The organism is Microbulbifer guangxiensis (genome assembly GCF_021729075.1).
GTDB classification, from domain to species: Bacteria; Pseudomonadota; Gammaproteobacteria; order Pseudomonadales; family Cellvibrionaceae; genus Microbulbifer; species Microbulbifer guangxiensis.
In genome coordinates this window covers 881,250-938,920 of record NZ_JAJSAQ010000001.1, presented here as the reverse complement: position 1 = coordinate 938,920, position 57,671 = coordinate 881,250, and the positions used below count along the sequence as shown (strand labels likewise).

Here is a 57,671-nt window from a genome sequence, read left to right as displayed (position 1 = left end):
GAGGGAGGTGGGCTGCAGGTAACCGCAATCAAGCGAGGCCCTGAGCATGGCAACCTGCAGTGGAATAATGATGGTTCCTTCACCTATGAACCTGAGCCTGGCTTTACTGGCAATGACCGGCTGCTCTATACCGTAACCGATGAAGAGTCCCTGACCAGTCAGGGGCTAGTCATCTTTCACGTTGCGCCTGCTGCCCAGGACAATCACCAAATACCGGGCGACTGGCCCATGGTAGGCAAGACCTCAGCGCACACGGCCTACCAGCAGGGCTTCCTCTGGCAGCAAGAGCCGAAGCTGTTGTGGGAGGCCGACCATGGTCCGGGCAGACGCTATTACCAGAGACCACTCGTAGCCTCCGGTCAGCTGTTTCTGCTCACTAAAGACGAGCGGCGTTTTGGTGACAGTATCAGGAACTGGAATTATGGCTTTACCGCGTTGTCTGCACACACTGGCGACAAAGTGTGGTCCAAGGACTTCCCCATCGAGAGCTACATGGGCGGGGCCGCGATTGTCGATGATCAGTTCATATTTGAAGCCTTTCAAATGGAGTTGGGTGGTTCCCTGTATTCGTATGATGTGCTATCCGGCCAGCAGCGCTGGCGCAGCACGCTCGGCGATGATTTTACCTCCGGTTTATCCCCTCCTGTGCCCATCCTTGACAACGTCTGGGTCAGCACAGCTTATCCGCGAGCCCTGCATGCCTTTGAAAGCGCAAGTGGTGATGCCCTGGGTAGTGTTGTCAAAAACTGCTCGCAAAATGACGAGATGTCCTGGCCTGCTTTCTATAATGAAAAACTGTATTCCATGACTCCTGGCTGTTTGGACGAGCACGACCCAAAAACAGGAGCTGTTTTGCGCAGCCTGAGCCTGGAGGGGCAGCCCAGTGACCTTCATCTGGCCCTCGATAACGGCATCGCGCTAATTCGTAGCTTTGGCCAGATCAAGGCAATCGATCTGGAAAGCTTTGCAGTGCTGTGGACTGCCCCTTTTGGGGGAAGCGAAGCCGCGGCTATGGGAAGCGGGCTTGTGTATCTTGTCAGTGGCCGTGAGCTGATAATGATTCAGGCTGACACTGGCGATACCCTGGCTCGTTTTGAGGGGGCTCGATTTGTCACGACCCAACCCGTGCTGACCGATGATAGCGTTATTGTGGCCACTGGCCAGCAAATCTATATCCTCGACCGGTTTACCCTGAGCCCACTGCACATCATTGACTTTGCCGCTGAGGCGCTGTCGATCGCCAATGGCGTGCTCTATGCCGCAGGTGGAGTCGTCCGTGCCTATCAGGTTAGTCACCCTGTTGCCACTCATGATGCCGCCCCACAGGTTGTCGCTCCGCCTGAAGACCGCACGGTTGGGCAGGAGGAGACCTTCACTATTGATCTTTCCTCTGTTTTTACTGATCCCGAAGGTGACATGCTGGCATACGTGGTGGAACTGGAGAGCGGCAGTGGAATGCTTGTGAGTCACATAGATGGTGACTTGCTTACCGTCTCTGCAATGGACTTTCCGGGTCGCGACCGGATGGTAATCCGTGCCAATGCCAACGGGCGATTAGCAGAGACGACCCTTGAAGTGACGGTCGTCAATCGGGATGTTGAGATCGAATTATTCGATGAACACGGTGTGCCCATTCCTCCGGGGGAAGAGATCACTGGCACTGTCACTGGCAAGGTTACTGTCAGGAACTACATGGGCCAGCATGCGCAGTTTTACAAGAATTTCCGTGTATTGCACACCGAAGGCCATGGCCATATGGTCGATGCTGATCCTTGGATACGGCACTTCACGCTGGATAGCCGCGAATTCTTTGATGGTGAAAACCTTCTCAGTGTGCACATCCACCCGATGAATCATCCCGGGGAGCTATATCAAGCAGATTTCGATGTGGGGCATATTACCGTCGTTTCCCGTAACAATAATCCGGCCCCTGACGGTGATTTTCATCTGCCGAAAATGCAACTTGACCGGCGGCTTATCGGGCCGGAACCGATGCACTCATCTCCGGGTGGTGACATCAGTACCTTTCGTGGTGCCGTTGAAGTTTTGGACGATTTTGGGCCTATTGATATTGACCACAAACAGGATGTGTCTGCATCGGCACAGGTGATTCCCCATCTGGGGGGTAGCGTGCTCGGTAGATTTCGTTGGGCAAGGTTGGAGCCGCCCTTCGCCGAGTCACCGGGTGAGATATTTGGTGCTGTCAGCCTTATAAATTTCCAGCGTGAGGAGTCCTATCCCACAAAGGTGGTTTTCTTCTTTAATGACCGGGTCGGGCGGGCCAATTATGGTTTCCACCGGTTTACAATGCCGGCGCTGTCACCCGATCACCGCATTGCAAACCCAATTGGCTCCTCCAATGTCGAGATACTGAATCTGTCCCAGGGTGATAGCGTGGTAATCCCACCTGGTGGGGCATTCAAACTACAACTCCATGTAAGCCTGAATCCGGCTTATCACCGTAATTACAATCACTTCAACATGATGACAACCTGGGTGGGTAACAGGAGCGTTACGGACACCAATCTCTCGAATTTCGAACGCTATGTGCCTGACGAGGTGAAGGACTTTATTCTCGAAGTTAATATTCCCGAGGCTGAGATACAGCGACTGGAGGCTAGCCGGGCCAAGGGCCATGATACCGGGGCGTTCGCCGTCTGGAATGATTTTGTTTCTGCAAGCGATTTTGCCTACGCACTGCCGGTCAGTGAGCATATACACCTGAGCGCGATACGCTCTTCTGATTTAGCCTATCTGGTGCCGGACGCCGATGGTGATGGCGTGGATAATGCGCTCGATAACTGTCCGTACGTCTCCAACGCCAGCCAGGATGATATGGATGGCGATGGGCGCGGGGATGCCTGCTATGGGTCTCCCCTTCAGCTTTGGGAAGACGAAATCCATGGCGCGCGGCTGGTGGGCGGGGTCTCCTCGGGTAGAGAAGGGCACACCTTGTATCATTTTTCTCAAGATGAGCCTTATACCCGTAGCTTGTGCGACAAGACCTGCACTCAATTCTGGCCACCGGCCACGATCAGTGATATCGCAGAGATTAAAGATTTGCCACAGGAGTGGGATGTTGGCGTGATCGAGCGTGATGATGGCACCCTGCAACTCACGCTGAATGGCTGGCCACTCTACTTCTATGCATCTGATCTCCAGCCGGCCGAGACTGGTGGGCATCTGGTGAATCGTGAGTGGTGGTTGGCGGCGACCGATGCGGACTCTATCAACTACCAGTGGGAGCAGAGCGAGTACCGGGTGGAGGAGGGAGTAGAGTTTGTGGACCTGACCATTCTCCGGTCGGGAAAAAATCTGTCTCGTTCGAGCGCAATCATTCTGAAGGCTGACGGCTATGAACGTCAGACTGCAGAAGATGACTGGCGCCAAGCGAGTTGGGATGACTATACCTTCACGCAGTCGACCGCGGAGTTTTCCGCGGGGCAGGAAAGGCTGACGGTGAGCCTTCAGATCAACGATGATGACAGGGAGGAGGACACCGAGGCGGTGCAGATCCAGCTCTGGCCCGTATCGCCCGTGGACGTTGCTGGTGAACCAGATACGGTAGTCATTTTCATCGAAGACGATGATGCAGTGGAACAGCAGAGCACTGGTATCAGTGATACCAGCAATACCAGTGATACCAGTAATTCGACTCCCCCCGTACCGAAGCAAAACAGCAGCGGTAGCTCTGGCAGTACCAATCTACTAACGCTGCTGATGCTAGTGGCACTGGTGGCCTTCCGGCGACGGCATCGTTGCAACAGGCTCGGGCTTGTCGTGAAGTGAACGTCGAGAGCGAGCTTTCATTGCGCATTAATGGAGTGAGCCCAGCTATTTTGGCCTTTGAGGCTTTCTTCTTGTTTTATGGCCATCTGGTAAAGAGGCCTTTCTGCAGCCCTCACTCTTCCGGTTTACAGGAAGCCGACACTATCCACGCCCGCTTTTCTCAAGCTTGCAGCGCGGTGCAGCGCGATCGCGTCAGGTTTTGGGGGATTTGCATTGTAAGCAGGAGGCATTTCCTCAAGAAGGGGGAGGTTTTTTATAGGGGCACATACCAGGGTTTATCACTGAATGCAGTGCTAAAGAAGACCTGAATCAGTTATCTATGTCGTAGTCCTGTTGATTCAAAAAGATCAGGCAAAGCGCCATGGCTCCAAATATCTGGAAAGACCCGTTGAAGGAGCTGCCTCCTACGGGGGTTTGCCACATATTGAAAAAGCCGCCGCCAATCAGGATAAACAAGCCAAACCACACGGTGATGCCTAGGCCCGCCCCGAGTAATGCCCATTTCTTGGCAGCATGGAACGTCCCAGCATCCGCTTTCCGAGACCGCCACATATCGATAGCGCCTTTGAGTAGCACGATCCCGGTCAGTAACTCGAGACCAAAAATGATCACCAGTGTTATCCAAGTCATGAGGAGACTGGATGTGAAAAATCCAATACTTGATGGGTAGGCATTATGCCCCTGGCCACTCAATACAAAATGGATGTGTCCGTAAGCCGCGTCAGTATTGGCGATATTCTGCAGTACATAGATCAATGCAAACAGGCCGATATAGACCGTAAACATGATCTTGAGGAGTCTTACATGCATGACTTGCCCTTTCTTGGATACGCTTCTTCTTCAAATTGTGACGACTGAATCCAGAAAAATCGTCAATTCCACTATCAAATTGCATGGCTCACCCGTCTATAGTCTGACTACAGATGCTACTGCGAAGAAATTCACTGGCGCAGTTCTCAGGAGGGCAGCACAGCCGTTCCCTGCACTTTAGGCCCTTTCGCAGCATTCCAGCCTAGCCAGGAGACAGCAGTGCCGAGCAGGAAAGCTGAAGCGACAGTCAATTCTGCCGGTATTTGCGCGTAGTACTCAAGACCTTGTCGAACCCACTGGATATGCGTTCCCATGTAGATGCAGATTGTCTCTATCACCAGGAATATCGCGGCCAGGAGGAAAGGCACCCCACCCTTGCGGTCACGGAGGTACATCAGTAAACCAAATACTGCAGATATCATCATTGCAGTGGCGATGGCATCCAATATGCGCTGAGGAATTTCAGAGCCCGTGATGATCAGGAAGGGCATCATGCCCATAATCACACGGCTGAACGGGGATTCGAACAGGACCAGTGGTGTCGAGAGCATATAGCCCGCATGAAGCCGGGTGTTGCGGCGGTGTTTCAGGGCGAGGTAGAACAGCGTCAGGTAAGCAGTGATGGCAATCAGCATCGAGAGTGCGAAACTTGGGCCAAGGAAGCGGAATATCTCATTTTCATTAGCCGCATAGTTGGCTGCTGTCATATTGATGATCATGACAAAGCCGACAATGAGGAATGGAAACAAAAAAAGGCTAAGAGTGCCACCTATTCTATGTAGATTTCTTCTCCGGCTGCGGATAGACCAGTCCTGAAGTAGCAGAAGGAATACCCAGGCAAGAGCCGTTATCGCATGGGCATGGAAGGCAAGTGGCACTGTTTTCAGTGTTGTAAAATAGCTGTCCCAAAAGCCGACCAAAATGACGATCAGGACAAAGCTAACCCAGTACCTTGCATGACGATATGGCATAACGCCCCCTTATTGTTCTTGATTCCCGCCATGATAATGGCAATTGAGATAAGTTCGGCTTATGAGTGGGGAGGGGCGCGCCAATCTTTCCTGCTTGTTAAGCCGAGTTCCTATTAACTGGTTGGAATTGCATTAGTGACAGGTTTTACCTGAGGAGTAGGCGTGGCAGGATGGGCAATTGGGGCGGCCGATTTGGCTTGGACTCCATTGAAAGATGAAGACCGTCATTATTCTGAGAGGTTACTTCACCCACCATCTTTTAGAGGGCGTGTTCGGGAATGGATTACCAACGCAGTCACCGTAAACAATATTAAAGCCATACCCACGACCTGCGGTGTAGTCAGGTTTTCATCCAAAACCAGTAACCCAAAAAGCGAGGCGGTAACTGGCTCGACCATCGCTAAAACGGCAGCCACCGTAGGGGTGATGTGCTTCAGAGCGATCACAAAAAAGAAAAATGACAAGCCGGAGCCGAGGACACCGAGTAGCAAAAGTGATGGCAGGGCTTTTCCATCGAGCATGGCAAGGGACAGATCAGTACCTGCAGGCCAAACAAGGCTAAGGGCAACCATGGCAAAGGCAATCGTGAGCACAGCGCGAGGGTTGCCGCGTGGAGCTGCATATTGGAAGCTGAAAATAAACACCGCGTAGGAGAGCCCTGCCAGCAGCCCGGTGGCAATACCTGGAAGGGCGATGCCATCACGACCGGACTCATAGACCTGTGTCAGCAACAGGATACCGAGCATTACCGAGGCGATCGCCATAAGTTTTATTGGCGAGGGCTGTTCAAGCCGGAGCGCAAACGATACGAGATATACAATCACTGGCGCACTGTACATCAATGTTACGGCAACGGCGACGCCGCTATAGGCGATGCTGATGAAATAGAAGGCAAAGTTACCGGAAACCCCGAGTCCGGCAAGCACGGACCAGAACCACAACCGGCTATCGCCCAACCCTGTGTAATCACGCCGAATTAGCAGCCAGGCAAAGAACAGCACGAAGCCGATCGCTCCACGGAAGAATGAGACGACTAACGGGTTCCAGCCATCGGCTATCAGCATGCCGGCAATACCGCCGGAGAGCCCCCAGCACATCGCTGCCAGGGCCACGAGAGCTGCACTGGCACCAGCCACCTGACATCTCCTTGAAGGCAATATTTTCAGTACACTACAGCACACTTCGGGGGTGCTTCCCACAAATGGCCAGAATCACTTTCGGCATGACAGATTGGATGCCGCGGTGCAGATCCTGAGCGTAGGATGTTTCAGGGGTTGTGCACAGCACCCTACTGGTTCAGATGTTGTTGACGTAGAATCACTAGTTCTGGTCCCTCTGATCTCCCCATGAGCCCGCGCTATGAAACCCTGGATCGAACTCGGCACTGCCCAGATTCCCAATAACGGCGGCATCCTTACCCTACGCCAGCGTGATCAGGAGTTTTCTATCTCACTGAGTGGCCCACGTGGCGAACTGATGAATAGCCGCCGCTTCAACAGCGAGCGGGAGCTGTCGCTGCTGGGCTGCGCCCATCTGAAGAAACATACGAATGCTCGTGTGGTGGTGGGTGGCATGGGCATGGGCTATACGCTTGCAGCCGCGCTTGAGGTGCTGCCAGACGATGCAGAAGTCATCGTCGCCGACCTGATCCCCGAGGTGGTGGAGTGGAACCGCGGGCCCTTGGGCAGCTGCGCCGGCCGGCCACTGGACGACAGCCGTGTTCAGGTCTATATCGGCGACGTTGCTGTGCTACTTGAGAAGGGCGACAGCGATTATGACGCCATACTGCTGGATGTGGATAACGGGCCCGAAGGTCTGACCCAAAGCGACAACAACTGGCTGTATTCCCTCGAGGGTACCAGCTGTATCTACGAGAGCCTGACGCTGGGCGGCATGCTGGCGGTGTGGTCGGCGGGGCCGGATACTCATTACGTCAATCGGCTGAAGAAAGCCGGTTTTAAAGTCGAGGTCAAGACCGTGCGCGAGCGTCCCGGGAAGGGGGCGCGGCACACGATATTTCTGGCGAAGAAAGCCGCTATGTAAGATATAAAACCGAAATAAGTCCCGGGTGAAATTTTGGCAGCTATTAGATTTGAGGATTCAATGCCAACCAATCGACGCGATGTAATCAGCTTTTCTTACTTCGCCTCGTATCCCTGACCAAGTATGACTTGCCCTGGCCGCGTTTCAATTCGAACAGGTCGATGGCCCGGAACAGACTGCTCAGGTTCTTGAAACCGTAGTTACGGCAGTCGAATGAAGTCCGGTTGGAGATGTTGGAGCCGACGGCGCCGAGTTCTGCCCAACCATCATCGTCCTCGGTGGCTTCGATGGCATGCCTGAGCAGGGTAATCAGCTTGGCATCCGACTTGATGTTCTTGCGTTTTTCGCCACTCTTTTCTTTGACCACTTCGGATTGGTCGAGAAAGAGGAACTTGGAGCAGGCGTTCACGAAAGGCGATGGTGTCTTGCGTTCGCCAAAACCAAGAACCACCTTGCCCTCTGCCAGCGCCCTGGTCACCATCGGTGTAAAGTCACAATCCGATGAGATGAAGCACATCACGTCGATATCTTTGGTATACATGACATCCATCGCATCGATTACCAGGGCGATATCTGAGGCGTTCTTTCCTTTGGTCAGATCGTATTGTTGTATCGGCTGAATCGCATGTTCATGCAGTAGTTCCTCCCAGGGCCTCAGAGTCGGTGACTTCCAGTTTCCATAGGCCTTGCGGATGGTGACCACGCCGTATTTGGCCACCTCGCTCAGTACATCCTCAAACTTGCCGGCCGGGGCATTGTCGGCGTCGATGAATAGCGCAATCTTCTGTTTGATTTCGTCCATTTTGAATCCATGGGTGTAGCGAGTTTGGGGAAGCTGTGTACGAATTCACCCGGCCGTGTGCCTGAAGTAGGTTCAAATTTCCCCATTGGCCCTGGCAATGATTTTGGGCACCAAGTCGGCCGGAAACAGCGATTTGGACAAGTACTGCCGGCCGCCGGATTTAGCCACCAGAATCAGTCCCAAGTCGGTTTCAATGACGTGCTCTATATCAGACCACGATAGCGCTGTTTTCGTATGGGTGCTCTGGGTCTGGATGCCTTCATCATCCACCGTCAATTTCACTTCGCCGCCGGCACCCTTGCCCCACATCTGCCGTGTCAACCACCAGGCGCGCCGGAATCGAATATGCAGCAGCTCCAGAATCGCTAAAGCGATCAGCATGTAACTGGCGACCCTGGGCTGCTCGGTGAACGACAGTAAGCCTGCACCGGCAGCAAATAGTAACAGCGGGAACAGGTAGTTGGGCTTGGCACCTTTACCGTGTGGTAAAGACTGGTCGAAACACTCGGCCAGGTATTCGCGGGATAGCGTAAATCGGGTATTAAACTGTTGCACGGGAGCCACGGATTGTTATGGGTTGCCTGTCATATCGGAATTTATACCTTCCCCCAGGGATTGTAGAAAGGTGTTTTGGGACTTCTCCAAGCCTGGCGGGCTGCTCATCCGGGTGCGGCAGCTTAAATTCTGAACGACAGGCTATCCGGCGGCTCCCCGCCCTCGGTGAGATCGGGGGGCGAGTGCGGTGGTCTCATCCAGGTACACAGCCACATCGAACCGGGCGCAAATATCCACATAAAGATTGTGGCTCTGGCGCTCCGTCTCCGGTCGGTAGATGACGCCAATGGCCCGTTCCAGCAGCGCCCTTGCTACATTGGTGAGCGCACATGCTTGATTTCGTCCATCTTTAACCCATTGGTGCGCGGGGCAGGGGGGCGCATCCTAACTCCTTATCCGCTTCTCATATTTGCGAACAGCCAGAGCGTAGGATTCTTCCAGCAGCGGCAGGAGATTTTCAAAAGAGCCCCGCTCGGGGTTGAGGATGCACACCCACGACATCCAACCATAGACCGGGTGGGGCATGAGCGTGTTGAGCCGTCGAAAGTCGTGTCCAGTATCCACCACGCCGCCCGCAACAGGCCTGGACGGTTTTGGACCCAGAACAGACTCGTAAGTTGCCCTGCTGATGCCAAAGTTAAAACGGAATACGCCCTCCCGGCCAAGGTCGGAGGCACGATCGTTTTCGCCGTCCTTTTCCTTGAGTGTGGCAAAGTAAATGCCCCGGGGTAGTCTTTTTTCTGGGTTGTAAAAGAATGATCGCTCCCCCCAGGCGTCAACTGGAATCAGCCCCTCATAATGACTGGCGAGGTAGTCTGCAATCTCGTCCGTGTGCATTCGATGGATTTCTCTGTCGGGTATTTCCGGGCTCTGGTGGACCGTTGCTCTGGTGCTATTTGGGAGCTGAGGTCGGTCCAGGGGACTTTTCCCGCAGATAAAAAAAGCGGGCTTTCGCCCGCTTTCAAAACCTCTCTTCCTGTGAGCGACTACTTGTTGTAGTTGTCCTTGCTTTCTTACTTCTTGGTAGTTCCTGTTACCACTGCAGCGCACCACCCGTCTGGTATTCAATAACCCGCGTTTCGAAGAAGTTCTTCTCCTTGCGCAGGTCCATGATCTCGGACATCCACGGGAAGGGGTTCTGGGCGCCGGGGAAGTGTTCCTTCAGGCCCAGCTGGCTCAGACGGCGGTTGGCGATGAAGTGGAGGTATTCCTCCATCATGTTCGCGTTCATGCCCAGTACGCCGCGGGGCATGGTGTCGCGGGCGTAGGCCACTTCCAGCTCCATGCCTTCCAGGATCATCTGGGTCACTTCCTGCTGGAACTCGGCGGTCCACAGGTGCGGGTTTTCCAGCTTGATCTGGTTGATGACGTCGATGCCGAAGTTCAGGTGCATGGACTCGTCACGCAGGATGTACTGGAACTGCTCGGCAACGCCGGTCATCTTGTTGCGGCGACCCATGGACAGGATCTGGGTGAAGCCGCAGTAGAAGAAGATCCCCTCGGTGACGGCGTAGAAGGCGATCAGGTTGCGCAGCAGCTCCTGGTCGGTTTCCACAGAGCCGGTCTTGAAGTTCGGGTCGCCGATGGCCTGGGTGTGCTTGAGGCTCCAGGCAGCTTTCTTGGCCACGCTCGGGACTTCGCGGTACATGTTGAACACTTCGCCTTCGTCCATGCCCAGGGACTCCACGCAGTACTGGTAGGCGTGGGTGTGGATGGCTTCCTCGAAGGACTGGCGCAGCAGGTACTGGCGGCACTCCGGGTTGGTGATGTGGCGGTAGATGGCCAGCACCAGGTTGTTTGCCACCAGGGAGTCGGCAGTGGAGAAGTAGCCCAGGGAGTATTCCACGATGCGACGCTCGTCCTCGGTCAGACCCTCGGGGTCTTTCCACATGGACACGTCTTTGTTCATGTTCACTTCCTGCGGCATCCAGTGGTTGGCGCAGCCATCCAGGTATTTCTGCCAGGCCCAGTCGTACTTGAACGGTACCAGCTGGTTCAGGTCGGCGCGGCAGTTGATGATGCGCTTTTCGTCCACCTGGATACGGGCGGCACCCATTTCCAGCTCTTCCAGACCCGGAGCCGGGTCCAGGTCAGCTACGGCGGCCCGGGCTGCGGCCACGGCGTCGGAGGCCGGCGCGGTGGTCACAGTGGATTGGGCCGCGGGCGACGCCGGTGCGCTGTGGCTCTCATAAGAGACAGCCGGTTCGGATACTTCTTGTTGCAGCGTTTCCGGCGCCGGTCGCGGTTCGGCGCTTTTCTTCTGTTGTTGTGACGGTTGTTCGAAGTCGTCCCAGCTAAGCATATTGTCTGCCTTCCGTCTTTGAAACGTAAGAACGTTTGTGTGTGTTCGAATTTGTTGCCGCTGCCCGTTGTTGAGTCAAGAGCGCGATCCCCGAAATTGGTTGAGAACTTTATCCAGTCCGCTGGCGCAAGGCGCCAGCTTCCCGGTTCCTGTGAGAGGATTCTTTCTCAAAGTGGCGCGGAACCGTCTGCGCCAGATCAATTGTGTGTTGTTCTTTTTTATATCTTTTCAGCTTTCCGGGTTGTCCTGGTTGCACCCGCACCCCGGTCTTTTCCATTCCCGCCTTCTCTCCCCAGAGAAGGGCGGGGACCGGGGCCGGTGCTGGTGGTCCCTGCGGCTACCTTATTAACCGCATGTACCACTTGGTCTTGGCCGCTTAGCGGCTGCGACGCTCTCCCCCGAGAGTTTTACTGACAGGCCTCACAGTCCGGGTCGTCCAGGGAACAGGCCTGGGGAACCGGAGCCGCTTGCGGCTTTGCTGCCGGGGCGGCTGCCGCCGCACCGTTGCCACCGCTTGCACTTACCGCGTTCAGGGTACCGCCATTCACGGTGGATTTTTCCGTGCTGGTGGCAGCGAGGGCGCGCAGGTAGTAAGTGGTTTTCAGACCGCGGTACCAGGCCATGCGGTAGGTCAGGTCCAGTTTGCGGCCGTCGGCGCCGGCGATATACAGGTTCAGGGACTGCGCCTGGTCGATCCACTTCTGGCGACGGCTGGCGGCATCCACGATCCAGCGCGGCTCCACCTCGAACGCGGTGGCGTACTTGGCTTTCAGGTCGGCCGGTACGCGGTCGATCTTCTGCACGGAGCCTTCGTAGTACTTCAGGTCGTTGACCATCACCTTGTCCCACAGGCCGCGATCTTTCAGGTCGTGGACCAGGTAGGGGTTCACCACGGTGAACTCGCCGGACAGGTTCGATTTCACGTACAGGTTCTGGTACGTCGGCTCGATGGACTGGGATACGCCGGTAATGTTGGCGATGGTCGCGGTCGGGGCGATCGCCATCACGTTGGAGTTACGCATGCCCTGCTTGGAAACTTTCTTGCGCAGGCTGTCCCAGTCCAGCGTACTGCCGGTGTCCTGCTCGATGAACTGCTCGCCGCGCTGCTCGCTCAGGATCTTGATGCTGTCCAGCGGCAGGATGCCCTTGCTCCACAGTGAGCCGTCGTAGCTCTGGTACTTGCCGCGCTCTGCTGCCAGGTCGCTGGAAGCGGAGATGGCCTCAAAGCTGATGGCCTCCATGGAGGTATCGGCGAAGGCAACCGCTTCGTCGCTAGCGTAGGAGATGCCGGCCTTGTACAGCGCATCCTGGAAGCCCATCAGGCCCAGGCCCACCGGGCGGTGACGCATGTTGGAGGCGCGCGCGGTTTCCACGGAGTAGTAGTTGATGTCGATGACGTTATCGAGCATGCGCACCGCGGTCTTCACGGTCTTGGCCAGCTTGGCCTGGTCCAGCTTGCCGTCTTCACCGATGTGCTGTGCCAGGTTCACGGAGCCCAGGTTACAAACTGCGATCTCTTCGTTCGCCTTGGTGTTCAGGGTGATCTCGGTGCACAGGTTGGAGCTGTGCACGACACCGGCGTGCTGCTGCGGGCTGCGCAGGTTGCAGCTGTCCTTGAAGGTGATCCAGGGGTGGCCGGTCTCGAACAGCATGCCGAGCATCTTGCGCCACAGGTCGACCGCGCGGACTTTCTTGTGCAGCTTCAGCTTGCCTTCGGCGGCCAGCTTCTCGTAGTGCTCGTAGCGCTCTTCAAACGCGGTGCCGAACAGGTCGTGCAGATCCGGGCAGGTGGCCGGGGAGAACAGGGTCCACTCCTTGTCCTCGAATACACGCTTCATGAACAGGTCCGGTACCCAGTTGGCGGTGTTCATGTCGTGGGTACGGCGGCGGTCGTCACCGGTGTTCTTGCGCAGTTCGAGGAACTCCTCGATATCCAGGTGCCAGGTTTCCAGGTAGGCACAGACAGCGCCCTTGCGCTTGCCGCCCTGGTTCACCGCTACCGCGGTGTCGTTGGCGACTTTCAGGAATGGGACCACGCCCTGGGACTTGCCGTTGGTGCCCTTGATGTAGGAGCCCAGCGAACGCACAGGCGTCCAGTCGTTACCCAGGCCGCCGGCCCACTTGGACAGCATGGCGTTGTCCTGGATAGCGCCGTAAATGCCGTGCAGGTCGTCCGGTACCGTGGTCAGGTAGCAGGAGGACAGCTGCGGGCGCAGGGTGCCGGCGTTGAACAGGGTCGGGGTGGAGCTCATGTAGTCAAAAGAGCTCAGCAGGCTGTAGAACTCGATCGCGCGCTCGTTCTTGTCTTCCTCATTGATGGCGAGGCCCATGGCGACGCGCATGAAGAAGATCTGCGGCAGCTCAAAACGGGTGTCATCGCTGTGCAGGAAGTAGCGGTCATACAGGGTCTGCAGGCCCAGGTAGGTGAACTGGTGATCGCGCTCGCTCTTGATGGCTGCACCCAGCTTCTCCAGGTCGAAGGTAGCGAGTGCAGGATCCAGCAGTTCCAGTTCGATACCCTTTTCCACATAGGCGGGCAGGGCGGCGGCGTAGAGCTCGGCCATCTCATGGGCGGTGGCGCGCTCGGCGACGCCGAGGAAACGCAGGGCCTCGGAGCGCAGCTTGTCCAGCAGTAGGCTGGCGGTGGCGTAGGTGTAGTTCGGCTCCTGCTCCACCAGGGTGCGCGCGGTGATCACCAGCGCAGTGTTGATGTCGTTTTCGGAAACGCCGTCGTAGAGGTTCTTCAGTGCCTCGTTGAGGATGACGTCGCCATCGACATCCTTCAGGCCCTCACAGGCTTCGCTGACGATGGTGCGCAGGCGCTCCATGTCCAGCGGCACCAGGCTGCCGTCTTCCAGCTTCACGCGGATGCTGGGGTGGGTATCGGCCGGCTGGGCTGCCGCTTTCTTCTGCTGCTCTTTCTCGGCGCGCAGGCGGGCGTGCTCCTCACGGTAGAGAACGTAATCGCGGGCGACCTTGTGGGCCCCGGAGCGCATCAGCGCCAGTTCCACCTGGTCCTGGATTTCCTCGATGTGGATCGTGCCACCGGAAGGCATGCGACGCTTGAAGGTGGCGGAGATCTGGCCCACCAGTTCCTGCACCTGGTCGTGGATGCGGCTGGAGGCCGCGGCAGTGCCGCCCTCGACCGCGAGGAATGCCTTGGTGACAGCAACGGAGATTTTGCTGTCGTCGTAAGGGACTACGGTGCCGTTGCGCTTGATGACGCGAATCTGGCCCGGTGCCGTGGCAGTCAGTGAAGAGCTGTCGGCCTGTTCCTTGGTAGTGCCCGGCTTTTCTGAAGGCACGGACTGAGAGCGCCCTGTCTCTGTGTGCATGAAGATCTCCGCAAGAAAGATTTGTACTGTTTTTGTTCCGCTGCTGCCTTTTGGGCAGCGCCCCCGGACGGCGGCCTTGTTTGCGGCACGGGTCCGTCGTTTTGCCAGCGGTGCCGCGGCAGTGCCGGATACCACTGGTACTACAGGCCGCTCGATGGCCGGATTTCCCCCCGAAGGTCTACCGGCCTGTGCCTGCGGCGGAGAATCCTTTCCGCCTGTTTACCTCTGAAATCGCCTGGATAAGCTGCGTCTGGATGTTGGCGTCAACTGCCGGGTAAAAACCCGAGACGTTGCAGTGCGCCGGAGCCGGATTGCGTGCCACCTGCGTTGGGGCGGTATCCGGCTCTCACCCCAATATATTGGGGTAGCTGCTCGACTGGGCAACAAGATAATGCGGTGAGGGGTCTAATTCAAGGCGGATAAGTCTGTGGTTTTTTGTGGATAACTTGTGGGGATTGGGTGAACGTCAGTAGTTACTCGGGCGCCAGCTCCCGCCATTACTGGGGGTGGTTAAACACTGTACAGCCCATCCACAGGGGGCCGAGATTCTAAGAATTTTTTTTAATAATCGGGGCCCCTTAAATTAACCAGAGCAATAACCATTTTGCACTGTACAGTCTCTGTGCAACGGGGCGACAAAATGGCGCCAAAAGCGCAATAAAAAATGCGCGCTGCTTATTTTGTGAGCGGCGCGCATTTCGCTAGTGTGGCTAAAAAATCAGCGGCTGTTTTCCTGCAGGAACTCCATCAGTGCCTTCTGTGCGTGCAAGCGGTTCTCCGCTTCATCCCACACCACGGAAATGCTGTCGTCTTCCAGCAGCTCGCCGCTCACTTCTTCGCCGCGGTGCGCGGGCAGGCAGTGCATGAACACAGCGCGGTCATTGGCATGGCTCATCAGTTCGTGATCCACCAGGAAGCCTTCGAAGGCCTTCAGGCGCACCGCCTGTTCCGTCTCCTGGCCCATGGAGGCCCAGACATCGGTCGCCACCCAGTCGGCGCCGCGCACGGCATCCACTGGCTTGCGGACGATGGTGACGCGGTCGCCGGCAGCGGTGAGCACCGCTTCGTCCGGTTCATAGCCTTCCGGGCAGGCGATGCGCAGCTCAAAGTCGCACTGGCGGGCGGCGTTGATGTAGGAGTTGCACATGTTGTTGCCGTCACCCACCCAGGCGACCACCTTGCCGGCGGGGCTGCCGCGGTGCTCGACGTAGGTCTGGATGTCCGCCAGCAGCTGGCAGGGGTGGAAACTGTCGGACAGGGCGTTGATCACCGGAACCCGTGAATAGGCGGCGAAGCGCTCCAGCACGTTATGGCCGAAGGTGCGGATCATCACCATATCCACCATCCGCGAGATCACCCTGGCGCTGTCCTCGATGGGCTCGCCACGACCCAGTTGCGTATCCCGGGGGGACAGGAAGAGGGCACTGCCACCCATCTGCGCCATACCCGCCTCGAAGGAGACCCGGGTGCGGGTGGAGGACTTCTCGAAGATCATGCCCAGCACCTTGTCCCGGAAGGGCTCGGTGGCGATCCCCTGGTTGCGCAGCGCCTTGAGTTCGATGGCGCGCTCGATGACGCTGTTGAGCTCCTCTCTGGACAGGTCCATCAGGCTGAGAAAATGTCGTATGGCCATGGTGACTCCCCTTGATTCAGGCCTCTTCCCGGGCAAATTGTTGTACGAGTGTGCCCACCGTAGCGGCAATCCGGGCGCACTCATTATCAGTCATTGTCAGTGGCGGCAGCAGGCGCACCACATTGCCTGCTGTGACATTGATCAGCAGGCCCTCTTGCCGGGCCTGTTCCACCAGCGCCCCGCAGGGGCGGTCGAGTTCGATGCCCACCAGCAGGCCGAGGCCGCGGATCTCTCTCACTGCGGTGCAATCGGCCAGTGCTTCGCGCAACTGTACCAGCAGTTGCTCGCCGAGTGTGGCCGCGCGTTCGATCAGTTTTTCATTGATTAGGGTTTCCAGCACCGCGAGGCCGGCGCGGCAGGCCAGCGGATTGCCGCCGAAAGTGGAGCCGTGGGTGCCGGCCGTAAAAAGCTGTGCGGCCTTGCCGCGGGCCAGGCAGGCCCCAATGGGCACGCCATTGCCAAGCCCCTTGGCGGTGGTCACGACATCCGGCAGCACGTCGCTGTGCTGGTAGGCGAAAAGTTTGCCGGTGCGACCATTGCCGGTCTGGATTTCGTCCAGCATCAACAGCCAGTCCTGCGCATCACAGATTTTTCGCAGCTGCTTGAGGTAGTCCGGTGCCGGTACGCGGATACCGCCCTCGCCCTGCACCGGCTCCACCAGAATGGCGACGATATCGTCGTGGGCCGCCGCCATTTTCTCGATGGCGGCGACATCGTTGAACGGTACCCGCAGGAATCCCTCGGGCAGCGGCGCGAAGCCGGCCTGTACCTTCTCGTTGCCGGTGGCGGTGAGGGTGGCGAGGGTACGGCCGTGGAAGGCGCCCTCCATCACCAGGATCCTGGGCACCGCCAGCCCGCGCGCATTACCGAGCCGGCGCGCCAGCTTGATGGCCGCCTCATTGGCCTCGGCTCCGGAATTGGAGAAGAACACGTTGTCCATGCCGGACAGGGAGGCGATGTTCTCCGCGAGCTGTTCCTGCGCCGGAATGTTGTACAGGTTGGAGACGTGCAGCAGCGTGCCCGCCTGCTCCCGGACGGCGGCGGTCACTGCGGGGTGGCAATGGCCGAGGCCACAGACAGCGATACCTGAGAGGGCATCCAGGTATCGTCGGCCGCCGTCATCCCACACATAGCTCCCCTCGCCCCGGACCAGGGTCAGGGTCCTCTCGCCATAGTTGTGCATCAGCGCGGGTGTGGCCACGGTACGTCTCCTCTATATGAACGGGCCTCAATTACCGGGCCGCAGAAAGTGCGGAATTGCCGCTGTTGACCAGCAGTTTCCCCGGGAAAGCCGGCAATACTAGCATAAGGCCGGTGGCAGGCCAGTGGCTGCCGGTGCAAAAAGCCCGCTTTCGTACCGCACTGCACACTAGGGTACAATGCCGGCCTGCGCGCAGCTGCCCAGCGCCGGTGCCGCGCCCAACAGCATCAAACGGTCCCATTAACCGAGGTTAGTCTTCCCTATGGATACACTGGAGAACATCAAGCAGCAGATCGCCGACAACGCCATCCTGCTTTACATGAAGGGCAGCCCCAACGCGCCCCAGTGCGGCTTTTCCATGCGCGCCTCGCAGGCGTTGATGGCCTGCGGCAAGCGCTTTGCCTACGTGGATGTGCTGTCCAACCCGGATATCCGCAGCGAACTGCCCAAATACGCCAACTGGCCGACCTTCCCGCAGCTGTGGGTAAAAGGCGAGCTGGTCGGTGGCTGTGACATCATCATGGAGATGTATGAAAACGGCGAGCTGAAGACCCTCATCGACGAGGCGGCAGCGGAGAGCGAGGGTGGCGAATAACGGCGCCTGATCCCGGCAATAAAAAACCGCGGCATGCCGCGGTTTTTTTGTGGCTGGAAAATGTCGGCACGGACAATTCGGGCCCGGGGGCTTATTCGTCGGATGCTTTTTCCATCTGGGTCTGCAGGTAGTTCTGCAGCCCTACCTTGTCGATCAGGCTCAGCTGGGTTTCCAGCCAGTCCACATGTTCCTCCTCGGAATCGAGGATTTTTTCCAGCAGCTCGCGGCTGCCGTAATCGCGCACGGATTCACAGTAGGCGATGCCATCGCGCAGATCGGGAATGGCCTTGGTTTCCAGCTTCAGGTCGCACTCCAGCATTTCCTGGGTATTCTCGCCGATGTACAGCTTGCCGAGGTGCTGCAGGTTGGGGATTCCCTCGAGAAACAGGATACGCTCGATCAGCCAGTCGGCGTGCTTCATTTCATCGATGGACTCGTGGTACTCCTTGTCCGCCAGTTCTTTCAGGCCCCAGTCCTTGAACATACGCGAGTGCAGGAAATACTGGTTGATGGCTACCAGTTCATTGCCAAGCGCCTTGTTCAGGTGTTCGATGACTTTAGGATCGCCTTTCATAGCTGTTGCTCCTTTGGCCCCGGGAGAAATTGCATTTGCTGCAGTGGATTCTCCGGAATTGTTTTTGCTTCTGTTGCGGGAAATTGCGCTCAACGGGTCCTCAAATCATAGGGCCTGAGTCGCTATGCCGGTCGAGTTTGCGGTGGTGATCGTGGCAAGTCAAGCACCGCCGACCTGCAGAGTTGTGCGATGAAATCACAATTATTTAGCGGAATTTTGCCAGTAAAAACAACGAGAATGATTGCTGTTTAGATTGATCCGCTCGCGACACTGATCCGCTGCCCCATTGCGGGAAATTCCATCAGTGACGGGACAGGCGGTAGCGGATTTCGGTGATTTTTTCTTCCGCCGCTTTGCGGTCGAACTGGTCTTCGACGCTGATGGCAACGTCCTCCTCCAGCCGGTCCAGGTAGGCGTTGAAACAGTGGATATCTTTTTTTCGGGTACAGATTTCTGCGAGGTCACGCAGTGCATTCAGCAGGTGGCGCATGACGACGCCACTCTCGCGGCCATACTCGCGGATTTCATCAAAGGCGGCATTGAGCAGGTCGGTAAAGTCCAGCACGGTGGTGACCAGGCGCAGCTTGCCCTGTTCATCATGGAAACAGTTGGGCAGCTCCGGGCGCTGCAATACCTTGCCGATGCCGTCCACCAATCGGTCGATACAGGAGTAGGCAGTAAACGGGTCGTTGATGCCGGGGGACAGTGCCCGCACGGCGATCTGTGCCATCTGGTGGATGGAGAACACCACATCCTGTTCCGCAGTCGGCAGCGGCCCCATGCTGATGGCGCCGTTGATGGTGGCGCTGATATCTTCACTGTCGAGCTGCCGGGGCGGCTCGTAAATGCGCGCTACCCTGGACCAGTGGTTGATGAAACTGCCCGGGTGCCAATCCAGCCGGATACTGCAATCGTGTTTCTCTGCCCAGGCGATCAGGGCGGACTTGTCCACTGCCAGCAGGTAGCCGCTCTCCTCGGTAAAAATACTGAGGTAATTCTCACCGAGTTTCAGCTTGTCCGGTGGGTAGCACTGCACCCGCTTGTCGAACTTGCGCTCACTGGGATAGTGCTCGTCAATGGCGGCGCTGAATTCCCTGTTGATGTGATAGGTCACGTTGTCCACCTGGATGGAGAGCGCGACGTTGTGGATGAAATAGATCAGGAAGGCAATGCTGATCAGCGACAGGACAAAGGCGGTATGCACCGAGAGATCATGGCTGGCGCCCGGATCCTGCAGCGCGTTGATGCCGCGCAGCACCATCAGCGCATAGATAAAAGTGGCGAGGAATATACCCAGCGCGACCTGGGTACCGCGGTCGCGCATAAAGTTGCGCACCAGCCGCGGACCAAACTGGTTGGAGGCCAGCGTCAGGGCCACCATGGTGATGGAAAAAACTGTACCGGCCACGGTAATGGTGGACGCCGCGATGGTGGTGAGCAGGGAGCGCGCGCTGTCCGGGTCCTCCAGACCCATCCAGCTGAGACCGGGGAGGGTGCTGAGTGTGGTCACCTTATCCAGATACAGCATCAGCTGCGCGAGCCCGATGGAGGCCGCCATCATCAGCGCAGGAATCATCCAGAAGCTGCTGCGCATCCGTTCGCTGATCAGTCGTAGCCTGTGTTGCATGCACGCCCTCGATCAATGCCGGCTTCTGCCGTGGAAAAGTCAGGGCTTAAAGATAGGTCAGTGCGGGGAACGCTGTCGGATGTGGGCCGGCACGGGCCGGGAGTTGGTGGTAAAGGGCAGGGCAGGCACCGGCTGAGAGTCCGGTGCCGGGGGGCTCGGCAGTGTATCAGGAAGCGGAGTAAAACAGCCCGTTGTTGGCTGCTGCCATTACGCCGGCGCCCATGGTCTCGTCGATGATTTCCTGGGTCAGCTCGGCACAGCGGCCACACTGGGAAGAGACACCGAGCTGCCGGCGCAGGGCGCGCACGGAGGTGGTGCCGTCGTACACGGCTTCCTTGATCTGGCGGTCAGTAATGCCTTTACAGATACAGACGTACATCTTTACTCAACCCTGGCGCTCAATTGCCCAAAAAATGACTTGTATGGATCGTATTGAAATTGAGAATGATTGTCAACAAGATTTCACGCGTGCAATATTCAGTCTAGGTGGCCAAAAAGCGACCTGCAGGTCAGCTGTGGACCGTGTTGGTAACCGTGTTCGTAGAAGGGGCGAGGGGACGCTTTGATGGCGGGATGGCACCGGAGCAGGTGTGCCGCTGTGCGGCCGGCGTTCATGCCCGTCCGCTATAGGATTGATATAAAAATTTAATGGGACTCGCCAGACCCCCTGTGTATCATAGCGGACCACTATTGCATCCGATTTTGCTCATAGCGATTGCATATAAAATGATCGCTGGGGCAGGTATTTGATCAACCCATCATTACATTGGAACGAGGAGGTTCTCATGGCAGTTCTGGTAGGCAAGCCGGCTCCGGACTTCACCGCTGCAGCGGTACTGGGCAACGGCGAGATCGTTGAAAACTACAACCTGAAAGAAGCCATCAAGGGCAAGAAAGCGGTTATTTTCTTCTACCCGCTGGACTTCACCTTTGTTTGCCCGTCCGAGCTGATCGCTTTCGACCACCGCTTTGAGGAATTCAAGAAGCGCGGTGTTGAGGTGATCGGTGTTTCCATCGATTCCCAGTTCTCCCACAACGCCTGGCGTAACACCCCGGTGAACGAGGGCGGTATCGGCCCGGTTCAGTACTCCCTGGTTGCCGACGTGAAGCACGAAATCTGCCAGGCCTACGACGTAGAGTCCGAGGGCGGTGTTGCTTTCCGTGGCTCCTTCCTGATCGACGAGGAAGGTGTTGTGCGTCACCAGGTTGTCAACGACCTGCCGCTGGGCCGTAACGTTGACGAAATGCTGCGCATGGTTGACGCGCTGGCGTTCCACCAGGAGCACGGCGAAGTTTGTCCGGCTGGCTGGCAGGAAGGTGACAAGGGCATGAACGCTTCCCCGGAAGGCGTTGCCGCTTACCTGAGCGAGCACTCCGAGAAGCTGTAAGCCTGATGTGACTTTCGGGTCGCAAAGGCGGCGGGTGCGTGGGTGCCCCCGCTTCCGTAAAAACCGCCGCAAGGCGGTTTTTTTATGCCCGGAGTTTGCGGCCGTGGCGGTGTGGTCAGTCGCGCAGTGGCCGTGCGCTGGCGTGAGTTTGCACTTACAATGAGCAACTGTGACGCTGCTGGCCGCGAGAGAATTTTTCGGCGGCCTGCTAGTCTTAGTACAACACAGTGTGTTGCCGCGGCGGCGCGAAGTACGGCATGAAGACTATATCTTTCCTCACCCTGATCGCGACCGGACGCCATGGAGGCGCCCGTTACTGCATCCTCCTGCTGGCACTTTTCTGTGTCTGGACGCCCGTGCGTGCGGCGGACGTGCAGTCAAAGGCCAAGCAGTTTGATCGCTATTTCCGCCAGCTGATGAAGGAAAAGGAGATCCCGGGCGGGGCCTATGTGATCGTCGATGGCGACCAGGTGGTGGCCATGGACACCTATGGGGTCCGCGTCAGGGGCAAAAGGGCCAAGGTGGACCCGCATACCGTGTTCCGCCTGGCGTCGGTTTCCAAGACTTTTGCCGGCAGCATGGCGGCGGTGCTCGCCCACGAAGAGATGTTTGACTGGCGTGACCGCGTCGTCAATTACGTTCCCGATCTGCGCTTCAAGACCCCGTCGCTCTCCCGCGAGCTGCAGGTGGAGCACCTGCTGAGTCATTCCTCAGGCCTGACACCCAATGCCTACGACAACTATCTCGAGGATGACAAGCCGCTCAGCAAGATCCTGCCCAAGTTCGCCAACATCGACCCGCGCTGCAAGCCGGGCAAGTGTTACGGCTACCAGAATGTACTGTTCAGCCTCATCGAGGACGTGATCCTCAAGACCACCGGTGTGAGCTACGAGCGCCAGCTGAGAGAGCGCTTCTTCACCCCCCTGAAGATGGGCGACGCCTCGGTGGGCTGGGAGAGTTTCATGGCGTCCGACAACCGCGCTGCACCCCATGTGCAGACCGGCCGGGGCTGGCGGGCGACCAAGGTGGAGCGGGAGTACTATTACGCGGCGCCAGCTGCCGGGGTGAACGCCAGCATTTCCGACATGGCCCAGTGGCTGAAGGCGCAGATGGGCTACTACCCCAAGGTGCTGTCGCCCGAGGTCATACAGGACATTACCACCGAGCGTGTGTCCACCCAGCGTCATATGCGCCACCGGATCTGGCGTGACCACCTGTCCCATGCTGGTTACGGCCTCGGCTGGCGCCTCTACACCATGGGCGATGACCGCATCATCTACCACGGTGGCTGGGTTGCGGGCTTCCGCGCTGCGGTCGCCTACTCCGAGAAGCAGAAGGTCGGTATCGCCATTCTGATGAATGCAGAATCCCGCGTGATCGCCGACCTGACCGCTAATTTCGTCATCGATATCACCGGCAACGGCAACCTGGCCACGGCGATGGCCAATAAATAGTTCTCGGGATTGTTCCCCTGATCCCCGTTAATGGTGCCCAAAGCTGACTCCCGGGCGGCCTGCTGGCGGGGGTGGGGCTTCAAAACCGCATGAATACCTCCCTGTAGCTCTGTCGATGCCGTCCCTGGCATCGACAGTTTTGAATCCCCACCCCCGCCAGCCGGCCTGCGCAGCGTATTGCGCGGCAGTCGCTCTGGGCCTGACCTGCTGGCGATTGCTTTGTCTTTCTCAGCGATCCGCTAAGGCGTGGTACCCGGTGCGCCCTTTCGAAACCGTCCGCGCCAGGGACGGCGCGGACGGAGCTACAGGGATGTATTCATGCGTTTTCGAAAGGGCGCACCGGGTGCCGTGCCGCCCCGAGGGCCCGAAGGAGTATTCGTGGAGCCCCATGTAGGCCTTGAAACCCCGCCAGTGACCCCTATATCTGCTCCCTGTTCCGAATGAAGTGTACGGGGAGACCAATTTATGACCGTTGAGGCCCACAAAGAGCGCCACGGTTTCCAGACGGAAGCCAAGCAGCTGCTGCACCTGATGATCCACTCGCTTTACTCCAACAAGGAGATTTTCCTGCGCGAGCTGGTATCCAACGCCTCCGATGCCGCTGACAAGCTGCGCTTCGAGGCCCTCTCCAGGCCCGAGTTGCTGGAGGAGGACCCGGACCTGCGTATTCGCATCGAGTTCGATAAGGAAGAGGGCACCATCAGCATCACCGACAACGGTATCGGCATGAGCCGCGACGAGGTGATCGAGAACCTGGGTACCATTGCCCGCTCCGGTACGGCCAGCTTCATGCAGAACCTGACCGGCGACCAGAAGAAGGACGCGCACCTGATTGGCCAGTTCGGTGTGGGCTTCTACTCCGCGTTTATCGTTGCTGACCGGGTCGAGGTCTTTACCCGCCGTGCTGGTGCCGGTACCGACCAGGGCGTGCACTGGGAGTGCAGTGGTGAGGCCGAGTACTCGGTGGAGAACGTCGAGTGGCCGCAGCGCGGCACCCGTGTCGTCCTGCACCTGAAAGAGGACGCGAAAGAGTTCGCCGACGGCTGGCGCCTGCGCTCCATCATCAAGAAGTACTCCGACCATATCGCCCTGCCGGTGGAGATGCTGAAGGAGGAGGCTCCGGCGGCAGAGGGTGAGGAGAAGGAAGACAAGGCCCCGGAATTCGAAGCGGTCAACGCTGCCCAGGCCCTGTGGACCCGCTCCCGCAGCGACATCAAGTCCGAGGAGTACAAGGAATTCTACAAGCACATCGCCCACGATTTCGATGATCCGCTCACCTGGAGCCATAACCGCGTCGAGGGCAAGCTGGATTACACCAGCCTGCTGTACATCCCCGGCCGTGCGCCGTTCGACCTGTACCAGCGTGACGCTGCCCGCGGCCTGAAGCTGTATGTGCAGCGCACTTTCATCATGGACGACGCCGAGCAGTTCCTGCCGCTGTACCTGCGCTTCGTCAAGGGTGTGCTGGACTCCAACGATCTGCCGCTGAACGTGTCCCGCGAAATCCTGCAGAAGGATCGCAACACCGACGCGATCAAGAGTGCGCTGACCAAGCGCGTGCTGGACATGCTGGGCAAACTGGCGAGCAAAGATGCGGACGAGTACCAGAAGTTCTGGGACCTGTTCGGCAATGTCCTCAAAGAGGGTCCGGCAGAGGACTTCGCCAACAAGGAGAAGATTGCCAAGCTGCTGCGTTTCTCCTCCACCCATACCGACGAGCCGAAGCAGGACCAGTCCCTGGAGGACTATGCCGGCCGGATGAAAGATGGGCAGAAATACATCTACTATGTCTGCGCCGACAACTTTGCCACCGCCAAATCCAGCCCGTACCTGGAAGTGTTCCGCAAGAAGGGTATCGAAGTGCTGCTGCTCACCGACCAGATCGACGAGTGGTTCGTGGGCCATATGCACGAGTTTGACGGCAAGCCGTTCCAGGATGTGGCCAAAGGTGCCCTGGACCTGGGCGAGGCCGAGAGCGAGGAAGACAAGGCCGAGCGCGAGAAGGTAGAAGAGCAGGCCGGCGCGCTGGTGGAGCGGGTCAAGGAAGTACTGAAGAACCGTGTAGAAGATGTACGCGCCACCACCCGGCTGGTGGATTCACCGGCCTGCCTGGTGGTCAGCGAGCAGGATATGGGCCCGCAGATGCGCCGTATCCTGGAGCAGGCTGGTCAGGCGCTGCCGGAGGCCAAGCCGATTTTCGAGGTCAACCCCTCCCACCCGCTGGTACAGCGCCTGGACCAGGAGCAGGACGAGGACCGTTTTGCGGACCTGACCAACATCCTGATGGATCAGGCCAACCTGGCGGCGGGCAATCAGCTCGCCGACCCGGCGGACTATGTGCGGCGTCTCAATACGCTGTTGCTGGAGCTGAACGGCTGAGCCGTATCGGCAAATCAGCGGGGAAGGGCGGCCTGGTGCCGCCCTTTTTTGTGCCCTGATGCCGGCTGTTTCTTCCCCCGTCCGATGAAATATCACGCGAATTGTGCGGGAAATGACGTTTACTGGTTGTGAAGTGAACGGAGTCCGCACTTTTTTTCCGGGTTCATTGGGCTGCCTCCTCTTGGCCTCTATAATCGGCCCAACAACGACAACTTCCCTCTGACTTACCCCGGGCTTTTATGACACAGACGGAAACTTCAGCGCCTGTTTCCATTGCCGTACTGGGTGGCGGCAGTTTTGGTACTGCCATTGCCAATATTGTTGCCGGCAACGGGCATGATACGCGCCAGTGGATGCGTGACCCTGAAAAAGCCGCCAGCTGCCGCCAGCTGCGCGAGAATACCTATTACCTGCCCGGAGTGCCCCTGCATCCCGAGTTGACTATCACCAGCGACCTGCAAGCGGCGGTGAAGGACTGCAGGATTGTCTTTGTGGCCATCCCCAGCAAATCTTTCCGGCAGGTGGTCAAGACCGTTGCCCCCATGCTTGCGCCCGGCACCATGCTGATATCCACCACCAAGGGGATCGAGCACGACAGTTTCCACCTGATGAGCGACATTCTGCTGGAAGAGACCAGCGGTATGCGGGTGGGAGTGTTGAGTGGCCCGAATTTTGCGAAAGAAATTGTCGAGGGGCATTACACCGCAACGGTGATTGCCAGTGAGCACGAGGAACTCTGCAAGACCATCCAGAATGTTCTGCATTCCGAGACTTTCCGTGTCTATTCCAGCAATGATGTGTTTGGGGTGGAACTGGCCGGGGCACTGAAAAATATCTACGCCATTGTCACCGGCATGGCCAAGGCACTGGGGCGCGGCGGCAACACCACCAGCCTGTTGATTACCCGTGCATTGGCGGAAATGATGCGTCTCGCCGAGGCGATGGGGGCGGATCCCATGACCTTTATCGGGCTCGCCGGCGTCGGCGACCTGATTCTTACCTGCTCTTCCGACCTGAGCCGCAACTACCGTGTCGGCTACCTGGTGGGCAAGGGGATGCCGCTGGAACAGGCCGTCGCAGAAATCGGTCAGGTCGCCGAAGGGGTGAACACAGTACGCCTGATCAAGCGCAAGGCAGACGAACTCGGGGTGTACATGCCCTTGGTTTCGGCAATTCACGCCATATTATTTGAAGAGCGCCCGATTCCCGAGGTGATCAGGGATCTGATGTCCGGCGCGCAAACTTTTGACGTGGCCTACTCGGCCAAACCCTGATGGTGATCGCACATGGATAACGAAGAACTCAAAAAGAACATTTCCTCCGGCAACCAGTGGATGCGCCTGCTCTACATGGTGCTCTTTTTCATTCTGCTGGAAATCGCCGGCGTAGTGATGCTGGCTGTGGTGGTGCTGCAGTTCCTGTTCGCCCTGTTTACCGGCAGTGCCAACGATAACCTGCGCCGGCTGGGGGACCAGATCGCCTCCTATGTCTATCAGACCCTGCAGTTCCTGATCTACAACTCGGAAGAGAAGCCATTTCCCTTCTCCGAATGGCCGGAGTCGGAGGTGGAAGACCTGTCTGGCTACGAGAGCGCCGAGGAAGTGAATGGCGAAGTCGTGGCAGAAGAAGACGATGAGCGCGAGAGTGAAGATAAAGGGGCGAAGGGTGCCGGTGCCTACGTTCCGGTTGAACTGGAGGCCGAAGACGTAGAAAAGGCTGCCGAGGACGTGGAAAAGGAAAGTGATGCCGGAGCTGGCAGCAAGGGCAGCGGCAAAAGTTCGTCCAAGAAAAATGCGTCAGGCGATAGCGACAAAAGCTGATTTGCCCTGCGGGAGGTAACGGTGAAGCTACTGATTTTGCGCCACGGCCAGGCGGAACCCCATCGGGGTGACGATTCCTCCCGGGAACTCACTGAACACGGCCGCCAGCAGGTGGCGGCCCTGTGTCGGGCCCGGGCAACGGAGCTTGCCGAAGTGCGTGCCATCTGGGCGAGTCCATTCGTGCGCACCCAGCAGACTGCGGCAATCGCGGCAGAACTACTCGGCCTGCCGGTGCGGACCGAGCCGGTTCTGTTGGGTGACACGCCACCCTCGGTGGTACTGGACGCACTCGCGGCAGCCCAGGATTTCCCGCTCCTGTTGGTCAGCCACCAGCCGCTGGTGGGCAGTCTCGTCAATGGCCTGTGCGGTAGCGGTAACCAGCACCCGATGGGCACGTCCTCGCTGGCCTGCCTCAGCGCCGAGGTCTGGGCCAACAACTGCGCCGAGCTGGAGTGGCTGCAGCACGCTGAAAAGTAGGCCCGGCGTTGCGCGCTTTCCCCATGGCCTGAGACCATCGCCGCTGAGCTGCATGGTCATTGCTAGCTGCAAACGTGGCTGGCAGCATGGCGGTTCTTTCTGCTGGACCGTTGCACCATGTCTGAGATTTTCCGGGAAATTACCCTCGAATTCGATGGCCGCGCCATCGCCGCCCGTCGCTACGGCAGCGAGGGGGGCGAGCCGGTGCTGGCACTGCACGGCTGGTTGGACAACTGCGCCAGCTTCGCCAGCCTGGCTCCGCTGCTCGATGGGCTCGACCTGGTAGCAGTGGATATGGCTGGCCACGGTCGCAGCTATCATCGTTCCGGCGATGCCAACTACAACATCTGGGAAGAGGTGGAGGATGTCATCGGCATCACGCATGCGCTGGGATGGCGCCGGTTCTCCCTGCTCGCCCATTCCCGCGGTGCCGTCGCTGCCATGCTCACTGCCGGCACCTTCCCGGATCGCATCTGCCGCCTGGCGCTGATCGATGGGCTGGTGCCACCGCCGGCCAGGGCGGAGGAGGCGCCGGAGAATCTGGCGCGGGCGATCGCCCAGCGGGCCCGATATGCGCACCGCAAACCGCGGGAGTTCGCCACGCTGGATGAGGCCGTGGAGGCGCGCAAGAATGGGATGTTCCGCCTCTCGGACCAGGCCGCGCTGCTGCTGGTACAGCGGGGCACCCGCGACCTTGGTCAGCGCTTGACCTGGAGCAGCGATCCGCGCCTGATGGCCACTTCCACCGGCAAACTCACCAGTCCCCAGGTCCGGGCGTTTCTCGATCGGGTCACCATGCCGGTACGGCTGGTGCTGGCTCGGGATGGAATTCTGGACATGATCGAGCGCATGCGGCCGCTGTTGTCAGGGCGGGATAATATTGCCGTGCGGGAAATGGACGGCGGCCACCACCTGCATATGGAGGGCGGAGCCGCTGAAGTCGCCGATTGGATCGGACCCTTTCTGCGCGGGCAGGAAAGCTGAACGCCTAGAACGGCAGGCGCTTTGAATAACAGCTCGGATCCATTTCACGCACTTCGACCGTCACCGCCGGTACACCGTCTGCGAACTGGCACAGGGTGTTGAACACGGTGGAACTCAACGACTCCCGGTCCCGCTCACTGCGCCCCTCGAACAGGCGCACTTCTGCATGGATGAAACTGCCACCCTTCTCGCCGGCAATAAAGTGGCGGAACGGAATGGCGCGGGTCTTGATGGTGTGTGGGGCGAAAAGCCCGGAGCGGTTCATGGCTTCCTGGGCAGAACTGACCAGGGCGGGGATGGAAATTGATTCCTCGAGTTTTTCGGCGTACTCGATCACCAGGTGGGGCATTGTCTTCACTCCTTGAACAGGGCTCTGGCCGGCGGACACATCCATGTGCCCCAGCATGCAATCTTAGACCTCAGCGGATCAGGGAGAGGAACTCGGTACGGGTGGCCTGCTGGTCGCGGAAGGAACCCAGCATGGCGGAGGTCTTCATCACGGAATTCTGCTTTTCGACGCCGCGCATCATCATGCACATGTGCTTGGCCTCAATGATGACGCCGACGCCTGCGGCACCGGTAACGCGCTGAATGGTCTCGGCGACCTGCACTGTCAGCTGCTCCTGAATCTGCAGGCGGCGGGCAAACATGTCGACGATGCGGGCAATCTTGGACAGCCCCAGCACCTTACCGTCGGGAATATAGGCAACGTGCGCCTTACCGATAAACGGCAGCATATGGTGCTCGCAGAGGGAGTAGAGTTCGATGTCCTTGACCAGTACCATCTCGCTGCAATCGGAGGGGAAGAGCGCATCGTTGACCACTTCTTCCACCGTCTGCTCATAGCCCCTGGTGAGGTAGGCCATGGCCTTGGCCGCACGTTCGGGCGTATCTCTCAGGCCCGGGCGTTGCAGATCCTCGCCGATTGCCTCAATAATTCGCGCGTAATGTTCTTTCATCTGGTCCTGCTGTCTACTTTCACTGCCCGGGGGCGGGGTGCGCTACCCTAAGCGTTTGTCACCTTTGAGTAAAGATCCGGCGCACAGGTGTCGGCGCTCCAGGACTGTTTTACTTTGCGCCAACGCCGGCGGATCACGTGGCGGGGCGTCGCGGGCCTGCTGGCCCGTGCTCTTCAAGGATAGAGCCAATGACCGAAAACCGTGAATCGGCGCCGGGAAACCCGGAAAACCTTCGCGACCTCAGCACTCTGCTGGATTTCGTACGCTGGGGAACCAGCCGTTTCAACGAGGCTGGTCTCTGGTTCGGCCATGGCACCGACAATGCCTGGGATGAGGCACTCACGCTGGTGATGCACACCCTGCACCTGCCGATGGACAGCAAGCCGGAAGTGCTCCAGGCCCGGCTGACCATGAGCGAGCGGCGGGAGGTCATGGCGATCCTGCAGCGGCGGGTGAGCGAGCGGCTGCCCGCGGCCTACCTTACCCATGAGGCCCACTTCTGCGATATGACCTTCTATGTCGACAGTCGTGTGCTGGTGCCGCGCTCACCCATCGCCGAGCTGATTCGCCAGGAATTTCAGCCGTGGCTGACGGTGGAGCCACTGGCGATCCTCGATCTCTGTTGCGGCAGTGGCTGTATCGGTATCGCCTGCGCGGAGACCTTTCCGGAAGCGCGGGTTGACCTCAGTGACATTTCTTCCGGCGCGGTGGAAGTGGCGCAAATCAACATCAACCGGCAGCAGCTCAACGAGCGGGTCCGCGCTGTGCAGTCAGATCTGTTTGCGGGACTGGAAGGGTGCAGCTACGAGCTGATCGTCTGCAATCCCCCGTACGTGGATGCCCGCGATCTTGCCGAGATGCCGGCGGAGTACCAGGCCGAGCCGGAGATTGCACTGGGTTCCGGCGATGACGGCCTCGACTTTACCCGCCGGTTGTTGCGGGAGGCGGCCAACCACCTGCAGCCGGAGGGCATCCTGGTGTGTGAAGTCGGCAACAGCTGGGAGGCGCTGGAGCGCACCTTCCCGGAGGTGCCGTTCCTGTGGCCGGAATTCGAGGATGGTGGTCACGGGGTTTTCGTGATCAGCCGCGAGGAGCTACTCGCCTACCACGCCCACTTCGCAGAAGAGTAATTCCTCTCTTTGTCGGCGGGCCGGGCGAAGTGATCTGTGCTTTTTGCCCGGCGCGCGGCCGCACCGGCGGCTAATCCTTTATAATGCGCGGTTTTCACCCAATAAAAAATCCAGCAGGCAGGGACCTTCGCGTATGTCGGGCAACACCTTTGGCAAGCTCTTCTGTGTCACCACGTTCGGCGAGAGCCACGGTCCGGCACTGGGCTGTATCGTGGACGGCTGCCCGCCCGGACTGGAAATTTCTGTCGAAGACCTGCAAGGGGACCTGGACCGCCGCAAACCCGGCACCTCCCGCTACACCACCCAGCGCCGCGAGGGTGACGAGGTGAAAATCCTCTCCGGGGTGTTCGAGGGTAAGACCACCGGGACCCCAATCGGCCTGCTGATCGAGAATACTGACCAGCGTTCCAAGGATTACGCCAACATCGCAGAACAGGTGCGCCCGGCCCACGCGGATTACACCTACTGGCAAAAGTACGGTGTACGCGACTACCGCGGCGGCGGTCGCTCTTCGGCCCGCGAGACGGCCATGCGTGTGGCTGCCGGTGCCATCGCCAAGAAGTGGTTGCGGGAGCGGCTGGGTATCGAGGTGCGCGGTTATCTTTCCCAGCTGGGACCGATCAAGGTGGAGAAGCTGGACTGGGACCAGGTGGACCAGAACCCCTTTTTCTGCCCGGACGCGGACAAGGTGCCTGAGATGGAGGCCTACATGCAGGCGCTGATCAAGGAGGGCAACTCGATCGGTGCGCGCATCTCTGTCCACGCCTCTGGCGTCCCGGCGGGCCTGGGCGAGCCCATTTTCGATCGCCTGGATGCGGATCTGGCCCATGCCCTGATGAGTATCAATGCGGTAAAAGGCGTGGAGATCGGGGCCGGTTTCGCCTGCGTGGAGCAGAAGGGCACCGAGCACCGCGATGAAATCACCCCGGACGGCTTCCTCTCCAATCACGCCGGCGGCGTGCTGGGGGGGATCTCCAGTGGCCAGGAGCTGATCGCCCATATCGCCCTGAAACCCACTTCCAGCCTGCGCATTCCCGGCAGGAGCATCGATACCCATGGCAACCCGATCGAAGTCGTGACCAAAGGTCGCCACGATCCCTGCGTGGGCATCCGTGCGACACCGATCGCCGAGGCGATGATGGCACTGGTGCTGATGGATCATGTGCTGCGCCAGCGGGCACAGAACGCCGATGTGAAGTCGGGGGTTGTGACTGTCGGCGGCTGAACAATCCGTCGTATCCCTGCGGTTCAGCGTGAAAAGCGTGATGCGAAGGCGGAGTGCCTGGCGAAGACTTTCGAAACCGTCGGCGCCATGGACGGCGCCGCCGGAGCATACAGGGAAGTACTTGTGCGTTTTCGAAAGTCTTCGCCAGGTGCTTCGACGCTACTTCAGTTATGTAGCACTGCTCCTGTTGGACCAAATCGGAGCGGGAGAACCGAAGGTGGTAAACCCCTGTTCCCGTTGCAGGGAGGTGTGGTGGCGGCAAAGCACCTGCACGGGTATTTCGAAACGCTGTAAATACATCCGTGTACGCTCCGTCGGCGCCGTCCATGGCGCCGACGGTTCGAAATACCCGTGCAGGCGCCTTGCCTTCGATTCCGGCTACCGGCTCTCTTCAAGCAAAGGCAGATCTCCAGTTTTTTGTTCTTGTGCTCACGATGTGCTCGGCAGCTTGTTGGTAGTGTCTCGCCTGTTTGGCGGATTGCAGGAGGCAGAAGCAAAAAAGGCGGCCAATGGCCGCCTTTCTTGTCCGTACCCGGAGCCGGTGAAGGCTTACAGGTGCAGGTTCAGACCCAGGTAGGGGCCCTTGATTTCGAGGTCGCTCTGGAGTTCGTCCAGCTCCTGCAGTTCGAGGGACATGCTGCGGTAACCGGCCTCGATGGCGAAGTCCAGCGCGGGTACGAAGTCCCAGCGGACCTTGGCGGTGAAGTCGGTGATGGTGTCACCCTTGTAACCGGTGCCGTTGCCCTGGGCCACGATGGACCAGCCGGTGAAGGGCAGGTCGAAACGGGCCATGCCGTAGGCCATCGGCAGGTAGCCGGACAGTTCGACGGTCTCGGCCTGCAGTGCGCTGGAGACATTCAGCTCACCAGCGTACTGGCGTGCAGTGAGGCCGATGTCGAGGTTCACCCAGTTATCCAGCAGTTCGTAGTAGAGCGTGGCGTCGGTGTGGCTCAGGTTCAGGTCGGCATTTACTTCACTGCCGATCAGGAAGGTCTCGTCACCGAAGGTCACGAACTCATCCAGCTGGGCCATGCCGTCGGTCTCGATGCTGCTGTGGGCAACCAGAATGTTCGGGATCAGCGGGATCGGGTGTTCCAGCGCCGCCTGGATGAAGGTGATGTTGTCCTCAGCGGGCGCAAACTCCTCGATATCGAAGCCGTCGTTGCCGATGCCGCCGGTGTAGGACGGCATCCAGACGCCGGCGCTGGCGTCAAAGCCGAGGATGGTGTCCGCGCTGGCAGTGCCGCTGGCGAGGGCGACCGCGAGGGCCAGGGTTATTTTTTTCATGGTTCTCACTCCGTGTCAGATGTGGCCAGTTCTTGTTTTGGCGCGTAGTTTACTAATTTTTTCATGACGGCGCGGTGTCCAGTGCACAGATTCGGCAATTTCCGTGATCAAGTGCCGGTTTTGGGTGGTTCCTGGTGGCACGCCGTGTCCAGGAGCATCTGCTGCAGGGCGCTGGCGGCATTGCTCAGTGTGCGGGCGCGGTGGTTGATGACCCCGAGGTTGCGCACCACGTTTAACTGCGGGACGGGCAGTTCGGCCAGTGATTCGTCCACCAGCGTGCGCGGCAGTACGCTCCAGCCCAGGCCTACCCCGGCCATCATCTTGATGGTCTCGAGGAAGTTGGTGGCCAGTTTGGCAGTGAGCTTGAGGCCCTGGGCGTCGAATTCCCGCTTGATCAGGCGGCCTGTGTAGGTGTTGAGATCCGGCAGGATGGCCGGATAGCGGGCCAGGTCCGGCAGGTCGAGAGTGGTCATCTGCGCCAGCGGGTGGTCAGGTGCTGCCACCACCACGCAGGGGTCGGGCCAGACCACCCGGGCGTTGAGGTTCGGGTATTCCTTCAGGGCCAGGGTGACCACTGCCAATTCATATTCCCCCGCCATCAGCGCCTCGTAGGCCTGCTCCGAATCCACGAAATCGATATCCAGGGCCACTTCGGGGTAGCGGTTGCTGTACTCCCTGAGTACCGGCGGCAGGTGGTGGAGCCCCACGTGGTGGCTGGTGGCGATACGCAGGCTGCCACTCACCTCGCCACCGAGGCTGCGCAACTCGCGTTCGGCGTCGCTCACCTCGTTGAGGATATGCCGGGCCCGCGGCAGCAGGGCGCGGCCGGCATCGGTCAGCTGCAGCTTGCGACCGATGCGGTCGAAAAGCGGAGTGCCCAGCTGTTGCTCCAGCGCCGCCAGGCGCTTGCTGACAGCGGGCTGGGTCAGGTGCAGGTGCTCTGCCGCCTCGGAGACAGAGCCCTGTTCGGCGATGCTGAGGAAGGCCCTCAGCCACTGGATTTCCATCGTGTTTCACTACCCTGTTGGTGTGCCGGAATATGCATTCCCTTTAGGACTGCTCTTTATAATAAATATAAATTGATGTTATTCAATGCCTCCCCTTAGACTGCTGCCATCCAAAAAAGAGGAGAGACGGCCATGGCCGGGCAGACGCTCTACGACAAACTCTGGCAGGACCATCTGGTCAAGAGCCGCGAAGACGGCACTGCACTGATCTACATCGACCGTCACCTGATTCACGAGGTGACTTCCCCGCAGGCATTCGAAGGCCTGCGCCTGGCGGGCCGCCAGCTCTGGCGCAAGGACTCGCTGGTGGCGACCCCTGATCACAATGTGCCCTCCGAGGCTGCCGAGCGTGCCGGCGGTGTGGCCGGTATCCGCGACGAGGTGTCCCGCATCCAGGTCCAGACCCTGGATGAGAATTGCCGCGACTTTGACGTTGTGCAGTTCGGCATCAATGAACCGGGGCAGGGCATCGTGCATGTAATCGGCCCCGAGACCGGCGCCACCCTGCCGGGCATGACCGTGGTCTGCGGGGACTCCCACACATCGACCCACGGCGCCCTCGGTGCGCTGGCACACGGTATCGGCACTTCCGAAGTCGAGCACGTGATGGCCACCCAGTGCCTGATCCAGAAGAAAATGAAGAACATGCTGGTGCGCGTCGACGGGGAGCTCGGACCCGGTGTTACCGCCAAGGACGTGGTGCTGGCGATCATCGGCAAGATCGGCACGGCCGGTGGTACCGGCTATGCCATCGAATTCGGTGGCTCGGCGATCCGCAGCCTGTCCATGGAAGGGCGCATGACCATCTGCAACATGGCCATCGAAGCCGGTGCCCGCGCCGGCATGGTAGCGGTGGACCAGGTCACACTCGACTATGTAAAAGACAAGCCCTACGCGCCGAAAGGTGCGCAGTGGGAAAAGGCGGTGGCAGCCTGGAACCAGCTGCACTCGGATGACGACGCGGTGTTCGATGCCGTCGTGGAACTGAAGGCCGAGGAAATCGAGCCGCAGGTGAGCTGGGGGACTTCCCCGGAAATGGTGGCACCGGTGAGCGCGACTGTGCCAGACCCGGCGGCTGAGGCCGATGCCACCCGGCGCACGGGTATCGAGCGGGCACTGGAATACATGGGGCTCGAAGCCGGCCAGAAAATTACCGATATCAAGCTGGACCGCGTGTTCATCGGTTCCTGCACCAACTCCCGCATTGAGGACTTGCGTGCAGCAGCTGCGGTGGCCAAAGGTCGCCAGAAGGCGGACAGCGTGAAGCAGGTATTAATCGTGCCCGGTTCCCAGGCGGTGAAGGCCCAGGCGGAGAAAGAGGGCCTGCACGAGATCTTTATCGATGCCGGCTTTGAATGGCGCGAGCCCTCCTGCTCCATGTGTCTGGCGATGAATGCGGACAAGCTGGGCGCCGGTGAGCACTGTGCCTCCACTTCCAACCGCAATTTCGAGGGTCGCCAGGGTTACGGCGGACGCACACACCTGGTCAGCCCCAGCATGGCGGCCGCTGCCGCGATTGCCGGCCACTTCGTCGATGTGCGGGAGTTCACCCGGCAAGAAGCCCTGAGCGGAGAGGAGATTTAACGATGAAAGCCTTTACCCAGCATAAGGGCCTGGTGGCACCGATGGATCGCGCCAACGTGGATACGGACCTGATCATCCCGAAGCAGTTCCTGAAGTCCATCAAGCGCACCGGTTTTGGCCCCAACCTTTTCGATGAGCTGCGTTACCTGGACGAGGGTTTTCCCGGACAGGATTGCTCGAACCGGCCGTTGAACCCGGATTTTCCGCTGAATTTTCCCCGTTACCAGGGCGCCTCGGTGCTGCTGGCGCGGAAGAATTTCGGCTGCGGTTCCAGCCGTGAACACGCGCCCTGGGCGCTGGACGATTTCGGTTTTCGCGCCATCATCGCGCCGAGCTTCGCCGATATCTTCTTCAACAACTGCTTCAAGAATGGCTTGCTGCCGATCGTGCTGGACGAGGACGTCGTCGCTCAGTTGTTTGAAGAAATGTATGCCCAGGAAGGTTACGAGCTGACCATCGACCTGGAAAAGCAGCAGGTGATCAAGCCGAATGGCGAGGCCATCGCCTTTGAGGTTGACGCCTTCCGCAAGCACTGTCTGCTGAACGGCCTCGATGATATCGGCCTGACACTGGAAGACGCCGACGATATCCGCACTTATGAAGCCAAGCGCCGTGAGCAGGCACCCTGGTTGTTTGATGCGGTGAAATAGGTTTTTACGAATCAGTGGCCCGGGCAGTAAGGGCAGGGCCCCGGGCGGCTCCACTGGAGAGGGATCTTTGCCAGACACGCCGTAAACCCATCCCTGGGGGCTCTGCACCGCCATCCATGGCGGTGAAGGTCTGGCAAAGGTCCCTCACCATCGAAGCCTTCGCTTCAAAGAGCTGGACGTCGAACCGCGCAGTTCGATATTGCGCTGAACTTAAATGCGAAGGCGCTGGTGCTGGTAGCCTCTTGCGGGACTGTCGGCGAGAGGGACCTCGCCGACAAGCCTACAGGGATGTATTCACGGCGTGTCTCGCAAGAGGCTACCAGCACCAGCGCCGCTCCAGGAGCCAGAAAAGAAACGCGGTTCCACATCAGGAAAGAATATGAGCAAGAAAATCATGATCCTCCCGGGCGACGGTATTGGCCCGGAAATCGTTGAGCAGGCGGTGGCCGTACTGGAAGCCGCAGACAAGAAATTCAATCTGGGTCTCAGTTTCGAGCAGGGCCTGATCGGTGGTGCCTCGATCGACGCCCACGGCGAACCGCTCACCGATGCGCAGCTCGAGGCGGCGGGCGCTTGCGACGCAGTGCTTCTGGGCGCAGTCGGTGGTCCCAAGTGGGACAAGCTGGAGCGGGATATCCGCCCGGAAAAAGGCCTGCTGAAGATCCGCAGCAAGCTGGGCCTCTATGCCAACCTGCGCCCGGCAATCCTGTACCCGCAGCTGGCTGCGGCTTCGTCATTGAAGCCGGAGGTGGTTTCCGGTCTGGATATCCTGATCGTGCGCGAGCTCACCGGCGGCATCTACTTCGGTGAGCCGCGCGGCATCCGTACATTGGAGAACGGCGAGAAGCAGGGCTACAACACCTACGTGTACAGCGAGTCAGAGATCGAGCGCATTGCCCGCACTGCCTTCGAGGCGGCGCGCAAGCGCAACGGCAAGCTATGCTCAGTGGACAAGGCCAACGTGCTGGAAGTGACTGTGCTGTGGCGCGAAGTGCTGGATCGCCTGGCCCCGGAATATCCGGATGTGGAGTTGTCCCACATGTATGTGGACAACGCGGCCATGCAGCTGGTGCGCGCACCCAAGCAGTTTGACGTGATGGTGACCGGCAATATGTTCGGTGACATCCTGTCCGATGCGGCCGCCATGCTCACCGGTTCTATCGGTATGCTGCCGTCAGCGTCCCTGAACGAGAGTGGCTTCGGTCTTTACGAGCCCTGTCATGGTTCAGCACCGGATATCGCCGGGCAGGGCGTGGCCAATCCGCTGGCGACGATTCTGTCTGCGGCGATGATGCTGCGCTATTCACTGGATATGGGCGAGGCGGCCGCCGCGATCGAAAGCGCCGTCAGCAAGGTTCTCGACGAAGGACTGCGCACTGCGGACATCGTTACCGATGGTTCCAGGAAGGTTTCTACCGCAGAGATGGGCGCGGCAGTGGTGGCCGCTTTCTGATATTCCCGTTTCTTTTCACGGCACCGGATGCCCCGACTGACAGGGGCGCAAACGAACATAGAAAGAACAGGATACTGCAATGCAAAAAGTAGGTTTTATTGGTTGGCGCGGCATGGTTGGCTCGGTGTTGATGGAGCGCATGCTCGCCGAGAACGATTTTGCCCACATCGCCGAGCCGGTTTTCTTCTCCACTTCCAATGCGGGGGGCAAGGCACCGGATATCGGCCGTGAGGTAGCGCCACTGGGTGATGCCTACGATCTGGATGCACTGGCGGCACTGGACGCCATCGTCAGCTGTCAGGGCGGTGATTACACCAAGGAAGTGTTCACAAAGCTGCGTGAAAAAGGCTGGCAGGGTTACTGGATCGATGCCGCCTCGAGCCTGCGCATGGAGGACGATGCCATCATCGTCCTGGACCCGGTCAACCGTGGAGTGATCGACAAGGGTATCGATAGTGGCGTGAAAAATTTCATCGGTGGTAACTGCACCGTGAGCCTGATGTTGATGGCGCTGGGTGGTCTGTACAAGGCTGGCCTGGTGGAGTGGATTTCCGCCATGACTTACCAGGCCGCCAGCGGCGCCGGTGCCAAGAACATGCGGGAGCTGATCTCGCAGATGGGCGCCATCCGTGACGGCGTGGCCGATGAACTGGCCGACCCGGCCTCCGCCATTCTGGAGATCGATCGTAAGGTGGCAGATTCCATGCGCTCCGGTGAATTCCCGACGGCGGAATTCGGTGCGCCGCTGGCCGGCAGCCTGCTGCCGTGGATCGACAAGCAGATGGAATCCGGCCAGAGCCGCGAGGAGTGGAAGGCCCAGGTGGAGTCCAACAAGATCCTCGGCACCGACAGCACCATTCCCGTGGATGGCACCTGCGTGCGAATCGGCGCCATGCGTTGCCACAGCCAGGCGTTCACCGTGAAGCTGAAGAAAGACGTGCCCATGGAGGAGATTGAGCGCCTGATTGACGGCGCCAATGACTGGGTTTCCGTGGTGCCGAACGAGCGCGAGGCCACCCTGGAAAAACTGACTCCCACGGCAGTTACCGGCAAGCTGGATATTCCGGTGGGCCGCCTGCGCAAACTGAGCATGGGCCCAGAATACCTGTCTGCATTTACCGTGGGTGACCAGTTGCTGTGGGGCGCTGCCGAACCGCTGCGCCGTGTGCTGCTGATCCTGCTGGGCAAGCTCTGAGCCCAAGCGCTACTGCCGCGCTTTGACGAGCGCGGCAGTCTGCCGTAGCTTTGCGGTATCGGGTGTGCAACGGACTGCACACCAAAACCGGAGAGCTCTCTATGAAACGCCTTGTCTGGCTCATTTCCCTGCCTGTTGTTCTTCTTCTTGGCACTTATGTTGCCGCACTGATCATCAATCTCGAAGACGCCTCACCATCCCCGGTGGCCCAGCAAATGCGTGCGCTCGTAGTCGAGCGGCCCAAGCTGGACGAGGCCAGCAACGCCTACGTCGCTGCGCTCGGTTTTGATGGCGAGAAGGGTGCATCGGCGCAGGAGTGGGGGCGCAAAAAACTAGATTGGCTGTCGTCTGTGACCGGCAACGCCAACGAGGTTGATTACGGTGACACCCCGGGTGAGACCTGGTCAGTGTCCCGGGATCGAGATCCCCGCTTTCGTGTGTTTGCCTCTGACCCGGACGCTTTTCTGTCCACCGACGATGCAATGCTGGCGGACTGGGTGGCGGATGAGGCCTGGTTGCTGGATCGCTACCTGACACTGACCGGTTACCCGCACTGGCGCGGAGGTATCCCACGCAACGCCGCCGAGCCGTTTGTTCCCTTCAGTGATGTGATGGAGGGGCAGAAATTACTGATGGGCAAGGCCATGCTGGCCGCTGCCGCGGGCAATGGGGATGAGGTCAGTGCGCTGCTGGAGCGGGATCTGCGTTTCTGGCGCATGGTGCTGGCGGAATCCGAGTTGCTCATTACCAAGATGGTTGCCGGGGCGGCGGTCGGCCGGCATTTTCAGCTGGGCAACGAAATTCTGCGCCGACTGGCGGAATCTGACTCGCCTGATGTGAGCGGTGTGCCGGAGGCATGGCGCGAGCCCCTGACAGTGGAAGAGCGCTCTCTCCAGCGGGTAATGGCCGGGGAGTGGCTGTATGGTAACCGGGTGCTGAAGGATATTCTGGAGAGCGGGGAATATGAGCCCATGCTCTCATTGCTGATGAAACCCCTCTTCCAGCCACAGGATCTCGAAAATCGTCGAGCCGAGACTCTGGCCCGTTGGGGAGCGCCTCTCGAAGTGCCTCTCGAGGATCTTACGGCAGCGCTGGAGTCGACACGCAGGCAGCTGGATAACCAGGGGCGCGGACTGGGGCTCTATAACCTCCCCGGGCGATTATTGACCAGTTGGGAAGTTGGGCTTCCGGAATACGAGGAATATGTCGTCAGGGTGGCAGATCTCGAGGGCGTGCGCCGGGCGGCTCTACTCGCTGCGCAGTTACGCGCCGGCAATCCCGCGGAAGAATCCGGGCTGGTCAATCCCTATACCGGGGAGCCGCTGCCGTTGGAAAATGGCAGTATCGTCAAGTTCATTGGTCTGGCCAAGGGGGAAAGAGGCAGGCACGATTTCCCCCTCTGAATCCCCTCGGCATCCAAACCCGATTGGCTGTTCTCTGAACAGCCAATCGGTATAATCGCCCCCCTCTTTTTCCCTCCTCTGTTATGAAGTGAGCTCTATGTCCGAAGTGAATCGCGAACTGATACTGATCGGTATCGACAATGCCGCCTTCCCGCCGTTGCTGGAAGTGCTCGAAGAGCGCGAGATCATCAAGGCGGGTCAGTTGAGGCTGCTGGAAGAGGAGGAGAGCGAGGTGGACCCCCAGGTGTTCGCCAACCGCAATGTGCCGGTGGAATCCCTGGAGAAGTTCCGCTTTGCCCCGGAACAGGTGGTGGTATTACTGAAAGGTGGCGCTGCGGCCCAGGCGGCGCTGACGGCAGCCGAAAGTGCGGGTGCCTGGGTGATCGATGCGGCGGACAACACCCGCGGTGATGAAACCGTCACCCTGGTACATCCGATGCTGAACGCTGCCGGCCTGGCGGAGGCCGAGCGACGCGTGCTGGCTCTGCCCTCGGCCGGGGCTGCCATGGTGGCCGAGGCGCTGCTGCCGCTGCGGGAGCAGATCCAGGCCGTGGAAGTAGTACTGAACCAGCCGGTATCGGCGCTGGGCAAGTCAGCCGTGGATGCCATGGCGGCGCAAACTGCAAAAATGTTCAACGGGCAGGAGGCGGACATCGATCCGTCCATTGGGCATCGCCTGGCCTTCAATCACCTGAGCTCGGCGGAGAAGCCCCTGGCCAGTGGCCACAACCTCAGTGAGCTGGCGCTGATCCATGACCTGCGCCGGCTCCTCGGCGAGCAGGTCGCGATGGATGCCACCATCAACACCGCCTCGGTCTTTCACGGCCAGGTTGCGAACCTTCGGGTGGCGCTTAAAGACGAGGCTGGTGTGGAGAAAATCGCTGCACTGTTGCGCAACGGTGCTCGCCTGAAGATGACAGAGCGCCCCTCTGCACAGGAGGCTGTCGGCGGAGAGGAAACACTGGTAGGCCGGCTGAGACAGAGCCTGCTGAACCCGAAGCAGTTCAATTTTTGTGCAGCTTCAGACAATTTGCGTCGGGATCTGGCAATGAATTGCGCCCAGGTTGTGCACTTGTTGCTAAAAAACCACTGATAATTAATACTTAGCGGCCATAGTGAAGGTTTCACCTTAACTTTCACCGGTCTTGGGGTGGTGGCGAATTGAACAGCCGCCGGCGATGACATTTGCGGCAAACGTTCTGTTGAACGTTTACTGTACAGTGATGGGGTTTTCGGAAGGCGCGTCTGTTTCGGAACACCCGGTAGATTCTAACAATAAAGGGAATCGGTTATGCGTGTGCGAAAGCTGGCACTTGCGGTGGGTCTGGTCAGCGCACTGGGTGGCAACGCGGCTCTAGCGCTCGGCCTGGGTGAAGTTAAACTGAACTCGGCCCTCAACCAGCCTCTCAATGCAGAAATCAGTCTGTTGCAGACTCGTGGCCTCGGCGAAGGCGAGATCAAAGTGCGCCTCGCCAGCCCCGAGGACTTTGAGCGGGCCGGTGTCGATCGCTCCTATTTACTGACCGAACTGAGTTTCGATGTGGATTATTCCGGGCGTGAGCCGGTGATTCGCATCAGCAGCCGCGCTCCCATTCGCGAACCTTTCCTCAATTTCCTCGTGGAAACCCGCTGGCCCAGTGGTCGCCTGCTGCGTGAATACACCCTGCTGATGGACCTGCCGGCGTTCTCCGATACCGCGCCCAGCCAGCCGGTCCGCGCCGCCGAACGCGAGCGCCAGCAGGTGCAGCGCCAGGCACCGGCACCGCGCCCGCAGCCGGTCGCTCCCGTACAACCCGAGCCGGTTCCCCAGTCTGAACCGGCGCTGGAAGAAGAACCCACCCAGCCCGAGCCGCGTCCCGAGCCCGTCGCGGAAGAACCGGTCGAGCTGCGCAGTGAACCCGCGACCCCGGCCGCCGAGCAGAGCCAGGTATATGGCCCCGTGTCGGCCAATGAGACCCTGTGGGAAATCGCGCTGGAAAACCGCGCCGGTGGAGAATTCTCTGTCCACCAGACCATGCTGGCCATCCAGCGCCTGAACCCGGAAGCGTTCATCAATGACAACATCAACCTGCTGAAGCGGGGTGCTGTGCTGCGGTTGCCGAATGCCGACCAGGTTCGTCAGCTGACGCTGTCCGAGGCCGTCGCCGAGGTGGCCACCCAGAATGAATCCTGGCGCCAGCGCACCGGAGCCCCGGAGGCCACCGGAGCGCCGCTGGATGCCCGGGCCGCTGCCGCCGATAGCGGCGTCGGCGAATCTGTCGAGGGCCGTTTAAGCCTGGCCGCGCCGGGCGACAATGAATCCGTACAGTCCGGTTCCGGCAGTGGTGCCGGTGAAAGCGATGCGCTGGCCGGTGAGTTGGCCGTGACCGAGGAAGAGCTCGACAAGTCCCGTCTCGAAAATGAGGAGCTTCAGGAGCGTATCTCCGAACTCGACGAGCAGATCGACACCATGGAGCGCCTCGTCGAGGTGTCCAATGAAGAGCTCAAGGCAGTTCAGGACGCCTCCAGCCAGGCTGAGCCGTCCGTCGACCCCCTGTCGGTGGCCGACGAGGCGGAGAGCGCTGAGTTCTCTGCTGCTGAAGATGCAGTCGAGCCGGCAGGGGAGGGCACCTCTGAGACAGCTGCTGCAGCGGAAGAGCCCGCGGAGGCAGACAGCCTGGCTGACCAGCGCAACCGGGTGGTGGTACAGACACAGTCCGAACCGACCCTGCTCGATCGCCTGATGGAAAACATTCAGCTGATCGGTATTGGTATCGGCGGACTGCTGATCGCATTGGCAGGTTTCGTTTCCTGGCGCCGTCGCCGGGAAGAGGAAGAAGCAATGCGCCGCGTGGAAGCCGAAATGGCTGCCGAGCGCTCCCTTGCCGATGCGCCCTCTGAGTCCGGTTCAGAAGACGGGTTTGCCGCAGCGCGCAGTGCTGAAATGGATGACAACTTTGACCTGGGTGAGCTGGATGACATCGGTACTGATGATCCGGTATCCGAGGCGGAGATCCATCTGTCCCTGGGCCAGTATGGCGAAGCCGAGAGCAAGCTGATCGCCGGACTCGAGAATTCGCCCCAAAACGTGGATGCGCGCCTGATGTTGCTGGAGGTCTACGCGCACCAGCAGGATGCAGGCAAGTTTGACGAGCACTACCGCAAGCTTCTCGAGGTCAGTGACGGACCTGCGGCAGACCGCGCCGCTCGCCTCCGCGAGAGCATTGCGGGTGCCGGACCCTTCGAGGCACCGTCCTCCATGGATTTCTCCAGTGAGTCTCTGGAAGCAGCGCAACTCGATGATATCAGCGCCTCTTTCGACAGCGAGTTCTCTGCGGAAGAACCTTCATCCAAGGGCGATGCGGGCCTGCTGGACGATCTGGCAGCGGACTACTCAAGCGATAACGACTACAGTCTCGAAGGCGGCGCTCAGGGTAGCGACAAGTTCGAGGATGACTTCTCCCTCGACCTCGATACTGATTTTGACCTCGACAGTGATTTCGAAGGTCAGGAAAAGGCGGGTAATGTGGCGTCAGAGAGTGAGAGCGATGACTTCAATCTCGACGATCTGGTTTCCGCTGACCTGGAGCTGGAAAGCCTGGAACTGGACAGCGATAGCGACGCGAACACCAAAGCCGAAGCCGACAGCAGTGAACACGCTCAGGAAGAAGACTTTGGTTCCCTGGATCTGGACCTCGACCTGGGTACTGACCCGGCCGCTAACGAAAAGCCGGTGAGTGCTCAGCAGGCGGGCGAGCGTGATGGCGGCCTGGACTTTGACCTAGATCTGACTCCCGTCGGTGACAGCGAGGCAGGGTCGTCTGACGCGACCGCTGCGAAGTCCGATGAGGGCTATGACAGCGATGCTCTGGAGGACTTCAGCGACCTCGGTGGCGAGCTGGACCTGGATTCCGTCGATCTGGATGATATCAGTGGCGACCTGGAGCCGTCCCAGCCGTCCAGCCAGCAGCAGCCCGGCGAGACCCGTGAAGCTGTTTCCGAAGTCTCTGAACAGCCCGCTGCGGCTTCCACCAGCGAGGAGGATTTCGAGGACCTGGGATTCGACCTGGAGGGTGACCTGGACTCCGAGCTGAACCTGCTCGATGGCAGTGACGAAGTCGGTACCAAACTGGAGCTGGCGCAGGCCTATATGGATATGGGAGACCGCGACGGCGCCCGCGATATTCTCAACGAGGTGGTTGAGGAAGGTCAGGGCGAGCATCGCGACCGGGCCCGGGAGATGCTGGAGCGCATGGCGTAACAGCGTTTCCGGAGAAAAAACCTCGCACAGGCTGCGGGGTTTTTTTATGTTTGTGATTCAGTGAGCGAAGAGTGCTGGCGGCCTATGCGCGGCGAATACATTTACAAGCCCAATGGAGAAGTGCCCCAGGGTGAGACGCTGCCGGAGGGGGTTTGCCGCGTGGCGCTGGGAGTCGAATACAGTGGTGCGAAGCTGCACGGTTTCCAGAAACAGAAGTCCGCGGCCGACACGGTGCAGGCCTGGCTGGAAAAAGCGCTCTCGGCCATTGCCGCAGAGCCTGTCACCCTCGTCTGTGCCGGCCGCACAGATGCCGGTGTGCACGCCACCGGACAGGTCATCCATTTCGATACCCGTGCCCGGCGTCCCGACCGCGCCTGGGTGCAGGGCGTCAACACCAAGCTGCCGGATGAGGTGCGGGTGCGGTGGGCAAAGGAGGTGCCGGCCCAGTTTCACGCCCGCTTTTCCGCCCGTGCACGGAGTTATCGTTACCTGATCCACAGTGCACCGACCCGCTCGGCCCATTGCGCTGCGGAAGTCACCTGGACCCAGTATCCCCTGGACCTGAATGCCATGCGGGCCGGAGCCGCACACCTGCTGGGACGCCACGACTTCACCAGTTTCCGCGCCAGCCAGTGCCAAGCCAGGAGCCCGGTGCGTGAACTGACGCGCCTGGACATCGCCCAGGTGGGCCAGCTGGTCGTGCTGGAGGTGAGCGCCAATGCGTTCCTGCACCATATGGTGCGCAACATTACCGGTGCACTGATGGCAGTCGGGCGCGGGGAGCGGCCGTCGGAATGGATCGGCGAGGTCCTGGCGGCGCGTGACCGCACGGTGGCCGGGGTGACGGCGCCGCCCTACGGGCTGTACCTGGTGGATGTGGAGTATCCGCCCGGGTTCGGTTTACCGGTCCGTGAGCCGGGGCCGCTACTGGTGCCTCTACCGCTGGGCGGCCTGCCAACCTGATTCATTTCGCGACTGGCGCCGATCTGCTAGTATCGCCAGTTCCCTCTCTTATGAACGTTCGGTCGAGCGCGGTTACAGCGATGCGAGTAAAAATCTGCGGCATTACCTGCACCGGGGACGCCGAAACCGCGGCGGCTGCCGGGGCCGATGCGCTCGGCCTGGTTTTCTATGGCAAGAGCCCGCGCTTCGTGACACCAGAGCAGGCGGCGGAAATTGCCCATGCAGTGCCGCCTTTCGTGCAACTGGTTGGCCTGTTTGTCGATGCCCACCCCGAATTTGTCCGTGAAATTCTCACCGCGGTGCCGCTCAACCTGCTGCAGTTTCACGGCAGGGAAACCGCACCCTACTGCGAGCAGTTTCATCGTCCATACATCAAGGCGCTGCGTATGAAACCGGGAATGGATACGTATGCGGCCATGGCGGCCCATCCGCGTGCGCGGGGCTTTTTACTGGATGCCTACCGGCCAGGCGTGCCCGGCGGCACGGGAGAATCGTTTGACTGGCAGCGGGTCCCCCGGGACTGTGGCCGGCCGATCGTCCTCGCCGGGGGGCTGGGGCCCGACAACGTGGCCGAGGCAATCCGCGTGGCGGCACCCGACGCGGTGGATGTCAGTGGCGGCGTTGAGATGGCGCCGGGCAGGAAGGATCCGCAGAGCGTGGCGGCATTCGTGCAGGCTGCCAAACAGGCAGGAAAATTTTCGAGTGCCGGCGGGCTGGAGCGCGCCGGCGCGGGCAAGTGTGAAGGAGTAGAGAAGTGAGCGATCGCAAACCGGTGGATTATTCCGCTTTTCCGGATGCCCGGGGACACTTTGGGCCCTATGGTGGCCGTTTCGTTTCCGAGACATTGATCGACGCGCTGGACCATCTGCAGGAAATGTATGCAAGCCTCAAGGACGACCCGGAATTCCAGGCCGCATTCGACTATGACCTGGCGCACTATGTGGGCCGTCCCTCGCCCCTCTACCTGGCTGAACGGCTGACCGAGCGCGCCGGGGGCGCGCGCATCTGGCTCAAGCGCGAGGATCTCAACCACACCGGTGCCCACAAGGTGAATAACACCGTGGGGCAGGCGCTGCTGGCCAAGCGCAGTGGCAAACGGCGTGTCATCGCGGAAACCGGTGCCGGCCAGCACGGTGTTGCCACCGCCACCGTCGCGGCCAGACTGGGACTGGAGTGCGCTGTTTATATGGGTGCCGAGGACGTCAAGCGCCAGTCGCCCAACGTCTACCGCATGAAGCTGCTGGGGGCCGAGGTGATTCCGGTGGAGTCCGGTTCCAAGACGCTCAAAGACGCCATGAACGAAGCCATGCGGGACTGGGTCACCAACGTGGACGACACTTTCTACATCATCGGCACCGTCGCCGGACCGCACCCCTACCCGCAGCTGGTGCGGGATTTCAATTCGGTGATCGGCCGCGAGGCCCGCCGCCAGAGCCTGGAGGAGTTCGGGCAGCTGCCGGATGCACTGGTGGCCTGTGTCGGTGGCGGCTCCAATGCCATGGGACTGTTCTACCCCTTCCTCAACGACGGCGACGTCAGGATGTTCGGTGTTGAGGCGGGTGGTGATGGTCTGGAAACCGGTCGTCACGCGGCACCCCTCAGCGCAGGCGTTCCGGGGGTGCTGCACGGCAACCGCACCTACCTGATGGAGGATGAAGACGGCCAGATCATCGAGACCCACTCGGTCTCCGCCGGCCTCGACTATCCGGGGGTCGGCCCCGAGCACGCCTGGCTGAAGGATATCGGCCGGGTCGAGTATGTGGCCGCAAATGATACCGAGGCGCTGGATGCGTTCCGTGCCCTGACCCGCACCGAGGGCATCCTGCCGGCACTGGAATCGAGCCACGCGGTGGCCTATGCGCTCAAGCTGGCGGGCACCATGAAGCCGGAGCAGAACATTGTCGTGAACCTGTCCGGACGCGGCGACAAGGATATCTTTACCGTAGCCGCGATTGACGGCATCGAGGTCTGAGGGGGAATCGAGGTTGAGCGAGCAAGTAGAAAACCGCATAGACCGACGCTTTGCCGCGTTGCGTGCCGAGGGCCGCAAGGCGCTGGTGACCTACATCGTTGCCGGCGACGGCGGTATCGAGAACACGGTGCCGCTGATGCACCAGCTGGTGGCCTCCGGTTCGGACCTGATTGAACTCGGGGTCCCATTCTCCGACCCGATGGCGGAAGGGCCGGTGATCCAGAAGGGGCACGAGCGGGCCCTGGCGCACAAGGCGTCCCTGCGCCGCTGCCTGGAGATGGTGGCGGAATTCCGGCGCGACGATCCGGAAACCCCGGTGATCCTGATGGGCTATGCCAATCCCATTGAGCGTATGGGTGCCGAGGTATTTGCCGACGCGGCCCGTGACGCGGGCGTCGACGGCGCCCTGACCGTAGACCTGCCGGCCGAGGAGGCGGGACCGCTCAGCGAGCTGCTGGCGGCGCGCAACCTGCGTAACATCTTCCTGCTGACCCCCACCACCAGTGAGCAGCGCATCCGCGCAATTACCGAGCTGGCCAGTGGTTTTATCTACTACGTTTCCCTGAAGGGGGTCACCGGGGCCGGCAACCTGGACCTGGATTCCGTGCGCGAGAACCTGGCCCGTATCCGCCGGCACACGGACCTGCCCCTCTGCGTCGGTTTTGGTATCAAGGATGGGGCCTCGGCCCGTGCGGTCAGTGCCGATGGCGATGGCGCGGTGGTGGGTAGTGTGCTGGTGTCGGCGATCGGCGAAGCCGGCGACGGTGCCCTGGCGCGGGAGCGGGTGGCCGAATTGGTGGCCGAGATCCGCGGCGAGCTGGACCGCTGACAGCATCAGGTGCGACCATGAAGTCAGGCTTGGCCAGAAAGCCAAAAATAGCGGCTGAACCGGCCAAGTGGATCGCCGCAGATAGTGTTTTAATTCTCTCCTTTTACGCCATCCGTCGACAGGCAGGAATTGGCCAACACTGAATCGGGATTGGGTAACGAGATGAGCTGGTTAGAGAAAATTGTTCCCGCAGTCATTCGCACCGAGCGCCGCCCGGGCGCGAGCAAGGTGCCGGAGGGCGTCTGGAAGAAGTGCGTCAAGTGCGACGCTATGCTCTATCGCCCGGAGCTGGAGCGTAATCTGGACGTCTGCCCGAAGTGCGATCACCACATGCGTATCGGTGCCCGACGCCGCCTGGACATCTTCCTCGATGAGGAAGGTCGAGAGGAGCTGGCCACCGATGTGGTGCCGGTGGACCGCCTCAAGTTCAAGGACGTGAAGAAGTACAAAGACCGCCTGACCCAGGCCCAGAAGGCCACCGGGGAGAAGGATGCGCTGATCGCCATGCGCGGCACCCTCAAGGGCAAGCCGGTGGTGGCGGTGGCTTTCGAGTTCGCTTTCCACGGCGGTTCCATGGGCTATGTGGTGGGTGAGCGCTTTACCCGTGCCGCCCAGCGCGCGCTGGAGGAGCGGATCCCGCTGGTCTGTTTTTCGGCCACCGGCGGTGCCCGCATGCAGGAGGCCCTGATCTCGTTGATGCAGATGGCCAAGACCTCAGCGGTACTCGAAAAAATGAAAATGGCCGGCGTGCCCTACATTTCGGTGATGACCGATCCGGTGTACGGTGGTGTGTCCGCCTCGCTGGCACTGCTGGGAGACATCAATGCGGCCGAGCCCGGTGCCCGTGCAGGTTTTGCCGGTCCCAACATCATCGAGCAGACCATCCGCCAGAAACTACCCAAAGGTTTCCAGCGCAGTGAATTCCTGCTGGAGCACGGCGCCATCGACATGATCATTCCCCGCACCGTTATGCGCGATACGCTGGCGCGGCTGCTGGGCAAGCTCATGAACGATTGAGAGTGATCAACCCGGTGATGGTACCGGGGCAATGATGCAACGAATGCAGGAACGGGGCCCGGCGGGCCCCGTTTTGCGTTTGGCCCGCCCGGGCAAAACACTGGCTTTTGCGGCGAGAACTCCGGTAGGCTCTGCCCGCATGGCAGTCTAAGTGGAATCCATCCTATGAGTGATCTGCAGTCCTGGCTCAAACGCCTGGAGCGCCTGCACCCCACTGAAATTGAACTGGGCCTCAGTCGCGTTGCCGCGGTGGCCCAGACCCTTGGGGTACAGAAGCCGGCGCCGAAAGTCGTGACCGTGGCTGGCACCAATGGCAAGGGTTCCTGTGTGGCCACCATGGAGGCATTGCTGCTGGCCGGCAATCACAGGGTGGGGGCCTACAGTTCCCCGCACCTGCTGCGCTTCAACGAGCGCATTCGCATCGATGGTCAGGAGGTTTCCGATGAGGCTCTGGTTGAAGCGCTGGAGGTGATCGACAGTGCGCGGGGGGCGACGAGCCTGACCTATTTCGAGTTCACCACACTGGCTGCCCTGTGGTTGTTCCAGCGCGCCGGGGTGGAGTTTGCGTTACTCGAGGTGGGACTGGGCGGCCGTCTGGATGCCGTCAACCTGGTGGATGCGGATGTCGCCGTGATCACCAGCATCGCCATCGACCACGAGGCCTGGCTCGGCAGTGACCGCGAGGTGATCGGCCGTGAAAAGGCCGGTATCCTGCGCCCCGGCAGCCCCTTCGTCTGCGCCGATCCGGAGCCGCCCCTGTCGGTATCCTCGGCAGCGGCGGGACAGGCGGCGCCGGCCTGTTTCATCGGCCGGGATTTCACCGTGGCGGGGGATCAGTATCAGTTCGGGGACCTGACGGTGGCCCTGCCGCCGGTGAGTCTGCCGCGGCCGAGTATCGCTGCCGCCATCACCGCCCTCGCGCTGCTCGAGAGCCTGCCCGCTGGTGGCGAGGCAGCCATCCGCACGGCCATCGAGCGTATCCGTCTGCCGGGTCGTTGCCAGCAATTGGAGTGGCACGGTCGCCAGCTGCTGCTGGATGTTGGGCACAACCCGGCGGCAGCAGCCTATCTGGCCCGCTGGCTGGACGACCATCCGATACCGGGTCGCACCATCGCACTGACCGCCGCCATGGCTGATAAGGACTTGCCGGGGCTGTTCGAGCCACTGGTCGGGCGGGTGGCGCACTGGCAGCCGTCCGAACTGCCGGGTAATGACCGGGCAGCCAGTGCTGAAACGCTGCGTGGTGCGCTGGTAAAGGCGGGTGCGCCGCTAAAGGATGTCGATCCCCATGACCGCCCGGTAACGGAGGCCCTGGAGCTGTTGGTGGCCGACATGAAAGAGGGAGACAGGTTGCTTGTCTTCGGTTCTTTCTTTACCGTTGCGGAAGTTTTACAGCGCGTGAGAGAGCACGGCGATGGCAAGTCAGAAAAATGACCTGAGCTCCACGGGGCGTCTGAACGATGGCTTCAAGCAGCGCATCGTCGGCGCCCTGGTGCTGCTGGCGCTGGCCGTGATCTTTTTGCCGAGCCTGTTCGACCGCGAAGGCGCCCGCTATATCGATATCACCAGCCAGATACCCCCGGCGCCGGATATCCAGCCCATTGAAATCGCCACAGCGCAGCCTCTGGACGACGTAGCACCCGCTCCGGAGCCTGAGGCCGTCTTCCAGCCGGTTGCCGTCACCGAGCCGGCCCCGGAAGCCAAACCTGAGCCCGCAAAGGCGCTGCCGGCCGATGCTGCCCCGGCAACCGGGCCCTCTGCAGAGGAGCCGGCACCGGAGAAGCAGGCACCGGTGCTGGATGAGAACGGCTTGCCGATCTCGTGGGTCGTTCAGGTGGCCTCCTATCGGGAGCAGGACAGGGCAGACCGCCTGCGCGATCGCCTGATGGATGAGGGCTTCAAGGCCTACACCCGCTCTGCGAGCACAGACAGGGGCACTTTCGTGCGGGTCTTTGTCGGACCCAAGGTGGATCGGGCGGACGCCGAGACCGCCAAGCAGGAACTGGATCAGCTGCTCGCGGCCCAGACCCTGGTCATGCGCCTCAAGTAGTGGCCCGGCGACTTTCTGGCCCGAAAACGCTGACCAGCGATCCGCAGCACTGCCGCACAGGGCTCTGGTCAGCGGCCGCTACTCTGTTAGAATGCGCGCTCTTCGCGGCAGCCGCCCGGCGGCAGGTAAGGTGGAATGAACTGGGCTGACTGGACCATTCTGGCAATCGTGGCCATCTCGACCCTGATCGGCCTCAGCCGGGGCTTCGTGCGCGAAGTGCTGTCCATGCTCACCTGGGTAGCCGCCTTCATCGTCGCCACCATGTTCCGTGATGAACTGGCGCCGCTATTGTCAAATCTCGTGGACACACCGTCCCTCCAGATCATTGCTGCCTTTGCGATCCTGTTTATCTTCACGCTGCTGGCGGGAGCCGGCCTCAACATGACCCTCTCGGCTTTCGTAGAAGCCACCGGGCTGTCCGGTACCGACCGGGTTTTGGGGATGGTATTCGGCCTGCTGCGCGGTGGCGTGGTGGTGATGGCGCTGCTGATCCTGGCGCCGGCGCTGGTGCCGGTGGAGGAAGACGGCTGGTGGCAGCAATCGGTACTGATCCCGCATTTCCTCGAGTTCGAGGACCGCGCGCGGGACCTGGCAGTGGCGATCAAGGACCTGTTTGTGGAGAGCGCTTCCGGCTGAGCCGGAGGTGGATACCGGCAGTGCCAGGAGGGTTGCCGGTTCGTTGAATGAATGTTTTCCCGGGGTGTCTCGCCACCCCGCTCGACCAGTAGGGCTGAAACTATGTGTGGTATTGTCGGTATCGTCGGTAAGAGTGACGTCAATCTGCAACTCTACGATGCGCTTACCCTGTTGCAACACCGCGGACAGGACGCCGCCGGCATCGTCACTTGCGACCGTGACCGTCTCAACCAGCAGAAGGCCAATGGCCTGGTCCGCGATGTGTTTCGCGCGCGGCACATGGAGCGCCTGAAGGGCAACTTTGGGATCGGCCACGTGCGTTACCCCACGGCCGGCAGCTCCGGTCCGGCGCTGGCCCAGCCGTTTTATGTCAATTCCCCGTATGGCATCGCCATGGCGCACAACGGCAACCTCACCAATATGAAAGAGGTGGTCGACGAGATCTTCCAGCAGGACCTGCGCCACATCAATACCGATTCCGATTCGGAAGTGCTGTTGAATGTCTTCGCCCACGAGCTCCACAAGCTGGGCAAGTTGCAGCCCAAGGCCGAGGATATCTTTACCGCGATGCGCGCAGTGCACAAACGTGTGCGCGGCGGTTATGCCTGCGTCGCCCTGATCGTGGGTTATGGCATCGTCGCTTTCCGGGATCCCCACGGCATCCGCCCGCTCGTTTACGGCAAGCGTGAGACGGACCAGGGCACTGAATATATGGTGGCCTCCGAATCTGTGGCCCTGGACGTGCTGGGTTACACCCTGGTGCGCGATGTGGCCCCGGGAGAAGCCATCTACATTGAGCTGGATGGCACCGTACACGCGGAGCAGTGCGCGGAAAACGCGAGCCTGAACCCCTGTATCTTTGAGCACGTCTACTTTGCCCGTCCGGACTCCATCATGGATGGTGTCTCCGTGCACAAGGCGCGCCTGCGCCAGGGCGAGCACCTGGCCGACAAGATCCTGCGCGAGCGCCCCGATCACGATATCGACGTGGTTATCCCGGTACCGGATTCCGCCCGCACCGCTGGCCAGACCGTGGCCCACCGTCTGGGGGTGAAGTTCCGTGAGGGTATGGTCAAGAACCGCTATATCGGCCGCACCTTCATCATGCCGGGACAGAAGCAGCGCAAGAAGTCCGTGCGCCAGAAACTGAACGCCATCGAGCTGGAATTCCGCGGCAAGAACGTGCTGCTGGTGGATGATTCCATCGTCCGCGGCACCACCTGCAAGCAGATCATCCAGATGGCCCGTGATGCCGGTGCGGCCAAGGTGTATTTCGCCTCGGCGGCACCCGCGGTGAAATTCCCCAATGTCTACGGTATCGATATGCCCTCCGCCGAGGAGCTGGTAGCCCACGACCGCACCACGGAAGAAGTGTGCAGGGAGATCGGAGCCGACTGGCTGATTTACCAGGATCTCGATGACCTGATCGAGAGTTCCGGTGAAGGCAACAGCGAGATCGAGCGTTTCGACTGCTCCGTATTCAATGGGGATTATGTGACCGGGGATGTGAGTGAGCAGTACCTGCAGCGACTGCACGCCGAGCGTAACGACCAGGCCAAAAGCGGCAAGGGCAACCAGAGCCCGCTGTAATGCTTCGTTGACTCCGTTCCGAGAAAAAGCCCGCGCTCAGCCCGCGGGCTTTTTCGTTTTTGCGGGTTTGTTCCAGGGAAGCGAACTGGCGGCAATATCGTTTACAATCGGGGACTTTGCAGTAGTCTGTACAGACCACAACCCGGGACGGTGTATGCATGTTTGAAGACGACGGTTACTCCCTGGAAACGCTGGCGGTGCGCGCCGGCCAGGTTCGCTCCGATGAGGGCGAGCACTCCGAAGCGATCTACCTGACCTCCAGTTACGTATTTCCCTCCGCTGCTGAAGCGGCGGCGCGTTTTTCCGGTGAGAGCCCCGGCAACGTCTACTCCCGCTACACCAATCCCACCGTGCGCACTTTCGAGCAGCGCATCGCGGCGCTGGAGCAGGGGGAGGCGGCAGTGGCCACTTCCAGCGGTATGGCTGCAATCCTGAGCCTGTGCATGGCCCTGCTGAAAAGTGGCGACAAGGTGATTTGTTCGCGCAGCGTGTTCGGCACGACCACGGCATTGTTCACCCGCTATATGGAAAAGTTTGGTGTGCGGGTGGCTTTCGTCGACCTGACCGACATGCAGGCCTGGCGCGATGCCCTCGACGGGGATACGAAGCTGTTGTTCATGGAAACCCCGTCCAACCCCCTGTGCGAGGTGGCAGACATCCGTGCGCTGGCCGACCTAGCCCACAGTGCCGGCGCCCAGCTGGTGGTGGATAACTGCTTCTGCACCCCCGCCCTGCAGCGCCCGCTGACCCTGGGGGCCGATATCGTGGTGCATTCCGCAACCAAGTACCTGGACGGGCAGGGCCGCTGTGTCGGCGGTGTCGTGGTCGGCAGGAAGGCGGTGATGGATGAACTGGTAATCTTCCTGCGTACCGCCGGCCCGAGTATGAGTCCGTTCAATGCCTGGGTTTTCCTCAAGGGGCTGGAGACGCTCAGCCTGCGCATGCAGGCACACTCGCGCAATGCGCTGGCTCTGGCCTGGTGGTTGGATGAGCAGCCCGGCGTGGAGAAAGTGAATTACACCGGCCTGCCCAAGAATGCCGGTCACCTGCTGGCGGCGAGCCAGCAGTCCGGGTTTGGCGGTGTGCTCAGCTTTACTGTGCGCGGCGACCGGGAAGAGGCGTGGAAGGTGATCGATGCCTGCCGCATTTTCTCCGTGACCGCGAACCTGGGCGATGCCAAGAGCACCATCGTGCACCCGGCTACCACCACCCATGGACGCCTCAGCGAGGAGGAGAAAGCGCGGGCGGGTATCACTGAGAACCTGATCCGGGTATCCGTGGGGCTCGAGGATGTCGAGGACCTGCAGCGGGACCTGGCGCGGGGTTTGGCCCTGTTGGCGAAATAACGCGCGATAGGCGCCGAATGTGGCGCCTCCGGCCGACCGCAGGTGGCGGCCACCTATGATAAAAGGTGGGGTTGAATCCCCGGCCCGGTACCCACTGGTAGGGCCGCCGACCCGGTGCCGGCGTAGAGGATTACGCCACCGAGCGACAAAAAACTGAGCAGTAATGGACTAGCCGTGCAAAAGATTATTTCCGCCATCGTCAGTGATATCGGCAGGGTGTTGTTGGGCAAGGAGCACCAGGTGAAACTGGCGCTGGCATGCCTGCTCTCCCGGGGACACCTGTTGATCGAGGACCTCCCGGGCATGGGCAAGACCACCCTGGCCCACGCCCTGGCCCAGGTACTGGGGCTCTCCTACAACCGGGTCCAGTTCACCAGCGATATGCTGCCGGCGGATATCCTCGGTGTTTCCATCTTCGAGCGGGACAGCGGCAACTTCCGTTTCCACGAGGGGCCGGTGTTCAGCCAGTTGCTGCTGGCAGACGAGATCAACCGCTCCTCGCCAAAGACGCAGAGCGCGCTGCTGGAAGCGATGGAGGAGCGGCAGGTCAGCGTCGACGGTGAAACCCGCGCATTGCCGGACCCGTTTTTTGTCATTGCCACCCAGAATCCCCTGCACCAGTCCGGTACTTTTGCCCTGCCGGAATCCCAGCTGGACCGTTTCCTGATGCGCATCAGCCTCGGCTACCCGACCCGGGAAGCAGAGCGGGCGCTGTTCCAGGGCGTGGATCCACGGGCAGAGCTGCGGCAACTGCAGCCGCGTATCGATGTGTCAGACCTCAAGCGGTTGCAGGCACTGGTAGGCCAGGTGAAGGCCTCGGAGAGCGTATTGGACTATCTTGAGCGCCTGGTGTCCTTCACCCGCCAGAGCCCGGATTGCACCGTGGGCCTCTCTCCGCGGGGAGCCCTGGCACTGTTGCATGCCGCCCGTGCCTGGGCGCTGATCGATGGTCGCAGCCATCTGTTGCCCGAGGATATCCAGGCCGTGCTGCCCTCGGTGGCCGGGCATCGCCTGCACAGCGAGAGCGGTGACGGCTCCCAGCTGGTGGAGCGACTGATGCACCAGGTTGACGTGATTGCTGCCTAGGGATGAGAGTCTCCACCGGTGATCGGCAAATTCCCCCGCAGGGTCTGCGTGCGCGCTGGCAGGCACTGACCAGTCGCTGGCTGGAGCGCCGGGCGCCGGCAGCCCGCACTGTGACCCTGAGCCATCGCAAGCTGTTCATCCTGCCCTCCCGCGCCGGTCTCGGTTTCCTGCTGGTCATACTGCTGCTGTGGCTGCTCGGCACCAATTACGAGAACAACCTGGTATTCGCCCTGGCCTTCCTGCTGGTGAGCCTGTTCGCGGTACTGCCGGTACACACCTTTGCCAACCTCTCCGGCCTGACCCTGCGCCTGCTGGCGGCGCCGCCGACCTTTGCCGGGGACTATGCCCGCGCGCGCCTGGCGGTCAGTCGCAGCGGTCATCGCTTGCGGGAGCATATCGAGATCGCCTGGCCACCCGAGGACGGGGCGCAACTGGACCTGGTGGATGCGGAATCGGCAGAGGTGGAGGTCGCATTGCCGGTCAATCGGCGCGGCAGGGTCCGGGCCCCCCGGCTCAGGGTGCAGAGCCGCTATCCGCTGGGTCTGTTTCGCTGCTGGAGTCATGTGGATCTGGACATCGAATTCCTGGTGTACCCGGCGCCCCGGGACCCGGGATCGTTGCCCCTGGGGGCCACAGCGGGGGAGGGCAGGAGCCCCGAGCGCCGCCGCGGCGGTGATGACTTCGCCGGCTTGCGTCCCTACCAGCCCGGGCACTCGCTGCGGCATGTGGCCTGGAAGCAGTTTGCTGGCGGGCGGGACCTGCACAGCAAGGAATACGACACCGGTGCCGATACGCGGCTGTGGCTCGACTGGGACCTGCTCGCTGGCCGTGATGTGGAGACTCGCCTCTCCGGCCTCTGTCACTGGGTGCTTGAAGCCGAGCGGGCGCAGATCCCCTATGGCCTGCGGTTGCCGGGCACCAGCCTCGAGCCATCACTGGGTGAGTCCCAGCGGCAGCGCGCGTTGTTAGCCCTGGCCGAATTCCCTGTGCAGGGGGTGGAATGAGTCGCCCCGAACAGCTGTTGCCGCGGGAGAGCCTGTTGTGGATCTTTGCCGCCCAGTTCACCGTCCTCCTGCCCCACTTCGCTCGCCTGCCACTGTGGATCGTCCTCGGTTGGTTGATCGCTGTGCTGTGGCGCTTCGAGGTCTACCGGGGCCGGCGGGAATTCCCCGGGCGCCTGGTCAAACTGCTGGCGGTTGCGGTGGCGGTGGGTGGGCTGGCGCTGTCGTACCGGCGCTGGTTCGCGCTGGAGCCGATGGTGGCGCTGCTGGCCGTTTCCTTTGCACTGAAGAACCTGGAACTGCTGAGCC

At 60.3% G+C, this 57,671-nt stretch carries 49 protein-coding genes and 1 pseudogene (2 of these 50 cut by a window edge); 32 read left to right on the top strand and 18 right to left on the bottom strand.

All coding sequences use genetic code 11. The annotated features are described in order from the left end of the window. Positions 1 to 3,789: the 3' portion of an Ig-like domain-containing protein gene (locus LVD12_RS04175; RefSeq protein WP_237065856.1), read on the top strand. 177 nt of this gene lie to the left of the window's left edge; 3,789 of the gene's 3,966 nt are visible here — the last part of the coding sequence; its start codon lies off the left edge, out of view; its stop codon occupies positions 3,787 to 3,789. Between the two features lie 309 nt (positions 3,790 to 4,098). Here LVD12_RS04175 and LVD12_RS04170 read toward each other — a convergent pair whose 3' ends face one another. The 3 genes from LVD12_RS04170 to LVD12_RS04160 form a co-directional block, all read right to left on the bottom strand. Next, positions 4,099 to 4,599 carry a DUF2165 family protein gene (locus LVD12_RS04170; RefSeq protein ID WP_237065855.1) on the bottom strand — a complete coding sequence of 167 codons (501 nt, stop codon included), beginning with the start codon at positions 4,597 to 4,599 and terminating at the stop codon, positions 4,099 to 4,101. Positions 4,600 to 4,745: 146 nt separating this feature from the next. After that, positions 4,746 to 5,570 carry a hypothetical protein gene (locus LVD12_RS04165; protein WP_237065854.1) on the bottom strand — a complete coding sequence of 275 codons (825 nt, stop codon included), beginning with the start codon at positions 5,568 to 5,570 and terminating at the stop codon, positions 4,746 to 4,748. Between the two features lie 245 nt (positions 5,571 to 5,815). Beyond that, entirely contained in the window at positions 5,816 to 6,706 is an 891-nt protein-coding gene (locus tag LVD12_RS04160; protein WP_237065852.1) for a DMT family transporter, read from the bottom strand. A 223-nt stretch (positions 6,707 to 6,929) separates the two neighbouring features. On the opposite strand from LVD12_RS04160, the gene LVD12_RS04155 reads away from it, so the two are divergent. Beyond that, positions 6,930 to 7,613, top strand: coding sequence for a spermidine synthase family protein (locus tag LVD12_RS04155; protein WP_237065851.1), 684 nt, complete (start codon positions 6,930 to 6,932; stop codon positions 7,611 to 7,613). A gap of 85 nt (positions 7,614 to 7,698) precedes the next feature. Here LVD12_RS04155 and LVD12_RS04150 read toward each other — a convergent pair whose 3' ends face one another. From LVD12_RS04150 to LVD12_RS04120, 8 genes are all read right to left on the bottom strand, one after another. Then, the gene (locus tag LVD12_RS04150; protein WP_237065849.1) at positions 7,699 to 8,415 is read right to left on the bottom strand and encodes an NYN domain-containing protein; all 717 of its coding nucleotides are present in this window, start codon (positions 8,413 to 8,415) and stop codon (positions 7,699 to 7,701) included. A gap of 72 nt (positions 8,416 to 8,487) precedes the next feature. Continuing rightward, a complete protein-coding gene (locus tag LVD12_RS04145; protein ID WP_237065848.1) occupies positions 8,488 to 8,970 on the bottom strand; it encodes a YcxB family protein in 483 nt (160 codons plus the stop codon). A gap of 141 nt (positions 8,971 to 9,111) precedes the next feature. Beyond that, positions 9,112 to 9,273: an erythromycin esterase family protein gene (locus LVD12_RS16205; protein ID WP_369413361.1), complete on the bottom strand. Its 162-nt coding sequence runs from the start codon at positions 9,271 to 9,273 to the stop codon at positions 9,112 to 9,114. Positions 9,274 to 9,354: 81 nt separating this feature from the next. Further along, positions 9,355 to 9,807, bottom strand: a complete 453-nt coding sequence (locus LVD12_RS04140) for a DUF6194 family protein (protein ID WP_237065847.1) — start codon at positions 9,805 to 9,807, stop codon at positions 9,355 to 9,357. 196 nt (positions 9,808 to 10,003) lie between these two features. Next, entirely contained in the window at positions 10,004 to 11,272 is a 1,269-nt protein-coding gene (locus tag LVD12_RS04135; RefSeq protein ID WP_237065846.1) for a ribonucleotide-diphosphate reductase subunit beta, read from the bottom strand. A 407-nt stretch (positions 11,273 to 11,679) separates the two neighbouring features. Then, the gene (locus tag LVD12_RS04130) at positions 11,680 to 14,607 is read right to left on the bottom strand and encodes a ribonucleoside-diphosphate reductase subunit alpha (RefSeq protein ID WP_237065845.1); all 2,928 of its coding nucleotides are present in this window, start codon (positions 14,605 to 14,607) and stop codon (positions 11,680 to 11,682) included. Between the two features lie 718 nt (positions 14,608 to 15,325). After that, entirely contained in the window at positions 15,326 to 16,240 is a 915-nt protein-coding gene (argF, locus tag LVD12_RS04125; protein WP_237065844.1) for an ornithine carbamoyltransferase, read from the bottom strand. Between the two features lie 16 nt (positions 16,241 to 16,256). Further along, positions 16,257 to 17,441 (bottom strand): aspartate aminotransferase family protein, encoded by a 1,185-nt coding sequence (locus tag LVD12_RS04120; protein WP_237065843.1) that lies wholly within the window; start codon positions 17,439 to 17,441, stop codon positions 16,257 to 16,259. Positions 17,442 to 17,703: 262 nt separating this feature from the next. On the opposite strand from LVD12_RS04120, the gene grxD reads away from it, so the two are divergent. Further along, positions 17,704 to 18,036, top strand: a complete 333-nt coding sequence (gene grxD, locus LVD12_RS04115; protein ID WP_237065841.1) for a Grx4 family monothiol glutaredoxin — start codon at positions 17,704 to 17,706, stop codon at positions 18,034 to 18,036. Between the two features lie 91 nt (positions 18,037 to 18,127). Here the strand turns inward: grxD and bfr are convergent, their stop codons facing one another. The 3 genes from bfr to LVD12_RS04100 all read right to left on the bottom strand — a co-directional run bounded on the left by bfr (position 18,128) and on the right by LVD12_RS04100 (position 20,616). Further along, positions 18,128 to 18,610 carry a bacterioferritin gene (gene bfr / locus LVD12_RS04110; protein ID WP_237065839.1) on the bottom strand — a complete coding sequence of 161 codons (483 nt, stop codon included), beginning with the start codon at positions 18,608 to 18,610 and terminating at the stop codon, positions 18,128 to 18,130. Between the two features lie 301 nt (positions 18,611 to 18,911). Beyond that, on the bottom strand, positions 18,912 to 20,237 hold the full coding sequence (locus tag LVD12_RS04105; RefSeq protein WP_237065838.1) for a DUF2254 domain-containing protein: 1,326 nt from the start codon (positions 20,235 to 20,237) through the stop codon (positions 18,912 to 18,914). Between the two features lie 166 nt (positions 20,238 to 20,403). Further along, positions 20,404 to 20,616 carry a bacterioferritin-associated ferredoxin gene (locus LVD12_RS04100; protein WP_237065837.1) on the bottom strand — a complete coding sequence of 71 codons (213 nt, stop codon included), beginning with the start codon at positions 20,614 to 20,616 and terminating at the stop codon, positions 20,404 to 20,406. Positions 20,617 to 21,022: 406 nt separating this feature from the next. On the opposite strand from LVD12_RS04100, the gene LVD12_RS04095 reads away from it, so the two are divergent. The 7 genes from LVD12_RS04095 to LVD12_RS04065 all read left to right on the top strand — a co-directional run bounded on the left by LVD12_RS04095 (position 21,023) and on the right by LVD12_RS04065 (position 28,739). Further along, positions 21,023 to 21,625, top strand: coding sequence for a peroxiredoxin (locus tag LVD12_RS04095; RefSeq protein WP_237065836.1), 603 nt, complete (start codon positions 21,023 to 21,025; stop codon positions 21,623 to 21,625). Positions 21,626 to 21,882: 257 nt separating this feature from the next. Beyond that, on the top strand, positions 21,883 to 23,079 hold the full coding sequence (locus LVD12_RS04090) for a serine hydrolase domain-containing protein (RefSeq protein WP_237065835.1): 1,197 nt from the start codon (positions 21,883 to 21,885) through the stop codon (positions 23,077 to 23,079). Positions 23,080 to 23,544: 465 nt separating this feature from the next. Beyond that, complete coding sequence (gene htpG, locus LVD12_RS04085; RefSeq protein ID WP_237065834.1) at positions 23,545 to 25,458, top strand: molecular chaperone HtpG; 1,914 nt, start codon at positions 23,545 to 23,547, stop codon at positions 25,456 to 25,458. A 239-nt stretch (positions 25,459 to 25,697) separates the two neighbouring features. After that, complete coding sequence (locus LVD12_RS04080; RefSeq protein WP_237065833.1) at positions 25,698 to 26,732, top strand: NAD(P)H-dependent glycerol-3-phosphate dehydrogenase; 1,035 nt, start codon at positions 25,698 to 25,700, stop codon at positions 26,730 to 26,732. A 12-nt stretch (positions 26,733 to 26,744) separates the two neighbouring features. After that, complete coding sequence (locus LVD12_RS04075) at positions 26,745 to 27,278, top strand: DUF4389 domain-containing protein (RefSeq protein ID WP_237065831.1); 534 nt, start codon at positions 26,745 to 26,747, stop codon at positions 27,276 to 27,278. 21 nt (positions 27,279 to 27,299) lie between these two features. After that, a complete protein-coding gene (locus LVD12_RS04070; RefSeq protein ID WP_237065829.1) occupies positions 27,300 to 27,755 on the top strand; it encodes a SixA phosphatase family protein in 456 nt (151 codons plus the stop codon). 117 nt (positions 27,756 to 27,872) lie between these two features. After that, complete coding sequence (locus tag LVD12_RS04065) at positions 27,873 to 28,739, top strand: alpha/beta fold hydrolase (protein WP_237065828.1); 867 nt, start codon at positions 27,873 to 27,875, stop codon at positions 28,737 to 28,739. A 4-nt stretch (positions 28,740 to 28,743) separates the two neighbouring features. On the opposite strand, the gene LVD12_RS04060 is transcribed toward LVD12_RS04065, so the two are convergent. Continuing rightward, positions 28,744 to 29,088: a 5-carboxymethyl-2-hydroxymuconate Delta-isomerase gene (locus tag LVD12_RS04060; RefSeq protein WP_237065827.1), complete on the bottom strand. Its 345-nt coding sequence runs from the start codon at positions 29,086 to 29,088 to the stop codon at positions 28,744 to 28,746. A gap of 70 nt (positions 29,089 to 29,158) precedes the next feature. Continuing rightward, a pseudogene (folE, locus tag LVD12_RS04055) lies at positions 29,159 to 29,701 on the bottom strand (GTP cyclohydrolase I FolE); the annotation flags it as partial. A gap of 185 nt (positions 29,702 to 29,886) precedes the next feature. Here folE and prmB point away from each other — a divergent pair. Continuing rightward, on the top strand, positions 29,887 to 30,828 hold the full coding sequence (gene prmB, locus LVD12_RS04050) for a 50S ribosomal protein L3 N(5)-glutamine methyltransferase (protein ID WP_237065825.1): 942 nt from the start codon (positions 29,887 to 29,889) through the stop codon (positions 30,826 to 30,828). 133 nt (positions 30,829 to 30,961) lie between these two features. Further along, entirely contained in the window at positions 30,962 to 32,053 is a 1,092-nt protein-coding gene (gene aroC / locus LVD12_RS04045) for a chorismate synthase (protein ID WP_237065824.1), read from the top strand. Between the two features lie 549 nt (positions 32,054 to 32,602). Here aroC and LVD12_RS04040 read toward each other — a convergent pair. Together LVD12_RS04040 and LVD12_RS04035 are read right to left on the bottom strand one after the other, a co-directional pair. Continuing rightward, entirely contained in the window at positions 32,603 to 33,340 is a 738-nt protein-coding gene (locus LVD12_RS04040; RefSeq protein WP_237065822.1) for a TIGR04219 family outer membrane beta-barrel protein, read from the bottom strand. A gap of 107 nt (positions 33,341 to 33,447) precedes the next feature. Then, on the bottom strand, positions 33,448 to 34,347 hold the full coding sequence (locus LVD12_RS04035) for a LysR family transcriptional regulator (protein WP_237065820.1): 900 nt from the start codon (positions 34,345 to 34,347) through the stop codon (positions 33,448 to 33,450). Positions 34,348 to 34,479: 132 nt separating this feature from the next. Here LVD12_RS04035 and leuC point away from each other — a divergent pair, with 132 nt between their 5' ends. The 20 genes from leuC to LVD12_RS03935 all read left to right on the top strand — a co-directional run. Next, positions 34,480 to 35,931 carry a 3-isopropylmalate dehydratase large subunit gene (gene leuC / locus LVD12_RS04030; protein WP_237065819.1) on the top strand — a complete coding sequence of 484 codons (1,452 nt, stop codon included), beginning with the start codon at positions 34,480 to 34,482 and terminating at the stop codon, positions 35,929 to 35,931. Between the two features lie 2 nt (positions 35,932 to 35,933). Continuing rightward, positions 35,934 to 36,581, top strand: coding sequence for a 3-isopropylmalate dehydratase small subunit (leuD, locus tag LVD12_RS04025; RefSeq protein ID WP_237065816.1), 648 nt, complete (start codon positions 35,934 to 35,936; stop codon positions 36,579 to 36,581). A 379-nt stretch (positions 36,582 to 36,960) separates the two neighbouring features. Further along, positions 36,961 to 38,034, top strand: coding sequence for a 3-isopropylmalate dehydrogenase (gene leuB / locus LVD12_RS04020; protein ID WP_237065815.1), 1,074 nt, complete (start codon positions 36,961 to 36,963; stop codon positions 38,032 to 38,034). A 79-nt stretch (positions 38,035 to 38,113) separates the two neighbouring features. Next, the gene (gene asd / locus LVD12_RS04015; RefSeq protein ID WP_237065813.1) at positions 38,114 to 39,229 is read left to right on the top strand and encodes an aspartate-semialdehyde dehydrogenase; all 1,116 of its coding nucleotides are present in this window, start codon (positions 38,114 to 38,116) and stop codon (positions 39,227 to 39,229) included. Between the two features lie 101 nt (positions 39,230 to 39,330). Beyond that, the gene (locus LVD12_RS04010) at positions 39,331 to 40,632 is read left to right on the top strand and encodes a hypothetical protein (RefSeq protein WP_237065811.1); all 1,302 of its coding nucleotides are present in this window, start codon (positions 39,331 to 39,333) and stop codon (positions 40,630 to 40,632) included. A 97-nt stretch (positions 40,633 to 40,729) separates the two neighbouring features. Beyond that, on the top strand, positions 40,730 to 41,725 hold the full coding sequence (locus tag LVD12_RS04005) for an Asd/ArgC dimerization domain-containing protein (RefSeq protein ID WP_237065809.1): 996 nt from the start codon (positions 40,730 to 40,732) through the stop codon (positions 41,723 to 41,725). A gap of 198 nt (positions 41,726 to 41,923) precedes the next feature. Then, positions 41,924 to 44,872, top strand: a complete 2,949-nt coding sequence (locus LVD12_RS04000) for a FimV/HubP family polar landmark protein (protein ID WP_237065807.1) — start codon at positions 41,924 to 41,926, stop codon at positions 44,870 to 44,872. An 84-nt stretch (positions 44,873 to 44,956) separates the two neighbouring features. Next, positions 44,957 to 45,835, top strand: a complete 879-nt coding sequence (gene truA / locus LVD12_RS03995) for a tRNA pseudouridine(38-40) synthase TruA (RefSeq protein ID WP_237065804.1) — start codon at positions 44,957 to 44,959, stop codon at positions 45,833 to 45,835. Positions 45,836 to 45,915: 80 nt separating this feature from the next. Then, entirely contained in the window at positions 45,916 to 46,593 is a 678-nt protein-coding gene (locus tag LVD12_RS03990) for a phosphoribosylanthranilate isomerase (protein WP_237065802.1), read from the top strand. Next, a complete protein-coding gene (trpB, locus tag LVD12_RS03985; protein ID WP_237065799.1) occupies positions 46,590 to 47,807 on the top strand; it encodes a tryptophan synthase subunit beta in 1,218 nt (405 codons plus the stop codon). Before LVD12_RS03990 ends, trpB begins: the two co-directional genes overlap by 4 nt. A gap of 13 nt (positions 47,808 to 47,820) precedes the next feature. Continuing rightward, positions 47,821 to 48,636: a tryptophan synthase subunit alpha gene (gene trpA / locus LVD12_RS03980; RefSeq protein WP_237065798.1), complete on the top strand. Its 816-nt coding sequence runs from the start codon at positions 47,821 to 47,823 to the stop codon at positions 48,634 to 48,636. Between the two features lie 162 nt (positions 48,637 to 48,798). After that, the gene (accD, locus tag LVD12_RS03975) at positions 48,799 to 49,653 is read left to right on the top strand and encodes an acetyl-CoA carboxylase, carboxyltransferase subunit beta (protein WP_237065797.1); all 855 of its coding nucleotides are present in this window, start codon (positions 48,799 to 48,801) and stop codon (positions 49,651 to 49,653) included. Between the two features lie 165 nt (positions 49,654 to 49,818). Then, entirely contained in the window at positions 49,819 to 51,087 is a 1,269-nt protein-coding gene (folC, locus tag LVD12_RS03970) for a bifunctional tetrahydrofolate synthase/dihydrofolate synthase (RefSeq protein WP_237065796.1), read from the top strand. Next, entirely contained in the window at positions 51,068 to 51,703 is a 636-nt protein-coding gene (locus LVD12_RS03965) for an SPOR domain-containing protein (RefSeq protein WP_237065795.1), read from the top strand. Before folC ends, LVD12_RS03965 begins: the two co-directional genes overlap by 20 nt. A gap of 135 nt (positions 51,704 to 51,838) precedes the next feature. Next, positions 51,839 to 52,339: a CvpA family protein gene (locus LVD12_RS03960; RefSeq protein WP_069948442.1), complete on the top strand. Its 501-nt coding sequence runs from the start codon at positions 51,839 to 51,841 to the stop codon at positions 52,337 to 52,339. A 102-nt stretch (positions 52,340 to 52,441) separates the two neighbouring features. Continuing rightward, on the top strand, positions 52,442 to 53,929 hold the full coding sequence (gene purF / locus LVD12_RS03955; protein ID WP_237065794.1) for an amidophosphoribosyltransferase: 1,488 nt from the start codon (positions 52,442 to 52,444) through the stop codon (positions 53,927 to 53,929). Between the two features lie 158 nt (positions 53,930 to 54,087). Beyond that, positions 54,088 to 55,275, top strand: coding sequence for an O-succinylhomoserine sulfhydrylase (locus tag LVD12_RS03950; protein ID WP_237065793.1), 1,188 nt, complete (start codon positions 54,088 to 54,090; stop codon positions 55,273 to 55,275). A 174-nt stretch (positions 55,276 to 55,449) separates the two neighbouring features. Next, positions 55,450 to 56,361 carry an AAA family ATPase gene (locus LVD12_RS03945; protein ID WP_237065791.1) on the top strand — a complete coding sequence of 304 codons (912 nt, stop codon included), beginning with the start codon at positions 55,450 to 55,452 and terminating at the stop codon, positions 56,359 to 56,361. Positions 56,362 to 56,363: 2 nt separating this feature from the next. Then, a complete protein-coding gene (locus LVD12_RS03940; RefSeq protein ID WP_237065789.1) occupies positions 56,364 to 57,365 on the top strand; it encodes a DUF58 domain-containing protein in 1,002 nt (333 codons plus the stop codon). After that, positions 57,362 to 57,671, top strand: the beginning of a protein-coding gene (locus LVD12_RS03935) for a transglutaminase TgpA family protein (RefSeq protein WP_237065787.1). 1,736 nt of this gene lie beyond the right edge of the window; only the first 310 of its 2,046 coding nucleotides appear in the window; the start codon lies at positions 57,362 to 57,364; its stop codon lies beyond the right edge, outside the window. Before LVD12_RS03940 ends, LVD12_RS03935 begins: the two co-directional genes overlap by 4 nt.

Coding starts and splice junctions, on each gene's coding strand:
- LVD12_RS04170 (WP_237065855.1), bottom strand. CDS start 4,599: ATGCATGTAAGACTCCTCAAGATCATGTTTACGGTCTATATCGGCCTG.
- LVD12_RS04165 (WP_237065854.1), bottom strand. CDS start 5,570: ATGCCATATCGTCATGCAAGGTACTGGGTTAGCTTTGTCCTGATCGTC.
- LVD12_RS04155 (WP_237065851.1), top strand. CDS start 6,930: ATGAAACCCTGGATCGAACTCGGCACTGCCCAGATTCCCAATAACGGC.
- LVD12_RS04150 (WP_237065849.1), bottom strand. CDS start 8,415: ATGGACGAAATCAAACAGAAGATTGCGCTATTCATCGACGCCGACAAT.
- LVD12_RS04140 (WP_237065847.1), bottom strand. CDS start 9,807: ATGCACACGGACGAGATTGCAGACTACCTCGCCAGTCATTATGAGGGG.
- LVD12_RS04135 (WP_237065846.1), bottom strand. CDS start 11,272: ATGCTTAGCTGGGACGACTTCGAACAACCGTCACAACAACAGAAGAAA.
- LVD12_RS04130 (WP_237065845.1), bottom strand. CDS start 14,607: ATGCACACAGAGACAGGGCGCTCTCAGTCCGTGCCTTCAGAAAAGCCG.
- argF (WP_237065844.1), bottom strand. CDS start 16,240: ATGGCCATACGACATTTTCTCAGCCTGATGGACCTGTCCAGAGAGGAG.
- grxD (WP_237065841.1), top strand. CDS start 17,704: ATGGATACACTGGAGAACATCAAGCAGCAGATCGCCGACAACGCCATC.
- bfr (WP_237065839.1), bottom strand. CDS start 18,610: ATGAAAGGCGATCCTAAAGTCATCGAACACCTGAACAAGGCGCTTGGC.
- LVD12_RS04105 (WP_237065838.1), bottom strand. CDS start 20,237: ATGCAACACAGGCTACGACTGATCAGCGAACGGATGCGCAGCAGCTTC.
- LVD12_RS04100 (WP_237065837.1), bottom strand. CDS start 20,616: ATGTACGTCTGTATCTGTAAAGGCATTACTGACCGCCAGATCAAGGAA.
- LVD12_RS04095 (WP_237065836.1), top strand. CDS start 21,023: ATGGCAGTTCTGGTAGGCAAGCCGGCTCCGGACTTCACCGCTGCAGCG.
- LVD12_RS04090 (WP_237065835.1), top strand. CDS start 21,883: ATGAAGACTATATCTTTCCTCACCCTGATCGCGACCGGACGCCATGGA.
- htpG (WP_237065834.1), top strand. CDS start 23,545: ATGACCGTTGAGGCCCACAAAGAGCGCCACGGTTTCCAGACGGAAGCC.
- LVD12_RS04080 (WP_237065833.1), top strand. CDS start 25,698: ATGACACAGACGGAAACTTCAGCGCCTGTTTCCATTGCCGTACTGGGT.
- LVD12_RS04075 (WP_237065831.1), top strand. CDS start 26,745: ATGGATAACGAAGAACTCAAAAAGAACATTTCCTCCGGCAACCAGTGG.
- LVD12_RS04065 (WP_237065828.1), top strand. CDS start 27,873: ATGTCTGAGATTTTCCGGGAAATTACCCTCGAATTCGATGGCCGCGCC.
- LVD12_RS04060 (WP_237065827.1), bottom strand. CDS start 29,088: ATGCCCCACCTGGTGATCGAGTACGCCGAAAAACTCGAGGAATCAATT.
- prmB (WP_237065825.1), top strand. CDS start 29,887: ATGACCGAAAACCGTGAATCGGCGCCGGGAAACCCGGAAAACCTTCGC.
- aroC (WP_237065824.1), top strand. CDS start 30,962: ATGTCGGGCAACACCTTTGGCAAGCTCTTCTGTGTCACCACGTTCGGC.
- LVD12_RS04040 (WP_237065822.1), bottom strand. CDS start 33,340: ATGAAAAAAATAACCCTGGCCCTCGCGGTCGCCCTCGCCAGCGGCACT.
- LVD12_RS04035 (WP_237065820.1), bottom strand. CDS start 34,347: ATGGAAATCCAGTGGCTGAGGGCCTTCCTCAGCATCGCCGAACAGGGC.
- leuC (WP_237065819.1), top strand. CDS start 34,480: ATGGCCGGGCAGACGCTCTACGACAAACTCTGGCAGGACCATCTGGTC.
- leuD (WP_237065816.1), top strand. CDS start 35,934: ATGAAAGCCTTTACCCAGCATAAGGGCCTGGTGGCACCGATGGATCGC.
- leuB (WP_237065815.1), top strand. CDS start 36,961: ATGAGCAAGAAAATCATGATCCTCCCGGGCGACGGTATTGGCCCGGAA.
- asd (WP_237065813.1), top strand. CDS start 38,114: ATGCAAAAAGTAGGTTTTATTGGTTGGCGCGGCATGGTTGGCTCGGTG.
- LVD12_RS04010 (WP_237065811.1), top strand. CDS start 39,331: ATGAAACGCCTTGTCTGGCTCATTTCCCTGCCTGTTGTTCTTCTTCTT.
- LVD12_RS04005 (WP_237065809.1), top strand. CDS start 40,730: ATGTCCGAAGTGAATCGCGAACTGATACTGATCGGTATCGACAATGCC.
- LVD12_RS04000 (WP_237065807.1), top strand. CDS start 41,924: ATGCGTGTGCGAAAGCTGGCACTTGCGGTGGGTCTGGTCAGCGCACTG.
- truA (WP_237065804.1), top strand. CDS start 44,957: ATGCGCGGCGAATACATTTACAAGCCCAATGGAGAAGTGCCCCAGGGT.
- LVD12_RS03990 (WP_237065802.1), top strand. CDS start 45,916: ATGCGAGTAAAAATCTGCGGCATTACCTGCACCGGGGACGCCGAAACC.
- accD (WP_237065797.1), top strand. CDS start 48,799: ATGAGCTGGTTAGAGAAAATTGTTCCCGCAGTCATTCGCACCGAGCGC.
- folC (WP_237065796.1), top strand. CDS start 49,819: ATGAGTGATCTGCAGTCCTGGCTCAAACGCCTGGAGCGCCTGCACCCC.
- LVD12_RS03965 (WP_237065795.1), top strand. CDS start 51,068: ATGGCAAGTCAGAAAAATGACCTGAGCTCCACGGGGCGTCTGAACGAT.
- LVD12_RS03960 (WP_069948442.1), top strand. CDS start 51,839: ATGAACTGGGCTGACTGGACCATTCTGGCAATCGTGGCCATCTCGACC.
- purF (WP_237065794.1), top strand. CDS start 52,442: ATGTGTGGTATTGTCGGTATCGTCGGTAAGAGTGACGTCAATCTGCAA.
- LVD12_RS03950 (WP_237065793.1), top strand. CDS start 54,088: ATGTTTGAAGACGACGGTTACTCCCTGGAAACGCTGGCGGTGCGCGCC.
- LVD12_RS03940 (WP_237065789.1), top strand. CDS start 56,364: ATGAGAGTCTCCACCGGTGATCGGCAAATTCCCCCGCAGGGTCTGCGT.